Source organism: Corynebacterium sp. AOP40-4SA-5, from assembly GCF_052377355.1.
Classification (GTDB): Bacteria; Actinomycetota; Actinomycetes; order Mycobacteriales; family Mycobacteriaceae; genus Corynebacterium.
This window is the reverse complement of the sequence record NZ_JBQSWS010000023.1, coordinates 1-54,425: the sequence shown is the minus strand read 5'-3', so window position 1 is coordinate 54,425 and position 54,425 is coordinate 1. Positions and strand designations below refer to the sequence as shown.

Annotated in this window: 50 protein-coding genes; 23 read left to right on the top strand and 27 right to left on the bottom strand. The window is 69.0% G+C overall.

The genetic code is table 11. The annotated features are described in order from the left end of the window. Nucleotides 1–80: 80 nt before the first annotated feature. The 3 genes from ACT3S3_RS12700 (at nt 81) to ACT3S3_RS12690 (ending at nt 5,860) form a co-directional block, all read left to right on the top strand. Complete coding sequence (locus ACT3S3_RS12700) at nt 81–2,651, top strand: YhgE/Pip family protein (RefSeq protein WP_441578990.1); 2,571 nt, start codon at nt 81–83, stop codon at nt 2,649–2,651. After that, complete coding sequence (locus tag ACT3S3_RS12695) at nt 2,648–4,999, top strand: YhgE/Pip family protein (protein ID WP_441578991.1); 2,352 nt, start codon at nt 2,648–2,650, stop codon at nt 4,997–4,999. Before ACT3S3_RS12700 ends, ACT3S3_RS12695 begins: the two co-directional genes overlap by 4 nt. Before the next feature lie 126 nt (nt 5,000–5,125). Further along, nucleotides 5,126–5,860 carry an SDR family oxidoreductase gene (locus tag ACT3S3_RS12690; protein WP_441578992.1) on the top strand — a complete coding sequence of 245 codons (735 nt, stop codon included), beginning with the start codon at nt 5,126–5,128 and terminating at the stop codon, nt 5,858–5,860. Between the two features lie 15 nt (nt 5,861–5,875). Here the strand turns inward: ACT3S3_RS12690 and ACT3S3_RS12685 are convergent, their stop codons facing one another. From ACT3S3_RS12685 to ACT3S3_RS12665, 5 genes are read right to left on the bottom strand one after another with little or no spacing between them, the layout of a single operon-like run. After that, nucleotides 5,876–6,304, bottom strand: a complete 429-nt coding sequence (locus ACT3S3_RS12685) for a hypothetical protein (protein WP_301442492.1) — start codon at nt 6,302–6,304, stop codon at nt 5,876–5,878. Nucleotides 6,305–6,325: 21 nt separating this feature from the next. Next, nucleotides 6,326–7,207 carry an FAD:protein FMN transferase gene (locus ACT3S3_RS12680; protein WP_441578993.1) on the bottom strand — a complete coding sequence of 294 codons (882 nt, stop codon included), beginning with the start codon at nt 7,205–7,207 and terminating at the stop codon, nt 6,326–6,328. 15 nt (nt 7,208–7,222) lie between these two features. After that, nucleotides 7,223–8,104, bottom strand: coding sequence for an aldo/keto reductase (locus tag ACT3S3_RS12675; RefSeq protein WP_441588383.1), 882 nt, complete (start codon nt 8,102–8,104; stop codon nt 7,223–7,225). 58 nt (nt 8,105–8,162) lie between these two features. After that, on the bottom strand, nt 8,163–8,867 hold the full coding sequence (locus ACT3S3_RS12670) for an energy-coupling factor transporter transmembrane component T (RefSeq protein ID WP_441578995.1): 705 nt from the start codon (nt 8,865–8,867) through the stop codon (nt 8,163–8,165). Continuing rightward, nucleotides 8,864–9,649 (bottom strand): ECF transporter S component, encoded by a 786-nt coding sequence (locus ACT3S3_RS12665; protein WP_301442496.1) that lies wholly within the window; start codon nt 9,647–9,649, stop codon nt 8,864–8,866. The genes ACT3S3_RS12670 and ACT3S3_RS12665 overlap by 4 nt, the downstream gene beginning before the upstream one ends. A 306-nt stretch (nt 9,650–9,955) precedes the next feature. Here ACT3S3_RS12665 and ACT3S3_RS12660 point away from each other — a divergent pair, with 306 nt between their 5' ends. Genes ACT3S3_RS12660 through ACT3S3_RS12645 form a run of 4 tightly spaced genes read left to right on the top strand, consistent with a single transcriptional unit; the run spans nt 9,956 to nt 16,069 of the window. After that, nucleotides 9,956–10,972 (top strand): LacI family DNA-binding transcriptional regulator, encoded by a 1,017-nt coding sequence (locus ACT3S3_RS12660; RefSeq protein WP_301442497.1) that lies wholly within the window; start codon nt 9,956–9,958, stop codon nt 10,970–10,972. A 20-nt stretch (nt 10,973–10,992) separates the two neighbouring features. Continuing rightward, nucleotides 10,993–12,711 (top strand): alpha-glucosidase, encoded by a 1,719-nt coding sequence (locus tag ACT3S3_RS12655; RefSeq protein ID WP_441578996.1) that lies wholly within the window; start codon nt 10,993–10,995, stop codon nt 12,709–12,711. Next, nucleotides 12,708–14,729: a glucose PTS transporter subunit IIA gene (locus ACT3S3_RS12650; RefSeq protein ID WP_441578997.1), complete on the top strand. Its 2,022-nt coding sequence runs from the start codon at nt 12,708–12,710 to the stop codon at nt 14,727–14,729. Before ACT3S3_RS12655 ends, ACT3S3_RS12650 begins: the two co-directional genes overlap by 4 nt. Nucleotides 14,730–14,731: 2 nt before the next feature. Continuing rightward, complete coding sequence (locus tag ACT3S3_RS12645; protein ID WP_441578998.1) at nt 14,732–16,069, top strand: glycoside hydrolase family 32 protein; 1,338 nt, start codon at nt 14,732–14,734, stop codon at nt 16,067–16,069. 12 nt (nt 16,070–16,081) lie between these two features. Here the strand turns inward: ACT3S3_RS12645 and ACT3S3_RS12640 are convergent, their stop codons facing one another. Then, nucleotides 16,082–16,366, bottom strand: coding sequence for a hypothetical protein (locus ACT3S3_RS12640; protein WP_441578999.1), 285 nt, complete (start codon nt 16,364–16,366; stop codon nt 16,082–16,084). Between the two features lie 644 nt (nt 16,367–17,010). Between ACT3S3_RS12640 and metE the strand changes: the two genes are divergently transcribed. Together metE and ACT3S3_RS12630 are read left to right on the top strand one after the other, a co-directional pair. Then, on the top strand, nt 17,011–19,362 hold the full coding sequence (gene metE / locus ACT3S3_RS12635) for a 5-methyltetrahydropteroyltriglutamate--homocysteine S-methyltransferase (protein ID WP_444614995.1): 2,352 nt from the start codon (nt 17,011–17,013) through the stop codon (nt 19,360–19,362). A gap of 151 nt (nt 19,363–19,513) precedes the next feature. After that, nucleotides 19,514–20,047 (top strand): RDD family protein, encoded by a 534-nt coding sequence (locus tag ACT3S3_RS12630; protein ID WP_441579001.1) that lies wholly within the window; start codon nt 19,514–19,516, stop codon nt 20,045–20,047. Between the two features lie 131 nt (nt 20,048–20,178). Here ACT3S3_RS12630 and ACT3S3_RS12625 read toward each other — a convergent pair whose 3' ends face one another. After that, the gene (locus ACT3S3_RS12625) at nt 20,179–20,616 is read right to left on the bottom strand and encodes a DUF1648 domain-containing protein (RefSeq protein ID WP_441579002.1); all 438 of its coding nucleotides are present in this window, start codon (nt 20,614–20,616) and stop codon (nt 20,179–20,181) included. 494 nt (nt 20,617–21,110) lie between these two features. Between ACT3S3_RS12625 and ACT3S3_RS12620 the strand changes: the two genes are divergently transcribed. From ACT3S3_RS12620 to ACT3S3_RS12605, 4 genes are all read left to right on the top strand, one after another. Continuing rightward, on the top strand, nt 21,111–21,836 hold the full coding sequence (locus ACT3S3_RS12620; protein ID WP_441588329.1) for an SPFH domain-containing protein: 726 nt from the start codon (nt 21,111–21,113) through the stop codon (nt 21,834–21,836). 175 nt (nt 21,837–22,011) lie between these two features. Then, entirely contained in the window at nt 22,012–22,836 is an 825-nt protein-coding gene (locus ACT3S3_RS12615) for a (Fe-S)-binding protein (protein ID WP_301443933.1), read from the top strand. Next, nucleotides 22,833–24,341 (top strand): lactate utilization protein B, encoded by a 1,509-nt coding sequence (locus ACT3S3_RS12610; protein ID WP_441579005.1) that lies wholly within the window; start codon nt 22,833–22,835, stop codon nt 24,339–24,341. The genes ACT3S3_RS12615 and ACT3S3_RS12610 overlap by 4 nt, the downstream gene beginning before the upstream one ends. Continuing rightward, nucleotides 24,338–25,021 (top strand): LutC/YkgG family protein, encoded by a 684-nt coding sequence (locus tag ACT3S3_RS12605; RefSeq protein WP_301443931.1) that lies wholly within the window; start codon nt 24,338–24,340, stop codon nt 25,019–25,021. Before ACT3S3_RS12610 ends, ACT3S3_RS12605 begins: the two co-directional genes overlap by 4 nt. 107 nt (nt 25,022–25,128) lie before the next feature. Here the strand turns inward: ACT3S3_RS12605 and ACT3S3_RS12600 are convergent, their stop codons facing one another. The 5 genes from ACT3S3_RS12600 to ACT3S3_RS12580 form a co-directional block, all read right to left on the bottom strand. Then, complete coding sequence (locus ACT3S3_RS12600; protein ID WP_441579006.1) at nt 25,129–25,947, bottom strand: MarR family winged helix-turn-helix transcriptional regulator; 819 nt, start codon at nt 25,945–25,947, stop codon at nt 25,129–25,131. Between the two features lie 216 nt (nt 25,948–26,163). Next, nucleotides 26,164–27,183, bottom strand: coding sequence for a glycine betaine ABC transporter substrate-binding protein (locus tag ACT3S3_RS12595; RefSeq protein WP_441579007.1), 1,020 nt, complete (start codon nt 27,181–27,183; stop codon nt 26,164–26,166). Nucleotides 27,184–27,186: 3 nt separating this feature from the next. Then, complete coding sequence (locus tag ACT3S3_RS12590; protein WP_441579008.1) at nt 27,187–27,927, bottom strand: ABC transporter permease; 741 nt, start codon at nt 27,925–27,927, stop codon at nt 27,187–27,189. 1 nt (nt 27,928) lies between these two features. Further along, the gene (locus tag ACT3S3_RS12585) at nt 27,929–29,074 is read right to left on the bottom strand and encodes an ABC transporter ATP-binding protein (protein WP_441579009.1); all 1,146 of its coding nucleotides are present in this window, start codon (nt 29,072–29,074) and stop codon (nt 27,929–27,931) included. After that, entirely contained in the window at nt 29,071–29,712 is a 642-nt protein-coding gene (locus ACT3S3_RS12580; RefSeq protein WP_444626861.1) for an ABC transporter permease, read from the bottom strand. Before ACT3S3_RS12580 ends, ACT3S3_RS12585 begins: the two co-directional genes overlap by 4 nt. Nucleotides 29,713–29,994: 282 nt before the next feature. Between ACT3S3_RS12580 and nhaA the strand changes: the two genes are divergently transcribed. Beyond that, on the top strand, nt 29,995–31,824 hold the full coding sequence (nhaA, locus tag ACT3S3_RS12575; protein WP_441588331.1) for a Na+/H+ antiporter NhaA: 1,830 nt from the start codon (nt 29,995–29,997) through the stop codon (nt 31,822–31,824). Between the two features lie 64 nt (nt 31,825–31,888). Beyond that, nucleotides 31,889–32,974, top strand: a complete 1,086-nt coding sequence (locus ACT3S3_RS12570; RefSeq protein WP_301442685.1) for an isocitrate/isopropylmalate dehydrogenase family protein — start codon at nt 31,889–31,891, stop codon at nt 32,972–32,974. A gap of 6 nt (nt 32,975–32,980) precedes the next feature. On the opposite strand, the gene ACT3S3_RS12565 is transcribed toward ACT3S3_RS12570, so the two are convergent. From ACT3S3_RS12565 to ACT3S3_RS12555, 3 genes are all read right to left on the bottom strand, one after another. Further along, on the bottom strand, nt 32,981–33,832 hold the full coding sequence (locus ACT3S3_RS12565; protein ID WP_441579348.1) for a GntR family transcriptional regulator: 852 nt from the start codon (nt 33,830–33,832) through the stop codon (nt 32,981–32,983). Next, the gene (locus ACT3S3_RS12560) at nt 33,832–34,608 is read right to left on the bottom strand and encodes a histidine phosphatase family protein (RefSeq protein ID WP_301442683.1); all 777 of its coding nucleotides are present in this window, start codon (nt 34,606–34,608) and stop codon (nt 33,832–33,834) included. Before ACT3S3_RS12560 ends, ACT3S3_RS12565 begins: the two co-directional genes overlap by 1 nt. Before the next feature lie 151 nt (nt 34,609–34,759). Next, nucleotides 34,760–36,373 carry an AMP-binding protein gene (locus tag ACT3S3_RS12555; RefSeq protein ID WP_441579347.1) on the bottom strand — a complete coding sequence of 538 codons (1,614 nt, stop codon included), beginning with the start codon at nt 36,371–36,373 and terminating at the stop codon, nt 34,760–34,762. Between the two features lie 220 nt (nt 36,374–36,593). Between ACT3S3_RS12555 and ACT3S3_RS12550 the strand changes: the two genes are divergently transcribed. Further along, on the top strand, nt 36,594–37,097 hold the full coding sequence (locus ACT3S3_RS12550; RefSeq protein ID WP_301442681.1) for a hypothetical protein: 504 nt from the start codon (nt 36,594–36,596) through the stop codon (nt 37,095–37,097). On the opposite strand, the gene ACT3S3_RS12545 is transcribed toward ACT3S3_RS12550, so the two are convergent. Beyond that, the gene (locus ACT3S3_RS12545; protein WP_444626859.1) at nt 37,078–38,118 is read right to left on the bottom strand and encodes a nucleoside hydrolase; all 1,041 of its coding nucleotides are present in this window, start codon (nt 38,116–38,118) and stop codon (nt 37,078–37,080) included. The two genes, ACT3S3_RS12550 and ACT3S3_RS12545, sit on opposite strands and share 20 nt — an antisense overlap. Then, entirely contained in the window at nt 38,082–38,888 is an 807-nt protein-coding gene (locus ACT3S3_RS12540) for a hypothetical protein (protein WP_444626858.1), read from the bottom strand. The genes ACT3S3_RS12545 and ACT3S3_RS12540 overlap by 37 nt, the downstream gene beginning before the upstream one ends. Nucleotides 38,889–38,976: 88 nt before the next feature. Between ACT3S3_RS12540 and ACT3S3_RS12535 the strand changes: the two genes are divergently transcribed. Continuing rightward, a complete protein-coding gene (locus ACT3S3_RS12535; protein WP_441579345.1) occupies nt 38,977–39,987 on the top strand; it encodes a zinc-dependent alcohol dehydrogenase family protein in 1,011 nt (336 codons plus the stop codon). A 142-nt stretch (nt 39,988–40,129) separates the two neighbouring features. On the opposite strand, the gene ACT3S3_RS12530 is transcribed toward ACT3S3_RS12535, so the two are convergent. Genes ACT3S3_RS12530 through ACT3S3_RS12520 form a run of 3 tightly spaced genes read right to left on the bottom strand, consistent with a single transcriptional unit; the run spans nt 40,130 to nt 42,359 of the window. Continuing rightward, nucleotides 40,130–40,528, bottom strand: coding sequence for an MGMT family protein (locus ACT3S3_RS12530; RefSeq protein WP_444626856.1), 399 nt, complete (start codon nt 40,526–40,528; stop codon nt 40,130–40,132). Beyond that, on the bottom strand, nt 40,528–41,073 hold the full coding sequence (locus ACT3S3_RS12525; RefSeq protein ID WP_441579343.1) for a GNAT family N-acetyltransferase: 546 nt from the start codon (nt 41,071–41,073) through the stop codon (nt 40,528–40,530). The genes ACT3S3_RS12530 and ACT3S3_RS12525 overlap by 1 nt, the downstream gene beginning before the upstream one ends. Further along, complete coding sequence (locus ACT3S3_RS12520; RefSeq protein ID WP_444615100.1) at nt 41,073–42,359, bottom strand: adenylosuccinate synthase; 1,287 nt, start codon at nt 42,357–42,359, stop codon at nt 41,073–41,075. Before ACT3S3_RS12520 ends, ACT3S3_RS12525 begins: the two co-directional genes overlap by 1 nt. An 82-nt stretch (nt 42,360–42,441) precedes the next feature. On the opposite strand from ACT3S3_RS12520, the gene ACT3S3_RS12515 reads away from it, so the two are divergent. Continuing rightward, nucleotides 42,442–43,347 (top strand): hypothetical protein, encoded by a 906-nt coding sequence (locus ACT3S3_RS12515; RefSeq protein ID WP_441579341.1) that lies wholly within the window; start codon nt 42,442–42,444, stop codon nt 43,345–43,347. 16 nt (nt 43,348–43,363) lie between these two features. On the opposite strand, the gene ACT3S3_RS12510 is transcribed toward ACT3S3_RS12515, so the two are convergent. Together ACT3S3_RS12510 and ACT3S3_RS12505 are read right to left on the bottom strand one after the other, a co-directional pair. Continuing rightward, complete coding sequence (locus ACT3S3_RS12510) at nt 43,364–43,840, bottom strand: GNAT family N-acetyltransferase (protein ID WP_301443125.1); 477 nt, start codon at nt 43,838–43,840, stop codon at nt 43,364–43,366. A 71-nt stretch (nt 43,841–43,911) separates the two neighbouring features. After that, nucleotides 43,912–45,159: an FUSC family protein gene (locus ACT3S3_RS12505; protein ID WP_301443124.1), complete on the bottom strand. Its 1,248-nt coding sequence runs from the start codon at nt 45,157–45,159 to the stop codon at nt 43,912–43,914. A 94-nt stretch (nt 45,160–45,253) separates the two neighbouring features. On the opposite strand from ACT3S3_RS12505, the gene ACT3S3_RS12500 reads away from it, so the two are divergent. Continuing rightward, nucleotides 45,254–45,841, top strand: a complete 588-nt coding sequence (locus ACT3S3_RS12500; protein WP_441579340.1) for a TetR/AcrR family transcriptional regulator — start codon at nt 45,254–45,256, stop codon at nt 45,839–45,841. Further along, the gene (locus tag ACT3S3_RS12495; RefSeq protein WP_441579339.1) at nt 45,838–47,385 is read left to right on the top strand and encodes an MFS transporter; all 1,548 of its coding nucleotides are present in this window, start codon (nt 45,838–45,840) and stop codon (nt 47,383–47,385) included. Before ACT3S3_RS12500 ends, ACT3S3_RS12495 begins: the two co-directional genes overlap by 4 nt. Before the next feature lie 13 nt (nt 47,386–47,398). On the opposite strand, the gene ACT3S3_RS12490 is transcribed toward ACT3S3_RS12495, so the two are convergent. Next, nucleotides 47,399–47,773: a hypothetical protein gene (locus ACT3S3_RS12490; protein WP_441579338.1), complete on the bottom strand. Its 375-nt coding sequence runs from the start codon at nt 47,771–47,773 to the stop codon at nt 47,399–47,401. 274 nt (nt 47,774–48,047) lie between these two features. Here ACT3S3_RS12490 and ACT3S3_RS12485 point away from each other — a divergent pair, with 274 nt between their 5' ends. Both ACT3S3_RS12485 and ACT3S3_RS12480 read left to right on the top strand, forming a co-directional pair. Beyond that, on the top strand, nt 48,048–48,788 hold the full coding sequence (locus tag ACT3S3_RS12485; RefSeq protein WP_444615098.1) for a DUF1345 domain-containing protein: 741 nt from the start codon (nt 48,048–48,050) through the stop codon (nt 48,786–48,788). A gap of 38 nt (nt 48,789–48,826) precedes the next feature. Beyond that, the gene (locus ACT3S3_RS12480) at nt 48,827–49,831 is read left to right on the top strand and encodes an alpha/beta hydrolase (protein WP_441579336.1); all 1,005 of its coding nucleotides are present in this window, start codon (nt 48,827–48,829) and stop codon (nt 49,829–49,831) included. A 31-nt stretch (nt 49,832–49,862) separates the two neighbouring features. On the opposite strand, the gene ACT3S3_RS12475 is transcribed toward ACT3S3_RS12480, so the two are convergent. The 4 genes from ACT3S3_RS12475 to ACT3S3_RS12460 all read right to left on the bottom strand — a co-directional run bounded on the left by ACT3S3_RS12475 (nt 49,863) and on the right by ACT3S3_RS12460 (nt 53,656). Then, a complete protein-coding gene (locus tag ACT3S3_RS12475; RefSeq protein ID WP_441579335.1) occupies nt 49,863–50,765 on the bottom strand; it encodes an endonuclease/exonuclease/phosphatase family protein in 903 nt (300 codons plus the stop codon). 96 nt (nt 50,766–50,861) lie between these two features. Continuing rightward, nucleotides 50,862–51,332, bottom strand: coding sequence for a DUF3151 domain-containing protein (locus ACT3S3_RS12470; RefSeq protein WP_301444168.1), 471 nt, complete (start codon nt 51,330–51,332; stop codon nt 50,862–50,864). Beyond that, nucleotides 51,332–52,369 (bottom strand): class II fructose-bisphosphate aldolase, encoded by a 1,038-nt coding sequence (fbaA, locus tag ACT3S3_RS12465; protein ID WP_441579334.1) that lies wholly within the window; start codon nt 52,367–52,369, stop codon nt 51,332–51,334. Before fbaA ends, ACT3S3_RS12470 begins: the two co-directional genes overlap by 1 nt. Nucleotides 52,370–52,495: 126 nt before the next feature. After that, nucleotides 52,496–53,656 carry a glycoside hydrolase family 76 protein gene (locus tag ACT3S3_RS12460; protein WP_444626853.1) on the bottom strand — a complete coding sequence of 387 codons (1,161 nt, stop codon included), beginning with the start codon at nt 53,654–53,656 and terminating at the stop codon, nt 52,496–52,498. Nucleotides 53,657–53,712: 56 nt separating this feature from the next. On the opposite strand from ACT3S3_RS12460, the gene ACT3S3_RS12455 reads away from it, so the two are divergent. Next, nucleotides 53,713–54,327 carry a DUF1707 SHOCT-like domain-containing protein gene (locus ACT3S3_RS12455; protein WP_441579333.1) on the top strand — a complete coding sequence of 205 codons (615 nt, stop codon included), beginning with the start codon at nt 53,713–53,715 and terminating at the stop codon, nt 54,325–54,327. Nucleotides 54,328–54,425: the final 98 nt, after the last annotated feature.

Here is a 54,425-nt window from a genome sequence, read left to right as displayed (position 1 = left end):
TCACGGTGCATACGCCTGAGGGTGTCATCCTGGCCGCCACAAACCCTTTAGCAACACGACCTAAGTGCTACGGTCACCGGGTGGCTGCAAGTTGGAACATCTTCACGCGGGACGTCGGACGTATCCTGCGCACCCCCAAGGTCTGGGTGATCGTGATCGGCGTACTGATCACCCCCGCGCTGTACTCGTGGGTGAACGTCGCCGCGTTCTGGGACCCCTACGGAAACACCGAGAACATCGGTGTGGCCGTGGTGAACGAGGACGAGGGAGGGACCTCCGACATCACCGGGCCGATCGACGTCGGCGGGCAGCTCGTCGACCAGATCAGCGAGAACGACCAACTCGGCTGGCAGTTCATGGACGAGGACGAGGCCGCCGAGGCGGTGCGTCGTGGCGACGTGTCCGCCAGCATCACCGTGCCGTCGACCTTCTCCTCCGACATCCTCAGCATGTTCCAGGGCACCTACTCCCAGCCCACGCTGAAGTACCAGGTCAACGAGAAGAAGAGCGCGATCTCCCCGAAGATCACGGACCAGGGCGCGACGACCCTGGACACCACGATCAACTCGGTGTTCAAGGAGACCGTCGCCGAGGCCGTGACCACCGAGCTGCGCGAGGCCGGCGGCGACCTCGGCGACCAGCTGACCGACGCGGGCACCCGCACCGCCAACGCCTTCGACGAGACCGCCGAGACCATGGCGTCCGCGCAGGACGAGGTGACGCGCATCAGCCAGCGCCTGGAGGACGCCCGCCCCACGATCTCCGCGACGCAGGACGCGCTGCGTTCCGTCGACGCGACGCTGGGCGACGCCACCACCGCGCTCGGGCAGGTGCAGTCGATCATGAGCGAGGTCCAGACGCAGGTGTCGGACTTCTCCGACGCGGCGACCTCGGCCTTCCTCGACAGCTCCACCGCCCTGGCGGACGGTACGGCGTCGGCGAACTCCGCGATCGCCTCGGTCACCGGCGAGCTGGAGCGCGCCGGCGCCGGCATCGGCACGGCCACGCGCGAGGCGTCCGGCATCGTCCGGCAGGCCGACCGGGCCATCGACCAGCTGCAGAGCCTGGTAGACAGTGCCGCGGTCACGCCCGGCGTCGCCGGGCCGCTCAGCGACACCCTCGACGAGCTGCGCGAGCGCAACGCCTCCAACCAGGCGATCATCGACGACCTGACGGGCCTGCAGGACAATGCGTCCGACACGCTCTCCTCCGTCAACGCCGCGGCGGACGCCCTGGCGGACGCCACCAGCGACACCCGGCAGACCGCCGAGGGCCTGCGCAGCGCCGTCGGCGACTCCATGCCGGCGCTGAACTCGGCGATAAACCAGGTCAACTCCACCGCGGGCGCCTTCTCCTCCGCACTGAGTTCCCAGCGCACGCTGATCGGCGAGTCGATCAACCTGCTCGACGGCGTCGACGGGCAGATCGGCACCACGCAGGACGTCCTGGGCAACTTCCGCGACGACCTCTCCGGCATCGAGGACGGTCTGGGCACGGCGCGGGCGGACGTCCTGGCGTTGAACGCCGCGTCCGGCTCCGGGGTGCTCGGCACCGTCGCCGGGCTGGACTCGGTGGGCATCTCCGAGTTCATGGCCAGCCCCGCCGAGGTGGAGAGCCACGCGGTGTACCCGGTCGGCAGCTACGGCTCCGGCATGGCCGCCCTGTTCACCAACCTGTCGCTGTGGATCGGCGCGTTCATGCTGATGATGATCTTCCGCACGGAGGTCGACACCGCCCGGCTGAAGAAGCTCACCGTGGCCCAGGCCTACCGCGGGCGTCTGCTGCTGCTCGCCGTGCTGGCCGCGTGCCAGGGCGTGGTGGTGGCCGTCGGCAACCTGGTCATCGGTGTGCAGACCGTGAACCCGGTGGTCTTCGTGGGCACCTGCGTGCTCATCGGCCTCTGTTACCTCAGCATCATCTACGGGCTGGTGTCCGCCCTCGGGCACATCGGGCGGGTGATCGCCGTGGTCCTGGCGTTCCTCCAGATACCCGGGGCCTCGGGCATGTACCCGATCGAGATGACCCCCGACTTCTTCCAGGCGCTGCACCCGATCCTGCCGTTGACCTACGGCATCGACGCGCTGCGCGAGACCATCGGCGGCTTCTACCAGGACCACTACTGGAAGGCGATGGGCGCACTGGCGCTGATGGCCGTACTCGCCTTCGTGGCCGGCACCCTGGGGCGCCGCAGCCTGTCGAACGTGAAACGCATGGTCAACCGGCAGCATGCCGCGTCCGGCCTGATCGTCAACGACCAGGTCGAGATCGTGGGCAGCAGCTACCGTCTGACCGACGTCATCCACGCCATGCGTGACCGCGACGCCTTCCGCGACGAGATCGACCACCGGTGGAAGGCGGTGCGCGACAACTACACCACCCTGCTGCGCGCCGCCGTGATCGCCGGCGTCGTGGGCGTGGTCGCCCTGTGCGTCCTGTCCCGGGTCTACTCCGGGGAGAAGGCGGTGATCTTCGGCCTGGCGTGCCTGTGGGGTCTGATCATCGTCGGCGTGATCGCCGCGCTGGAGTACGTGAAGCAGAGCTTCGCCCACGTCCAGGAGCTCACCGACCTCTCCGAGGAGGAGCTGCGGGAGGCCGCCGCCGCCCAGGCCGAACGGCACAAGACCTACTCCCTGGACGATGACGACGCATGAGCAACGCCCTGAGCATCCTGCGCAGCGACCTGCGCGGGCTGCGCAACAACGTGATGTCCTCCGTGGTGGTCGTGGGTCTGATCCTGATCCCGCTGCTGTTCTCCACGTTCAACGTGCTGGCCAGCTGGAACCCCTTCGACAACACCGACCAGCTCAAGATCGCCGTGGCCAGCACCGACGAGGGCCACGAGAGCGACCTCGCCTCCCTGAAGATCAACCTGGGCGACCAGGTGCTCTCGCAGCTCAGCCGTAACGACCAGATCGACTGGGTCATCACCGCCGAGGACGAGGCCATCGAGGGCACCAAGGCCGGCGACTACTACGCCGCCATCGTGCTGCCGCCCACGTTCAGCACCGACATGCTGACCTTCTACGTGGAGGGTTCCGAGCCCTCCACGCTGGACCTGTACACCAACGAGAAGAAGAACGCGCTGTCCACGGTCATCACCTCCCAGGGTGCCGAGGGCATGATCTCGCAGATCAACGAGACCTTCACGCGCACGATCAGCAGCGTGGGACTGGGCCTGGTGTCGTCCCTGGACGACTACCTGGAGCAGGACGACACCCAGGCCGCGATCCAACGCGTGGAGTCGCGCGTGGAGAACGTGAGCACCCGCCTGCACTCCGGCGCGCAGACCGTGCGCTCACTCACCGGCCTGCTGGACACCTCCATCCCCCTCGTGGAGGGCGCGGGCAACATCGTCGAGGCCGCCGGCGGGCAGTTCGACGACCCCTCCAGCCAGGCCGGCGACGGTGCCGGCGCCGCCAGCGACCTGGACTCCACCCTGCGTGGGGCCACGGACTCGCTCGAGACCGCGCTGGACGCCACGGGCCAGAGCTACGCCGCCGTCGGTGAGCGTCTGGACGAGCTCTTCGACAGCGCCGACGCCACCAGCACCAGCACCGCGTCCACCTTCCGCACCATGGCACAGCGCGTGCAGGAGCAGGTCGACTTCTTCCAGTCGCTGCGCGACTCCCTGGAGTCCAACGTGTCCGGCGTGCTGCCGGACGTGGCCGAGCCCGGCTACGAGCGCGTGCTCTCCCGCCTCGACGCCGCCATCGACCGCAGCACCGACCTGCACGACAGCCTCGCGCAGACCGCCGAGGACATCGAGGCCGGCACCAGTTCCTCGGAGTCCTCCCGGCAGGACAGCCGCGACGCGATCTCGCGGGCGCGCGCCGCCGTGGACGACGCCGTGACGTCCTACCGCGAGGACCTCAAACCCCAGCTCGATTCGCTGGGCGAGACCCTCGACTCGCTGGGCGACAACATCTCCAGCGTGCGCGAGGACCTGGGCGACATCCGCGGCACGATCTCGGACTCCCCCGGGTCCGTGGGCGAGGCCCTGGCGCGCACGCGCGACGCCACCGCCACGATGGCCGACCGCCTCGACGAGCACGCCGACCGTTTCTCCGAGCTGCAGCAGGCCCTGGCCACCGCCGGCGACACCGGCGACTTCTCCCGCCTCGCCGAGGTCGTGGGCTCGGACCCGGAGGCGCTGGCCTCGCAGCTCGCCGCGCCGGTGGAGGTGGAACGCGACCCGGTGTTCCCCGTCGCCAGCTTCGGCGTGGGCATGGCGCCGCTCTACACCGCCCTGGCGCTGTGGATCGGCGCGACCATCACCGCCGTGCTGGTGCGCACCGGCCTGCCGGAGAAGAAGACCGCCGGGAAGGACGCTGCGGGCTCCGACGGTGCAGCGTCCGGCGGTGACGGCGGTGACGGCGGTGACGGCGACGGCAACGACGCCGCTGCCGCGGCTGCCGGGGAGGACGCTACGACGCAGGACGTCGCGGCGGCCGAGCCGTCCGGCGCGTCCGACACGTCCGACACCGAGCCGGAGTACACGCGGGCGCAGCAGTACTTCGGACGCTTCGGCATTTTCGCGCTGATCGGCCTGGCGCAGAGCACCCTGGCGGTGCTCAGCCTGATCTTCTTCGTGGAGATCGACGCCGCGCACCCGTTCCTGCTGATGATCTGCGGCTGGATCACCTCACTGGTGTTCATGCTGGTCGTGTACACGCTGGTGCTGTCGTTCGGCAGTGCGGGCAAGGCGATCGCCGTGCTGCTGCTGGTGTTCCAGGTGTCCGGTGCCGGCGGTGCGTACCCGCTGCCGCTGCTGCCGCAGTGGTTCCAGAACATCAGCCCGTGGCTGCCCGCCACCCACGCGATCGACGCCATGCGCGCCGCCATCGCCGGGGTGTACCGCGGCGACCTGTGGATCGAGCTCGGACTGCTGCTGCTGTTCGCGGTCCCCGCGCTGATACTCGGCCTGGTGCTGCGCCGCCTGCTCGACGGCTACAACCGCAAGACCACCGAGGCCATCGAGTCGACGAAGATCATGTCGTGAACGTCAGGGTTGGTCTGGCAGTACACCGAACAGCGGTCACTGCCGCGACATGATCGACGATGCTTGACTTGAGGAGTCCCTGAGCAGGCCGAACCTGCTCCTTCCCCTCAAGAACGGATCGTCCCCATGTCGAATACTCCTTCAGACCGCGTCGCCGTCGTCACCGGAGCGTCCTCCGGCATCGGGGCTGCGACCGCCCGGGCGCTCGCAGCGAACGGCTACCGCGTGGCCCTGCTGGCCCGGCGTCTCGACCGGATCGAGGCGCTGGCCGCCGAACTGGACAACGGGTCCATCGCGATCCAGGCCGACGTCACCTCCCACGAGCAGCTCCTCGTGGCGGCGCAGCGGGTGCAGGACGAACTCGGCGGTGCCGACGTCCTGGTCAACAACGCCGGAACCATGCTGCTCGGGCCGTTCTCCGCCGATCGCCACGACGACTACCGCGCGATGGTCGAGGCGAACCTGCTCGGCGCGATCACCGCCACGGAGGTCTTCCTCGACCAGCTCACCGCCGGTGGCGGCGGCGACCTGGTGAACATCTCCTCCGTCGCCGGACGCACCGCGCGCCCCACCAACGGCGTCTACGCGGCCACCAAGTGGGGAGTCAACGGCTGGTCGGAGTCGCTTCGCCAGGAACTGCTGCCGGACGTGCGTGTCCTGCTCATCGAGCCCGGGGTCGTGGACACCGAACTGCCGACCCACATCACCCACGACGCCACCCGCGCCGCCGTCCAGGAGGGCTACGACGCCGCGACGTTCAAGCCGGAGGAGATCGCCGACATCATCGCCTTCGCGCTCACCCGCCCGCGCCACCTCGCCATCAACGAGATCCTGGTGCGGCCGTCCACGCAGGCCGGGTAGCGCAGGGTCACGCGGTCACGCGCCGCGGGCCTCCTCACGGATCTGCGCGACGGCGTCGTTGAAGCCGTCGCCACAGCTGCTCGAGCCGGCGAGGAACCCGACCTCGACGTCGTCGATGCTCTCACCGACCACCTCATCCGGAAGCGCAGCGGCGAAGCGCTCCTGGTACCCGCGGGAGGTGTCGTTGTTGTCCTCCATGAGTTCAGACTCGACGTCCGTGATGACGTCGTCCTCGATGGTGACCGTGAAGTCCATGTGCGACGGCGCCCCGCCGTAGACGCCGCGGGCCGTGTACGTCCCGTCGGCGTAGCCGCCGGTGCTGGTGGGTGCGGCGGTTGTCCTCGGACCAGGTTCACCGTCACCGGCGCAACCAGCCAGTACCGTGGCAAGGGACACCGAGGCTGCGGCACCGAAGGCGGCGCGGGTGAGGATGTGGGACTTCATGGGGGTCTCCTTACAAGAGTTCTAGATGAAGAGCTCGCCGGTGAAGTTGTCCGACCACTGGACGCGGCCGTCGGCGAGCATGCGTACCCAGGCGGCGTCGAACCCGCCCAACCGCCCGGGATCGGCGAGGAACAGTGCGGTGGCGAGCCCGTCCGCCGTGGCGGCGTCGGCGGCGACGACCCACGTCCCGACGACGTCGGTCACCGGTGTCCCGGTGCGTCCGTCGAGGATGTGGTGCAGGCCCTCGCCCCAGGTACGACGGTTTACCGCCGAGGCGCAGAGCGCCGCGTCCTGTAGCGCGACGGTGCCGATCACGCGCCCAGGGCGCGTGGGATGTTCCAGACCTGCGACGACCGGCTCCGATCCGACGTGTCGGACGTCCCCGCCCCCGTCGACCAGTGCGTTCTCCACACCGGCATGCCGCAATAGGTCGGCGACCAGGTCGACCAGGTGCCCTTTTCCGGCGGCCCCCACGTCGATCACCACCGGACGCTCGGTGACCAGCATGTTTCCGTCCCCCGTCCGGCGGACGTCACGCGACCAGTCGTCCGGCGTGCGTGAAGCGAGACCGTCTCGGTCAGGGACCAGGGAGTAGCCGGCGTCGTAGCCGAGCAACTCCAGATCGCGGCCGACCAGCGGATCAACCGCCCCACCGGTGGCGTGGAAGAGACGGTCGTAGAGGTCCAGCAGAACCACGTCACGCTCGGGAATGCGGAAGCCTCCCCCAGCATCCGCACGCGCGATCTCGGCGACGAGGGAGTCGGCGCGGAACCGCGACCACGCCCTGTCGACGTCCTCACACAGGGACAGGACGTCCTGGCGCAGCGCGCCGGTCAGCGGTTCGTCGGTGGTGACGCGCCAGCCGGTGCCGATCGCGTCGAAGGCGAACACCGTGCGTCCCATGGGTCCGTCCTGCGGTCAGGCCTCGGGGATGTCGCGCCCGAACGCCTCCGTGGTGATGGACTCGGGGTCGGGTCCACCGCGGACCCCGGTGTCGAGGCCGTTGACCTTGGCGAGGTCGGCGTCGGTCAGCTCGAAGTCGAAGACGTCGAAGTTGGCGGCGATGCGCTCCGGGTTGACGGACTTCGGGATCGCCGAGCGCCCCTCCTGGAGGTGCCAGCGCAGCATGACCTGCGCCGGGGTCTTGCCGTACTTGTCGCCGATCTCGCCGAGCACCGGGTCGTTGAAGGTCGAGCGGTCGGAATCCCCGCGGTAGCTGGTGATGCCACCCATCGGCGACCACGCCTGGGTCAGGATCCCGTGCTCCTTGTCGGCGGTCTGGACGTCCTGCTGGGTGAAGTACGGGTGTACCTCGACCTGGTTGACTGCCGGGACCACGTCCGTCTGCTCGATGAGGTCGCGCAGGACCTCCGGCATGAAGTTGCTGACGCCGATGGCGCGCACCTTCCCGTCCGCCAGGAGGGTCTCGAGCGCCTTGTACGCCGCGACGGTCTTGTCGAACTCGGTGGGCATGGCCTGGTGCAGCAGGAGGAGGTCGATGGTCTCGACGCCGAGCTTTCCGGCGCTCTTGTCGAAGGCGTGGAGAGCCTCGTCGTAGCCGTAGTCGCTGATCCACAGCTTCGTCTCGACGAAGATGTCGGAGCGGTCCACGCCCGAGCGGCGAATCCCCTCCCCCACCTCGCGTTCGTTGGAGTAGGCCGCTGCGGTGTCGATCAGCCGGTAGCCGACGCGCAGCGCCTCGGCCACGGAATCTGCCGTGGTCTCCGGCGGGGTCTGGAAAACGCCGAAGCCCAGTGCGGGCATCTCGACGCCGTTGTTCAGAGTTACGTTGGTGGTCATAGCTACCGACGGTAGCGCGGGTTCGGGACGTGAGGCAGTGACTGTGAGTACACCCCTCCTACAGGAACACCCCGCCGACGATCACGACCACCGCGGCAACGACCATCAACCACCGGCACGCCTGCTGCACCGTGGAGTCCGCGACCGGCATGAGCAGCGTGCGCGGGCCCGGCTCGCCGATCCCCGTTCGCTGCAGGGGACGCGCGCGCTGGGACGCGTCGTCGATCAGCCCCACCACCAGCGGCAGGACCGTCGCACCCCGGGAACGCCACGTGTCCACGTCCACCCCGCGGGACGCCTGGACCTGCCGGATCGTCCTCCACCGTTGCTGCGCTATCGGCAGCAGCCGCACCACCGTGCCCACCATGTAGACCAGCGGTGCCGGCACGCTGAGCTGGAGTCGCCGCATCAGGGCGTCGGCGTCCACGAAGCTGCCGAGCACCAGCCCCGCACACGTCATCGCCGCGAAGCGTAGGCCGAGGTCCCAGGCGATCCACGCACCGTCCGACGTGACCGGGATCAGGAACCGGGCGACCTCCACGTCCCCGAAAGGCACGTAGATCAGGGCGTACGACAGGAACGCCGGTGCCGACAGCACCAGGCCGGCGACCAGCGCACGGCGCTGGCGGCGTCCTCCCGCGCATGTGAGCACCACCGCGAGCAGCAGGAACCCGGCGGAAACCCACGGATCGTGCACCACCATCGCCGTGATGATCGAGCACACCGCCGCCGTCAGCGGGGTAAGCGGACTCACCGGACTCATGCCGTCGCAGGGACCTTCCGCGCCTCGGCGGTGTCCGGGTCGAATGTCCTGAGCGAGCGCTCCGGCAGCGACCGCACCACCACCCACACCACAAGGAAGACGATCACCTTGTCCAGCGGGTCCGAGGTCCACGACTGCAGGAAGACCGCCGTGGTCTGCGACGCGCCGAGAGACTGGTAGAAGCTCACCAGCAGGCCCGTGCCCGTGCCCGCCGTGCCGCCGAAGATGAACGACGCCACCGGCGCGGACACCAGTGCCGACAGGAAACCGAGCACCAGGCCCGCGACCGCGACCTTCCACCACGACGACCGGAACAGCTTCCTGACCAGGCCGGCAGCCAGACCCATCAGTGCGTAGCCGGCGGCGAAGGGGACGATCGTGGGGTTGAACGTGCCCCACACCAATGCTGAAAGCCCACCGGTCGCCAGACCCGCCGCCGGGCCCGCCAGCACACCGACCAGCACGGTGCCGAAGGAGTCGAGGTACAGCGGGATCGGCAGGCCCATCGTGCCCACGACCTGCCCGACGACGATGTTGAGCACCAGCGCCACCGGCATCAACGCCAACGTGCGCACCGGCAGCGTGGGAATCACCACGACCAGGGCGATGATGGTGGGCACCAGGAAGCCGACGAGGGCGATCGTGGTGGAGGCGGAGTCCGCCATGGAGGAGAAGTCGGAGTCCTCCGGCTGATTCAGCACCAGGTAGAGCCAGGTCACCGCGTAGATGACGACGGCGACCGAGATCAGGGTGATGCGCAGGGGGCGTGACAGAGGACGCACGGGGAGGCTCCTGGGTGGGACGGGACGGCGCACGGGGATGCGGCACCGTGGCCGCTCCCCTATGTCACCTCGGAGGACGGCCTGTGGCTGGCTGCTGGTCGGTAGCCCGCAGCCGGTCTGTAGCACGTCCCCTCTTGCCTAGTCGCGGTGGCCGGAGCAAGACGGGGTGCTGGTTGGCCTTGCGGGGCGCGTGTCATGGGTGGCGACGATTACTTTCTCTACAAAACCTTGTGCTCACCCGGGACGGCCGCTATCATCGTCGTATGAAATCGATACCACACCACATGCCAGGAAAGACGTGACCACATGGCGACCATCTCAGAGATCGCCCGTCACGCCGGGGTCGGCGTGTCCACGGTGTCCCGCTACCTGAACGACCACCCCTACATCTCGGAGGACAAGCGGGAGCGGATCCAGGCGGCCATCGAGGAACTCGACTACACCCCCAGCGCGATCGCCTCCCAGCTGCGCACCCGCACCACCCCGAACATCGGGGTCCTGGTCTCACGGATCACCAACCCGTTCTTCACCCAGTTCTTCGACGCCGTCGAACGCGAGCTCCACCAGCACAGTTACCAGGTCATGGTCTCGCAGACCTACAGCGACGCCGCCAGCGAGCGCGCCTTCCTGGACAAGCTGAAGAGCCGGGAGATCGAGGCCGTGATCCTGGCGTCGGTGGAGTCCGCTGCGACGGTCGCCGAGATCGCCGACGCTGTGCCGAACCGGATCGTGGTCCTCAACCAGACCTTCCCCACCCCGAACCTGCAGTCGGTGACCGTGGACCACTACACCGCCACCACCGAAGCACTCGAACACCTCTGGAGCAACGGGGCCCGCCGGATCGCCTACGCCACCGGCGGCCAATTCGGCGACACCCGCCACGGACGGGACCGAAATGAGGCCTACCGGGATTTCCTCACCCAGCATGACCTGCCGCTGGACGAGGACATCATCTTCACGGACCGGCACACGGTCGGCGACGGCGCCGACCTGGCACGCACCGTCGCCGGGCTCGCGCCGGCGCAGCGTCCGGACGCGTTCTTCGCCAACTCCGACGAAGTCGCCACCGGGCTCATCGGCGGACTCGCCGACCAGGGGATCCGTGTCCCCGGGGAGATCGCGGTCATCGGTTACGACGACCAACCGATGGCCCCGTACCTCAGCGTCCCACTGACCACGATCCGCCAACCTGTGGCCGAGATGGCCCGGGCCGCCGTCCTGCGTCTCCTGCGCGGCCTCGACGCGCCCACCGCGGCCGACGGCACCCCTGACCTCGGGAACCTCGACCTCACACCACGCCTGGTTATCCGGGCCTCAGCCTGAAAACACGAAGGAGAACCACCTTGACGACCACCACACCCCAGCAGCCTCTCGTCGCACTCGACGGCCCCGTCCACTGGTGGCAGAAGGAGGTCATCTACCAGGTCTACCCCGCGTCCTTCCGCGACGAGGACGACGACGGCATCGGTGACCTCCGCGGCATCATCGCCAAGCTGCCCTACCTGAAGAGCCTCGGGATCACGATGATCTGGGTCTCGCCGGTGTACGCCTCCCCGATGGTCGACAACGGCTACGACATCTCCGACTACCGTGCGATCAACCCGATGTTCGGCACCATGGCCGACTGCGACGAACTCATCGCCCGGGCCAGGGACCTGGACATCAAGGTCATCATGGACCTGGTTGTCAACCACACCTCCGACGAACACCAGTGGTTCCAGGAGGCGTTGGCCGACCCCACGTCGCCCTACCGTGACTTCTACATCTTCCGGCAGGGCCACGACGGCGGCCCACCGACCAACTGGCGGTCGAATTTCGGTCAGGGATCGTCCTGGACGGAGGTCCCGGGCGAGCCGGGCACCTACTACCACCACGTCTTCTCGCCCAGGCAGCCCGACCTCAACTGGGAGAACCCGGCACTGCGCGAAACGATCTTCGACATGATCAACTGGTGGCTCGACAAGGGTCTCGCCGGCTTCCGCATCGACGCGATCACCTTCATCAAGAAGGACCCGGGCTACCGGGACCTCGAACCCGACGGCAACGACGGCCTGGGCAAGGTCCGTCGCCGGACGGAGAACCAGCCCGGCATCGAGGACTTCCTCAACGAGCTCAAGGACCGGACGTTCTCCCGCCACGACGCCGTCACCGTGGGAGAGGCGTCCGGCGTGCGCTACGACCAGCTCGACCAGTTCATCGGTGACCACGGGTACTTCTCCATGATCTTCGACTTCCACTACGCCGACATTGACGTGGAGTCCGGTTCGGAATGGTACCGGCAGGTCGACTGGAATGTCCCGGACTTCAAGGAGCTGCTGTTCACCAGCCAGATGAAGGTGCAGGAGGTCGGCTGGGCGGCGAACTTCCTGGAGAACCACGACCAACCGCGGAGCGTCTCGAAGTTCATCCGCGACCCTGAGTACCGCAACGGCACCGGTGCGAAGGCCCTCGGCGCAACCTACTTCTTCCTCCGCGGCGTCCCCTTCATCTACCAGGGTCAGGAACTCGGCATGGTCAACGCGGAACGCACCAGCATCAACCAGTTCAGCGACCTCTCCAGCCACGACAACTACCGCCGCGCCCAGGAGGAGGGCTTCTCACCGGATGAGGCGCTGGGCTTCGCCAACGACCGGTCCCGCGACAACGGGCGTACCCCGTTCCACTGGGACGGTTCCGCCACCGCCGGCTTCAGCGACTCCCACGAGCCGTGGCTCGGACTCTCCCTGCAGAGTGACACCCTCAACGTCGCAGCACAGGAAGACGACCCCGACTCCGTCCTGAACTTCTACCGCCGCATGGTTGAGCTGCGGAACGACTCCGGGCTGTCCTCGGAACTGATCTACGGGGACATCGCCGAGATCACCGACGTTCCGGATGACGTCATCGCCTACCGCCGGGGACAGCGGCTGCACGTCTACGCCAACTGGTCGACGCAGGAGCAGACGGTGACCGTTCCGACCGTTCGTGTTCACCTGAACAACCTCGACCGGCTGAAGCAGGACGGCGACACGGTCACCCTGCTGCCCTACCAGGCGATCCTCGTGGAGGTGGACGCACGATGACCGACAACCACCATGCACGCATCGCCCGTGAGATCGTCGACGCACTCGGCGGTCCCGACAACATCCGCTCGGTGACCCACTGCCAGACCCGACTGCGCTTCGTCGTCCGGGACCGTTCCCTCATCGACGACGACGTGGTCGAGAACATCGACGAGGTGCAGGGCGTCTTCTTCGCCTCGGGGCAGTACCAGGTCATCGTCGGCACGGGCACCGTCAACGACGTCTACGCCGCGATCGAGGACCTCGGCGAGGTCAACGCGATCTACGGCAAGGACGATGACGACGAGGACACAGACGACGCCGGGGAGGACGGCGAGAAACCGTCCCTGGTCAAGCGCACGATGGCGATGCTCGCCGGCATCTTCATCCCCATCGTCCCGGTCATCGCGGCCACCGGGCTCTTCCTGGGTCTCCGCGGCGCAGCGACCGATGAACAGGTCCTTGCCCTGTTCAACGCGACCCCGGACGACATCCCGGAGACATTCATGGAGATGACCTCGGTGTTGACCGACACCGTGTTCGCCTTCCTGCCTGCGTTGATCGTCTGGTCCACGTTCCGCCACTTCAAGGGCACGCCGGTCATCGGCATCGTCATCGGGCTCATGCTCGTGTCCCCGATCCTGCCGGACGCCTACGCGGTGGCGGACGGGTCGGAGGACGCCATCATGTTGTTCGACTTCATCCCCGTGGTCGGCAACCAGGGGTCCGTGCTCACCGCCCTCTTCGCCGGCTACATCGGCACACGGTTCGAGAAGTTCTTCCGCCGGCACATGCCCAATGTCGTGGAGCAGATCTTCACCCCGTTCCTCACCATGCTCACCACCTTCCTGGTGATGATCATGCTCGTCGGCCCGATCGTCCACTGGATAGAACTCGCCATGGTCGACGGTGTGGAGTACCTGATCGGACTTCCCCTGGGCATCGGCGGCGCCCTGGTCGGCGCGGCCTACCCGATGATGGTGCTGGTGGGAATCCACCACACCATGATCATGATCGAGACCTCGATGCTGGGCAACACCGGGCTCAATCCGTTGATCACGCTTGCCGGCATGTACGGATTCGCCAACCTCGGAGTGGCGCTGGCGATGTTCCTCCGCGCCCGCTCCGACAAGGCGAAGGCCACGTCGATGGGCGCATTCATGTCCCAGCTGTTCGGCGTCTCGGAGCCGACGCTGTTCGGTATCCTCATCCGCTACAACCTGCGTCCGCTGATCGTGACGGTGTCCGTTTCCGGCGTCGCCGGCGCGTTCCTCAGCCTCCTGCATGTCCAGGCGAACTCCTACGGGCTGGCGGTCCTGCCGTCCTACCTGATGTACATCTACGACACCCGCGCACTGCTGCTGTACCTGGTGGTCTCCGTGCTCGCCGTCGCCGCTGCGTTCATTGCGACGAACCTCTTCGCGATCCCGAAGGAGATCCTCGTTCCCGACGGAGAGAAGGACGACGGAAAGGACGAGACGGCCACCGTCGTGGCCGAGGTCGCCGACGTCGCCCCGAACACGGTCTACTCACCGGTTCGGGGGACGACCACGGCGTTGAGCGAGGTCAACGATCCCGTCTTCGCCTCCGGGAAGATGGGTGACGGACTCGGCGTGGTCTCCGACGAAGACGGGGTGGTCAGTGTCTACGCGCCGCAGAGCGGAAAACTGAAGGTCGTCGCCGACACCGGTCACGCCTACGGCCTCAAGACCGATACAGGGCTGGAGGTACTCGTGCACATCGGCATCGACACCGTGAACCTCAAGGGTGCACCGTTCGAGACTGCCGTGACCCAGGGCGAGACCGTGCGGCAGGGGAGCCTGCTCGGCACGTTCGACAAGGACGCCATCGAGGCCGAGGGGCTCGACACGACCGTGGTCGTCATCGTCACCAACACCCGGAAGATGGAGAGCGTGACTCCCGTCAGCGTCACCGGGGAAGACGGAGTTCCCGTCCTGGCGGGCACATCAGTGATCACCGCGACCCCGAAGGACGCGATACCGTCCGGTGTCACTTCCTCCGTCACGGAGGGCGCCTAGCCATGCAGCATCCGCGGCCCCGCCACCACCTCACCCCGCCCACCGGTCGGCTCAACGACCCGAACGGGATGTACCTCGACGGCGACGTCCTGCACGTCTACTACCAGCACGACCCCGGTTTTCCGGAAGCGCCGAAACGCACCGGGTGGGGCCACGCGACGACCTCGCTCACCGGCGAGGGCCGAGGCGTCTGGCACCACCTGCCGGACGCGCTCTACCCGGACGCCTCCTACGACCGCGACGGGTGCTACTCCGGATCTGCGGTGGTCGTGGACGACCGCGTGCGGCTGTTCTACACCGGGAACCTGAAAGTCGAGGGGCAGCGTCTCCCCACCCAGAACCTGGTCGAGGTCGACCACCCCGATGGCCCCGAGGGAGGCTTCCACCACCGGTCCCCCTCGAACCCGGTGATCGACGGCCCGGAGGAGGGCTACACCGGCCATTTTCGTGACCCCCAGATCACTGCCGAACCGGGCACCTCCGGCGAGTGGCGGATGCTGCTCGGTGCCCAACGGGAGGACGGCACAGGTGCCGTGGTCCGCTACTCGTCGACAGACCTGGAAAAGTGGTGTTTCGACGGGGAGATCGAGTTCGACACCTCCCAGGCGATGCCCGGTGATTCACCCGATGTCATCCCCGGTGGCTACATGTGGGAGTGCCCGAACCTGCTCACGTTGCAGGACTCCGGGACCGGGGAGCGCCTGGATGTGCTCGTCTTCTGTCCGCAGGGTCTCGAGCCGGTGACCGTCGACGGCGTCACCCACTACGCCAGCTCCGACCAGTGCGGCTACCTCGTCGGACGGATGCGCGGCACCACCTTCGAGGTGGTGCGTGGATTCAGCGAACTCGACCACGGACATGAGTTCTACGCCCCACAGGCCGTGGTCACGACCGAGGGTGACCGTGCTGTCCTCGTCGGCTGGATGGGGCTGCCCGGGCAGGACGACCAGCCGACGCTGGCCGACGGCTGGGTGCACTGCCTCACGGTGCCCCGGGTGCTGAGGCTGTGTGACCGTGGCCTGTACCAGGAGCTGTTCCTGCCCCCGCAGGACACCGAACCGGACGGTACCTTCGGCCGCACGACCACCCTGCGGCGGCAATTGGGGACGACGCCTGCCCACCTGCGCGTGGACACCGGTCCTACGTCCGGGGTCGAGATTCTCTGGGAACCCGGGCACCTGACGGTGGCTCGAGGCGATGACACCAGGACAATGGCCTGTCCGCCCGGTGAACTCACCGTCCTCGTCGACGCCTCCACGGTGGAGTTGACCGCCGGTGGCGGAGCAGTGGCCTGCGCCCTGCGCTCTTTCCCTGAGCCCGCATCCCGACCTGTCAGCTAACTCATGCCCGGCTCACCGACGCAGGATGCTCTCATCCTCGAGATGCCCGATCTCGCGGTCACCCACCTCGTCCTCCAACTCAACCAACAGCGAGGCAGCCCGTCCCACGTCCTCACACGCTGAATGTGCCTCGGGAATAGTGCCTACGATCGTCGCGACGAGGATCTCATCGGAGTCCTCCTGCACGGCCGCACGCGTCCCGTAACAACTGGTGGTCCCCGCCGTGAAATGCACCCGGAGACTCGTCGCTCCGACCTCCTCGACGGACTCCCACTGGACGATGCGCTCGTCGGTCATGTCATCACGCGGTTCATCGTCACCCGCGTCCGTTACGGAGCCCGACCCGCCTCCCTGGTCGTTCCGATTCTCCACAGAACATCCGAGCAGCAATGCGGGAAGCAGCAACACTGACAGGCATTTGAGGCGGGACATTTTTCACTCCGTAGGGATTGCGGTTCGCTACACTCACTGCAGTTCCTTGTGAGCCACACTACCTACTTTTGCTGGCAACACAATGGCTCGGTCACGAACCATTCCTGCAGCCAGACAGCGCACTAACGGTACCTAACCTGCGCTGCGGCGAGGAGTCTGCAGAGAGACCTGAACAGGCCGTGCGCCAGGCGACATGAGCGAAATAACGTGATGGACTTGACAGACTAAGCGGTCTACTGGTTACCTTGGGCGCGAAGCAGTCGACGAGAGTCGAGTTCCCCTCCTGGAGCCCCGGACGAGGTGGAACCTGCGGTGATGAACCGCAGCATGTGGTCTGCCGTTCACGGTCGTCATCAGCGCTATCAGCGCTAACCGCGTCTCCGACGCGAGCACCGTGTCCGCGCGTTCCCGGGGCGTACCCCGAGGCGCGGCTAGAACTCTTCTAGGGCCCCACATGTGACTCACCGGCCGACGGCGAGAACCGTACATCCACATGTGAAGGATCATTTGTGACCGCACAGATCAACGCCACCGTCGCCGGGGTTCCGCGCATCGGCCCGAAGCGCGAGCTGAAGAAGGCCCTCGAGACCTACTGGAAGGACGCGTCCACAGGACGCAACCTGGCCACCGTCGCCACCCAGCTGGTCAACCAGCAGGCCGACAACCTCACCCAGGCCGGCCTCGACTCCGTGCCCACCATCGGCCGTAGCTTCTACGACTCGATGTTGGACACCTCCGCCCTCCTCGGCGCCCTGCCGACCCGCGTCGCCGACATCGACGACCACGGCAACGACGGACTCCCCGCCTACATCGACCGGCTCTTCACCGCCGCCCGCGGCACCGCCGGCCTGCCCGCCAGCGCGATGACCAAGTGGTTCGACACCAACTACCACTACATCGTCCCGGAGCTCGCCGCCGACACCGAGTTCCGTCTCGACGACGCCGCCCTGCTCGCCGACCTCGGCGACCAGGTCACCCGCGGCACCGTCGCGCGTCCGGTCATCATCGGCCCGCTGACCTACCTGGCGCTCGCCCGCACCACCGACGGTTCGGACGCCCTGGCCCACCTCGAGGAGATCTTCGAGGCCTACGCCCGCCTGCTGCCGCGCCTGGCGGACCGCGGTGCCACCTGGGTCCAGTTCGACGAGCCCTACCTGGTCACCGACGTGGACAAGGACGACGCCCGCAAGGCCGACCTCCTGGCCCGCACCCGCGCCGGCTACGAGAAGCTCGTGGCCGCCGCCGGCGAGACCAACCTGCTGGTCCAGACCTACTTCGGTGACGGCGACCTGGCCGTCAAGACCCTCTCCGGCATCGGCATCGCCGCCTTCGGCGTCGACCTCGTGACTGGACGCACCGACGAGCGTCAGGCCGACGACACCAACGTCGCCGACGCCGACCTGCTTCCGTCCTGGACCGGCGACGAGGAGATCCTCGCCGGCGTCGTCGACGGACGCAACATCTGGCGCACCGACCTGGCCCGCGCCCTGGACACCCTCAAGGCCCTCGCCGCACGCGGCCCGGTCGGCGTGTCCACCAGCTCCTCCCTGCTGCACGTCCCCTACTCCCTCGCCCAGGAGACCAGCCTCGACGACGACTCCGAGCTGCGCAGCTGGCTCGCCTTCGGCGCCGAGAAGGTCGCCGAGGTCGCCGTCCTGTCCCGCCTGCTCAACGGCACCGAGACCGAGGACGACAAGGCCGCCGTCGCCGAGGCGGAGAAGGCCGTGGCGTCCCGCCGCGCCTCCGAGCGCACCCGCAACAGCGCGCTGCGCACCCGCACCGACGCCGTCACCGACGCCGACCGCAGCCGCAACCCCTTCGACCAGCGCCGCGAGGTGCAGGACAAGGAGCTCGGCCTGCCGCCGCTGCCGACGACCACCATCGGCTCCTTCCCGCAGACCACCGAGATCCGCCAGGCCCGCGCCAAGCTGCGCAAGGGTGACTTCACGCCCGAGCAGTACCACGAGGCCATGGTCAACGAGATCAAGGACGTCGTCGACCGCCAGGAGGCCCTCGGCCTCGACGTGCTCGTCCACGGCGAGCCCGAGCGCAACGACATGGTCCAGTACTTCTCCGAGCAGCTCGAGGGCTACCACTCCACCGACCTGGCGTGGGTCCAGTCCTACGGTTCGCGTTGCGTGCGCCCGCCGATCCTCTTCGGCGACGTGACCCGCCCGGAGCCCATGACCGTCGACTGGTTCAAGGTCGCACAGTCCTTCACCGACAAGCCGGTCAAGGGCATGCTCACCGGCCCGGTCACCATGCTCGCCTGGTCCTTCGTCCGCGACGACCAGCCGCTCGGCGCCACCGCCGACCAGGTCGCCCTGGCCCTGCGCGACGAGATCTCCGACCTCGCCGATGCCGGCGCGAAGATCATCCAGGTCGACGAGCCCGCCATCCGCGAGCTGCTGCCGCTGCGTGCCTCCCAGCAGCCCGCCTACCTGGCCTGGGCCGTGGGCTCCTTCCGCCTGGCCACCGCCGGTGCGCAGGACGCCACCCAGATCCACACCCACATGTGCTACTCCGAGTTCAACGAGCTCATCGGCACCGTGGGTGACCTGGACGCCGACGTGACCTCCATCGAGGCCTCGCGTAACGGCATGCGTGTGCTGCACGCACTGCGCGACTCCGGCTTCGAGCTGGGCGTGGGCCCGGGCGTGTGGGACATCCACTCCCCGCGTGTCCCCGACCAGGGCGAGGTCGACACGCTGCTGGCCGAGGCACTGGAGGCCGTCCCGGCCCGCCAGCTGTGGGTCAACCCCGACTGCGGTCTGAAGACCCGCGGCTGGGACGAGACCACCGCCTCGATCAAGGTGCTCGTCGCCGCGGCCGAGAAGGCCCGCGCCAGCGTCAACGCCTAAGCACCGCCGCACCACAGCAGCACCGTCTGAGCGCTGCAACGCAGCAACCTCGGAGGTTGGTCATCCCGACCCCCGGGGTTGCTGCCTTATGCTGTAGACATCCTCGGCTTCCCCAACCTCCCCCACGACACGTGAAGGACACGACGGTCCCATGACGAACAACCCGAACCCCAACCCCTACGACGGCGTCCCGTCCTACGGGTCCTACAACAACGACCCCTACGGCCAGGACCCCAACAACCTGGTGCCGAACCCGCGCCCCGGCGCCGGCCGCCGGCTGGGCGCGACGCTGATCGACGGCGTCATCATCGGAATCATCGCGACTGCAATCACCTCTCTGCTGGGCATCGAAACTGCCTCACTCGAGCCTGGCCCGATGTTCACGTCGAGTCTGATCTCCCTGATCGTCTGGTTCATCGCCCGTGTCGGCAGCGAGGTCGCGTGGGGCGCCACCCCGGGCAAGCGACTGCTGGGTATGAAGGTCGTCACCGCCGCCGGCTCGAACCCGGACGCCGTCTCCTCCCTGAAGCGTAACTCCTGGTACGCCGCACAGATCATCCCCTTCATCGGATTCTTCGTCTACCTCGGCCTCGCGATCTTCATCGGCGTCAAGATCTCCAACGACCCGGAGAAGCGCTCCTGGTTCGACAAGTTCGGCGGCCTCAGCGTGATCCGCACCTCGTAGTACCCCGGGATACTCGGTGTCCGGACCTCACGGCCCGATCACTTCCTCAAGACCCCCGGCATATTGATGGTTCTCCCCTTGGGCAACCAACAATATGCCGGGGGTCTGATGCGTTCATCCGCCACCGCAGGTCAGCCACCGACCTTGATCATCCTCGCGATCCCGACAGCGACGGCCCCGAGCAATACAGCGAGCCAGGGCACGATCAACAAGGTTGCGTTCACCCCGGCCACGACGGAGAGTACAAGGCTCGCGAAGATCCCGGTACATCCGAGGTTCGTCCACACCATCATCTGTTCGCCGATGCGGTAGAGCGACTGTGCGTTAGCCTCGGTCACCTCCCTCGGATAATTGAACAGCCGGGGACGCCGCGACAACCAGTCAAGCGCTCCCACCAGGAGCAGCAACACCCCGGCCATGATCAGGAGCGAGTACTTCGGTCCCCAATCGTCGGCCTGTCCCAGCCCATTGAAATGCGTCGGGACGGTGGTTGGCATCGACGGGTACATGGCTAGCGTCAGCACCGCGGTGACGACCGCGGCGACGCCCGTGACACGACGTAGCCACACAGTGACCTGTCCTGTTACATACGTACGTTCCGGTCTCGACGAACTACCGAACAACAGTGCTTCACCTCAAAAATTTCACGGCATTCCCCTCTACAAACTACAGGTGAGCAGGAGCGCAGGCGCATGGTCGCCTCCACACCCACACCGCCGGCGAATCATTCAGGCGGCAGCGTAATCCCCTGCAATCGCCAACCGTCCGCGCTAGGCTGGCTTCAGCACCGCACCGTGGTTGCTGGGCGCGTCCGGTCTTCCGGGGTGTTCCCGATTGAACTGGTGCGGACCGCTACGGTAACGCCTGACCAGGCGGGGGTTCGAGTCCCCACACTCCTTGAATGGGTTGCCGTCGCGCGGAACACTTTCGGCAGGAGCCTGCGGCCCGGCCCGATCCCGCACCCTGCTTGATCCAGGGTGCGGGGGACGCCCCGGTGCCCCGCCCCCGCCGGACCCGCCCGGCGGCAACCCCTCCAACTTTCCTCGACAACCACGGTGATCACATGGGTTTCCTCCGCTCCCGCCGGAACACGTCCGGCGCGTCCTTCTACATGCCCCTCTCCAACGCCACGGGGTGGCAGCCGTGCACGCTGCGCTCGCCCGTCGCCCTGCCGGGCCACGCCGTCCTGCGGCAGCGGGAAGGACGCATCGAGCGGTTGGACGCCCGGGCCGTCGCGCGTCCCGGCGACCGTTTCCGCCAGGTCGACCGCCGTCGCCGGCTGATCACCGTGCACCCGCAGACCGTCCCCACGTCCGACGCCCTTCCGGTGACCCTCACCCTGGCGATGTCGGTGCACACCGTGGACCCGGTCACCTACGTCTCCGCCGCGCAGGGCCCCGACGAGGAGATCTACCTCGCCGCCCAGATCGCGCTGCGTGAACTCGTCGCCACCCTGCCGCTGGAGGACTTCGCCGGCTCGCGCATCGACCTGTCGCCCGTGCAGGACGCCCTCGGCGACACCGCCGCGTCCGTCGGCGTGGCCGTCGACTCCGTCCTGCTCAAGGACGTCAGCCTGCCCGCCGAGTACTCCTCGGCACTGCAGGAGGCCGTGGTGTCCAAGGTCCTCGCCGAGAATGACCTGGAGCGCGCCCGCAACGAGGTCAAGACCACCCGCGCGCGTCTGGCCAGCGCGAAGGTGCTGGAGCAGAACCCCGTCCTGGCGAGGATCCGCATGCTCGAGGCCCTGCCGCAGGGCTCGACGATCGAGGTCCGCCCCGACCAGGTGTAGTCCCCCGTCCCTCCCCCGGGAACTACTGTGGAGGCACAGGACGGTCCGGAGGTCCGCGATCCCCACGTCGGCTGACTACCGCGCGTGCGCTCACCCCGGTCGTCCCAGGCAGAAGCACCAGTCGAGCTTGAGAAGAGCTGCTGTGCTCCACGACTTGAGACGAGGGACGACTCCCATGAAGATCGCGTTGTTCGCGACATGCATCGTCGACGCCATGTATCCCGAGGTGGCGAAGGCGACCGTCGACATCCTGGAACGGCTGGGGCACCGGGTGGTGTTCCCGGAGCGTCAGGCCTGCTGCGGCCAGATGCACATCAACTCCGGCAAGTTCACCGACGCCTACCCGGTGGTCCGCAACCACGTGCGTGCCTTCGAGGACGCCGACTGGGACTACGCCATCGCCCCCAGCGGCTCCTGCGTGGCCTCGCTCGGCCACCAGCACCCGATGATCGCCGACTACAACGGCGACGCCGACCTGGCGTCCCGCGCCACCGGCATCGCCGAGCGCACCTACGAACTGTGCCAGTTCCTCACCGACGTCGAGGGCGTCACCGACGCCTCCGCGCAGCTCGGCAGCTGGTTCCCGCACACGGTGGCCTACCACCCGTCCTGCCACGGCATGCGCCTGCTGCGCCTCGGCGACCGGCAGCGCGACCTACTGGCCTCCGTGGACGGCCTGGAGCTGCGCACCATCGGCAACGAGGACATCTGCTGCGGTTTCGGCGGCACCTTCTCCGTGAAGAACCCGCAGGTCTCCGGCGCGATGCTCGGCGACAAGGTCGAGGCGGTCATCTCCACCGGCGCCTCGGTGTGCACCGGCGGCGACGTGTCCTGCCTGATGCACATCGGCGGCGGGCTGTCGCGCACCGGACGCCTCGTGCCCGGCGAGGGACGCGTCCCCTCCGCGGTGCACCTGGCGCGGATCCTGGCGTCCACCAGGGAGAACCCGCTGCTGCTGGAGGACCAGGGCGCCACGGTCACCGGAGGTGAGCTGCGATGAGTTCACACACCGTACTGGGCATGCCCACCGTCCCCGGCCACGGCAACCTGCTGGAGACCCACCCCTTCCCCGAGGTCGCCGAGCACGAGCTCGGCAACGTGCAGATGCGCGGCAACCTGCAGCACGCCACCCAGACGATCCGTGGCAAGCGGGCCGCCCGGGTGGACGAGATGCCGGACTGGCAGGCGCTGCGCGACGCCGGCTCCGCCGTCAAGCAGGACGTGATGTCGCGTCTGCCCGAGCTGCTCCAGCAGTTCGAGGAGGCGTTCACCGCGCGCGGCGGCCACGTCCACTGGGCACGCGACGCCGAGGAGGCCAACCGCATCGTCGAGGGCCTCATCAAGGAGAACGCCCCGCTCACCGAGGACGGCGTGCGCGAGGTGATCAAGGTCAAGTCCATGGCGACCCAGGAGATCGGGCTCAACGAGTACCTTGAACCGCGCGGCGTCAAGGCCTTCGAGACCGACCTCGCCGAACTGATCGTGCAGCTCGGCGGCGACAAACCCAGCCACATCCTGGTCCCGGCGATCCACCGCAACCGCGACGAGATCCGCCGCATCTTCCTCAACGGCATGGAGGACGTCGACCCCGACCTCGACAACAACCCCGAGCACCTCGCCGAGGCGAGCCGGCGTCACCTACGCCGCAAGTTCATGGAGACCAAGGTGGCGATCTCGGGCGCCAACTTCGGCATCGCCGAGACCGGCACCCTGTCCGTGGTCGAGTCCGAGGGCAACGGGCGCATGTGCGTGACCCTGCCGGAGACGCTGATCACGGTGATGGGCATCGAGAAGCTGCTGCCGTCCTTCCAGGACCTGGAGGTGTTCATGCAGCTGCTGCCGCGCTCCTCCACCGGTGAGCGGATGAACCCCTACAGCTCCTTCTGGACGGGCGTGACCCCGGGCGACGGCCCGCAGAACGCCCACGTGATCCTGCTGGACAACGGGCGGACCCGGGCGCTGGCCGACGAGAACGGGCGGCAGGCCCTGCACTGCATCCGGTGCTCTGCCTGCATGAACGTGTGCCCGGTGTACGAACGCGCCGGCGGCCACGCCTACGGATCGGTGTACCCGGGCCCCATCGGTGCGATCCTCACTCCTTTGCTCACCGGGGTGGACGAGTCCGCGAACGGCTCGTTGCCCTACGCGTCCTCGCTGTGCGGCTCCTGCTACGACGCCTGCCCGGTGAAGATCAACATCCCGGAGATGCTCACGCGTCTGCGCAACGAGGACCAGGAGGTCAACCACGGCGGACCGGTGCCGTCCACGCAGCTGGACGCGGCGTTGGACGGCGCGAAGTGGCTGATGAGCGACGGCCGACGCATGGGCCTGGCCGAGCGCGCACTGCCGCTGGTGCACAAGGTCACCCCGTCGTCCGGGATGACCTCGCTGCCCGGTGTCGCCGGGATGTGGACCAGCTCGCGCGACATCCCCCAACCACCGGCGGAGTCCTTCCGCAGCTGGTTCCGCAAGCACGAGAAGGAACAGAAGGAGACCGACCGGTGACTGATTCACGCAATGACGCCCGTACCGAGGTGCTGGCCCGTGTGCGCTCCTCGCTGGGGCTCCGCGACGGGCAGGACAGTGCCGGGACGGTGGACGTGCCGCGTGCCTACCGCAGGACGGGGACGCTGGATGCTGCCGGCCTCGTCGACCTGCTGGTCGACCGGCTCGAGGACTACGACGCCACCGTGACGCGCTGCGACGGCACGTCCGGGGAGATCGCCGGGGCCGTCCGCCACTTCCTGGACAAGGCCGGCGAGAACACCGCCGACCACCGTGTCATGGTGCCCGCCGCCCTCGACCACGACTGGGTGTCCACCCTGGACGCCGAGATCCTCGACGACTCCACCGAGGCCCCGGTGGGACTCGACGAGATGAACGACGTGTCCGCCGTGGTGACGTCCTCGGCGGTGAGCGTGGCGGACACCGGCACGATCATGCTGGTCGGCCCGGAGTCCGGACGCCGCGCGACGACCCTGGTCCCCGACCACCACGTCGTGGTGGTCAAGGTGGCCGACATCGTGGAGATCGTCCCCGAGGCGATCACCAGGCTGGTCAGCGAGGGGTTCGACGACCACCCGGTCACGATGGTCTCCGGACCGAGCGCGACCGTGGACATCGAGCTGATCCGTGTGCAGGGTGTGCACGGTCCGCGCACGCTGGACGTGGTGATCGCCGGCTAGCGTCCCGCCGCGGCGCACCAGTGGTGCACCTGTGGCACCCAATGCGAGACAGCAACCCCGGAGGTCGGTGTGACCGACCTCCGGGGTTATTGTCTCGCAGTTCCTGATCAGGCGAACCGGGCACCGCGTCCGAAACCACGGCCGAAGCCCTGGCCGAAGTCACGGCCCGTCATGCCCATGCGCAACATCGCCATCCGGCCCATCTCGGCGCGCGGATCCATCCCGTGCTCCTCGAAGCCCTCAGCGCCATTCGGGATGTCGCCGGCCTCACGGTCGCACCACTCGGCACGGTCCTCGTCGGGACGCTCACCACCACGACCGCCGCGACCACCACGCCGGCCCCGTCCACCGTGTCCGCCACGACCGCCGTGGCCACCGAATCCGGGCTCGCCGCCGAAGGGGTGCGGACCGCCGAAACCACGGCCCCGACCGTCGCCGCCACCTTCGCCGCGGAAGTCGCCCCGGAAATCGTCGGGGAACTTCGCACGCACCGCGTCCGACACCCGGTCCAGCAGCTCGCCGAACTGGTCGCGCTCCTCCTCGGACAGCACGTCGAAGGGATCCTCCATCTCCTGGAAGCCTGACTCCGCAGTCCTGCCCTCCTCGGTGATCTCGACGTTGAAGGTGCGACGGTCGGTCTCGTCACGCTTGCGCTCCACGAGCCCGGCGGACTCGAGCTTGCCGAGCAGCTCGCTCAGCGACTGGGGACGAACACCCAGCATGTATGCAAGTTCACGCTGCGGCATCGGGCTACGCAGGGTCAGGATGCGCAGCACCCTGCCCTGACCGGCGCGCATTCCGCCGAATGCCCGGCCCCCGCGACCCATCATGTCCATACGCCGCAGCATCATGGCGAGGTGGGTGAGGCGGTCGGCGAGATCCGGGGACGCCGTAATGTTCGCTGCGTTCTCGGTGTTCTCGGTCATGTCTTCCATGTCCACTCCTTGAGTTGATGCGGTACCTGTTGTTCAGGTACCTGCTGATGTAGATACTACGCAGGTACCTGACAATGTCAAGCGGTACCTTCGCATCTCCTCTTTGCGCAGGCAGCAACCCCAGGGGTTGGTGCCACCATCCCCTGGGGTTGCTGTCTCATCGAGCCGCCGCGGTCACCACCGCGATCCTCACCGCGGGCACATGGGTCAGTCCTCCACGAATCCCTCGTCGCGCAACCAGTCCCAGGCCACGTCGACGGGTTCCTCGCCGTCCACGTCGATCCGGGCGTTGAGGTCGATCAAGGTCTCGTCCTCCAGTTTCTCCGAGACCGGGCCGAAGAGGTCGGCGATCTGCGGGTACTCGTCCATGAGCCCCTCGGCCACCACCGCCGAGAGGTTGTACTTCGGGAAGAACTGCTTGTCGTCCTCGAGGATCTGCAGGTCCAGCGCCTTGATCCGGCCGTCGGTGGTGAACACCTCGCCGAAGTTGCAGGTGCCACCGGCCGTCGCCGCGTAGATCGCACCGGTGTCCATCAACGACTGGTCGACGTCCGCCGGGGTCAGCCCGTAGGCCTCGAGCATCGGGATCAGGCCGTCGTTACGGTTGGCGAACTCCGACTCCACGCACAACGTGCGCTCGGCACGCGGCACCTCAGCCAGGTCGGAGAGCGTCTCCACCCCGAGTTCCTCGGCGACCGGACGGGTCGTGGCGAAACCGTAGGTGTTGTTCATCGGCGCCGGCGGCAACCAGACCAGCCCGTTCTCCTTCTCCTCGTCACGGACCGCCTCGTACTGCTTCTGCTCGTCCGGGATGGGGTCGTCGTGGTTGAGGTAGGTGGTCCAGGCACTGCCGGTGTACTCCCACTGCATGTTCACGTCGCCCTCGACCATGGCCTGACGTGCACTGGAGGATCCGGGAATATTGGTGAGGTCCTTGACGTCCGCCCCGGCGGACTGGAAGAGGATCACCGCCATCTTGCCCAGCAGGACCTGCTCGGTGAAGTTCTTCGAACCCACCGCCACCGTGGCACCGGAGAGGTCGACGTCCTCCACGTCGCCGGCGAGCGTGCCGGTGGGACTGTAGCCGCCGGCGGTGCCCAGGCCACAGGCCGTGGCGAGCACCGCGGAAAGCGCGGTGACCAGGGCGAGGACCTTGACACGGAGGCCCCGGAAGGCACGGAAGCCACGGTGGCCGCGTGGTGCGGCGCGTTCAGTCATGGTGGTCATGGCTCAGAGTCCCTTCGGGGTCAGCGCGACTTCGAGCAGCCGGCCCACCCATTCGACCATCAGGGCCAGCAGGGCGATGAGGATCGCGCCCGAGACCAGGACGTTGAAGCGGTAGAGCGTGATGCCCGTCTGGATCAGTGCACCGAGGCCACCGGCGTCGATGAAGGTGGCGAACGCGCCGGCACCGACCAGCAGGACCAGCGCGGTCCGCGCACCGGTCATGATCACCGGCAGCGCCATGGGGAACTCCACGCGGAAGAGCACCTGCACCGGGGACATCCCCATGCCGCGGGCCGCCTCCACGAGCTGGCGGTCCACACCGGTCAGCCCGGCGACCGTGTTCGCCAGCACCGGCAGGAAGGCGTAGATGCTCAGCGAGAGCACCGCCGTGGGGGTGCCGAAACCCAGCCAGATCGCCAGCAGCACGATGACACCGATGACCGGCGCGGACTGGCCGATGTTGCCGATCAGCGTGGTCAACAGCGAGAGGATGCGGGAGCGTCGGCGGGTGAGCAGCACCCCGACGGGCACGGCCGTGGCCAGCACGATCACCGCACACATCACCACCAGGACGATGTGCTCACGCGCCATGGTCGCCACACTGCCCCACGCCAAGGCGCGGGTCTCGACGTCCCCCAGGTCGGCGGTCTGCCGCCAGGTCACCCAGCCGAGGAAGACGACCGCGACCAGGACGGGGATGCCGATGATGAGGAGTTTGTCCTCCCCGGAGAGCCTGCGCAGCATGTCACCCCACCCCGTCCGAGTTGAGCTTGCGGGTGTAGTCGGTCACGCTCTCGTAGAAGATCACGCCGACGTAGCGGCCACGTTCGGTGACCATCGCACCGCCGTGGCTGGAGACCAGCATCGAGTCCAGGGCGTCGTTCACCGTGGAGCGCCGCTCCACGGTGGTCTCCAGGTCGATGCCCGGACGCGGGACGGTGCCGGCGCCCTGCAGGGCGCGCAGCCAGACCCAGTCGTGGGGACGTCCCCGGTCGTCGAGGATGATCACGCTGTCCTCGCCCGCGGCGTGCACCCGCTCGACGACCGACGCGGCGTCCTCCCCGATGGTGCAGGTCGGGAACTCGTCGAAGCCCACGTCGTCCACCCGCAGCAGCGAGAGCTGCTTGAGCTTGGAGCCGGAGCCGACGAAGTCGGCGACGTAGTCGTCCGCCGGGTTGCCGAGGATCTGGTCCGGGGTGTCGTACTGGGCGATGCGGGCGTGCTCCTTGAGCACGAGGATACGGTCGCCGAGCTTCACCGCCTCGTCGATGTCGTGGGTGACGCACACGATGGTCTTGTGCAGCTCGGCCTGCAGGCTGATCATCTCGTCCTGCAGCCGTTGCCGGGTGATCGGGTCCACCGCGCCGAAGGGCTCGTCCATCAGCAGGACGGGCGGGTCGGCGGCGAGACCGCGGGCCACGCCGACGCGCTGCTGCTGCCCGCCGGAGAGCTCCCGGGGGAAGCGGGCGCGGTAGACCGACGGGTCGAGGCCGACGAGGTCGAGCAGTTCGTCGACCCGGGCGGTGATGCGTTTCTTCTCCCACTTGAGTAGCCCGGGGACCAGTCCGATGTTCTGCGCGACGGTCATGTGCGGCAGCAGGCCACCGCCCTGGATCACGTAGCCGACGTTGCGACGCAGCTCGGTGGGGTTCTTCTTCGTGACGTCCTCGCCGCCGATGCTGATCACCCCGTCCGAGGGCTCGATCAGCCGGTTGATCATCTTCAACGAGGTCGTCTTCCCGCAGCCGGACGGCCCGACGAACATGACGGTCTCGCCCGCGGGGATCGTGAGGTTCAGGTCCTCCACCGCGGCGGCGTCCTGCCCGGGGTAGCGCTTGGTGATGCCGGAGAGTTCGATCTCGGCGCCGGAGTTCTGTCGGTCGTTCGTCATGCGCGGATCCCCTTCGAGGTCGTGAGTCGGCCCAGCAGGACGAGGACGGCGTCCAGGATCAGCGCGACGATCACCACGCCGATCGTCCCCACCAGGGTGTAGTACAGAGCGTTGGCGCTGCCGATCAGGCTCAGACCGGTGAAGTTGTACCCGCCGAGCCCGGGGCCCAGCGCGTAGGCGGCGATCGCCGCGACACCCATCGACATCTGCGCGGAGACCCGCACGCCGGTGAGGATCACCGGCCACGCCAGCGGGAGCCGCACCCGCAGGAAAATCGCGGGGGAATTCATCCCCTGACCGCGGGCGGCCTCGATGAGTTCCGCCGGGACACTCTGCAACCCGACAATCGCATTACGCAGAATCGGGAGGGTGGCGAAGAAAACCACGATGAAGACCGAGGGAAGCGTGCCGATTCCCACCAACGGAATCACCAGGCCGAGCAGGGCCAACGACGGAATCGTCAACCCGATGGCCGAAAGCGCGTTCGCGACCGGGGTCAGACCACGGTAGTTCGTCACGACGACGGCGATGACCAGTGCAATCACGGTGGCGAGGATGATCGCCTGCACGACCAGACTCGCATGCTGGTAGGAGCGGAACAGAATGTCGGTCCACCGTGAGGAAATGAATTCATTCACTGGGTCACGTCGCTTCGTCGTCGGTATGGGATTTTCAGTAGCCTTGAGTGGTGTACGTCACAGACGAACAACGATAGGCCAGCGCACAACCCCGTGCAACCCGGCGCATTTCCCCGATCGGCCCGTCCCGGCGAAATTCACCGCGCTAATGCCGGAAAACCCCGGCTCATGACCGGCGTCGCAGACCCGATCACGGGAGCGCCGCGCGGCGTAGGATTCTCCCCGCCCGCCTGCCGCGGGGCCGATCACGACCATCCCCCCCCGGAGAAGGAGACGACCGCCGTGCCCGAGTACCCCCGGAACCTGCGCCGAAAGGTCCGCGTCCGCCGCGCACTCAACAACAAGACCTACGCGGCCTTCGCCCTCGTCGCCGCGACCGTCGCCGCGTTGGTCTGGGCCAACGTCGGCACCAGCTACGACACCGTGTGGGGCACGGAGGTGGGGTTCACCGTCGGGAACTTCTCCTTCAACCTCGAGTTCAGTGACTGGGTCGACGAGGGCCTCATGGCCTTCTTCTTCCTCATGGTCGGACTCGACGTCCGCCGTGAACTCACCCTCGGCGAACTGCGCACGCGGGAGCGGGCGATCCTCCCCGTCGTCGCCGCGGTCGGCGGGCTGATCGTGCCGGCCCTGATCTTCCTGGCCGTCACCCACGGCGAGGACTACTCGTCAGCCTGGGGGTCGGTGATCTCCACCGACACCGCCTTCGCCCTCGGCATGCTGGCCCTGATCGGGCCGCGCAATGCGCCGCGCCTGCGGATCTTCCTGCTGGCCCTGGCCGTGGTGGACGACATCGGCGCACTGTCGGTCATCGCCGTGTTCTACACCGACGAGCTGAACGTGGGGGCGTTGCTGCTGGGCCTCCTGGGCCTGGTCGGCATCTGGTTCCTGCAGCGCGCGCACATCTGGCGGGTCCTGCCCTACGCCGTGCTCGGCGTGTACACCTGGGCGTGCTTCTTCACCGGCGGCGTGCACGCCACGTTGGCCGGTGTGCTGATCGCCCTGCTGCTCCCGGTCTACCCTCCGCGCCGGTCGGACATGGCGATGGCGTCCACGGCGTTCCACCTTTTCCGGCAGGCGCCGCAGCCCGACATCGCCCGCAACGTCCGCTCGGTGGTCGCCTACACCGTGCCGCTGAACCAGCGGTTGTCGGACGTCCTGCCGCCGTACGTGAACTTCCTGGTGGTGCCGCTGTTCGCGCTGGCCAACGCGGGCGTGGCGCTGAGTTCGGACGCCTTGGGAGACGCCTTCACCTCGAAGCTGACCTGGGGCGTGGTGCTCGGCCTCGTCGTCGGCAAGGCCGTCGGCATCACCGTGGCGTCCTTCCTCGTCCTGCGGTTCATCCCGTCGGCCAGGCTGCCCGGTCTCGACCTGCCCCGCATCGCCGGCGCCGGTGTGCTCTCGGGCATGGGCTTCACCATCTCGCTGCTGGTCGTGGGCCTGGCGATCCCCGACGAGACGCACGCCGACCAGGCGCGCGTGGGCGTGCTGCTGGCGTCCGCCATCGCACTGCTCCTCGCCTGGGTGGTGTTCCGCCTCGGCGACCGCGCCCGGCCGCTGCCGGTGCCCGCCGGCACCTCGCTCACCAGGGCGGTCTCGCCGGAGGGCGACCACGTGCGTGGCCCGAAGGACGCCCCGGCGAGCATCGTCGTCTACGCCGCGATGAACCTCACCTACCGGCACGACACCGCCGACGCGCTGCTCGACGTGCACCGCAAGTACGGTGACGAGCTCCAGCTCGTGCTGCGTCACCACACGACGTCGGACGCGTCGCTGACCGCGGCGCTCGCGCTCGAGGCGGCCGGGGCGCAGGGACGTTTCTGGGACATGCACGACGAACTGACCAAGGTCCGTGGCGAGATCGACAACGACGCCGTGCGGGAGTCTGCCACGACCATCGGTCTGGACGTGGAGGAGTTCGAGGAGAGGATCTCCCGCCAGGTCGACGTGAGCCGGGTCGACGACGACAACCTCGACCTGGAGGACGCCGACGTGGGCTCCGAACCGGTCGTGTACGTCAACGGTTCACGCTTCGACGGCCCGCTGAACGGCCTCGCCCTGGCTGTGCAGGTACGGAAGGTGCTGGACGGGAAGGCAGTGCCCTCACGGTAGTGACCGCGGGGAACGGAACCCGCCGCCGCTCCGTTTGGTTTTTCACTCATGTAAAGTACCAACCATGAGAATCCTGACACTCCCGGGCGACGGCATCGGCCCGGAGATCACCACCGCCACCCTCGACGTCCTGCACCACCTCGACACCACCCGCGACCTGGGCCTGCAGGTCGAGCAGGACACCGTCGGCCTGGCCTCCCTCGCCGCCGAGGGCACCACCCTGCCGCCCCGCGTCCTCGAGCGCGTCCCGCAGGTCGACGGCGTGATCCTCGGCCCGGTGTCCCACTACGACTACCCGCCGGCGTCCGAGGGCGGCGTCAACCCCTCCGGGGCCCTGCGCACCACCTTCGACCTCTACTCCAACCTGCGGCCGTGCCGCACCCGCCCCGGCCTGGCGCAGCTGTCCGTGCTGCGCGACCCGATGGACCTGGTGATCGTGCGGGAGAACACCGAGGGCTTCTACGCCGACCGCAACATGGCCGCCGGCGGCGGCGAGTTCATGCCCGACGAGGACTCCGCCTTCAGCCTGCGCAAGATCACCGCCCACGCCAGCCGTCAGGTCGCCCGCGCCGCCTTCGACCTGGCCCGCACCCGCCGCGGCAAGGTCACCGCGGTGCACAAGGCCAACGTCCTGAAACTCACCGACGGCCTGTTCCTGCGCGAGGTCCGCGCGGTCGCCGCCGACTACCCGGACGTGGAGCTGGAGGAGCTGATCGTCGACGCCGCGGCCGCGCACCTCATCCGCCGCCCGCAGGAGTTCGATGTGCTGGTCACCACCAACATGTTCGGCGACATCCTGTCCGACGAGGCCTCGGAGCTCTCCGGCAGCCTCGGCCTCGCCGGCTCGTTGAACGTGGGCGCGGACATCGCCGTCGCCCAGGCGCAGCACGGCTCCGCCCCCGACATCCAGGACCGCGGCATCGCCAACCCCACCTCCCTGATCCTGTCGGCTGCGATGCTGCTCGACTGGTACGGGAACAAGAAGCACCGGCCGGCGTTGAGCGCCGCGGCCGCCGAACTCACCACCGCCGTCGACGCCGTCCTCGACGACCCCGCCACCCGCACCGGTGACCTCGGCGGAACGCTGGGCACCGCGGAGTTCGCCGCGGCGGTCACCGCACAGCTGGGCGACCGGCCCAACGACCGGTAGACGTCCCTACCTCCCCTTCTCCTCCGCGACCCCGCCGAGATGCTCACCGAGCAGGGCGGACGCCTCGGAGAGGCGTCCGTCCAGCACCAGGTCGGCGATCGCGACGTGCTCGGCGCAGCGCACCTGCGCGCGCGCCGGACGCAGCGTCCTGCGGTACTCCTGCAGGCGGCGCAGCCGGTTGACCCGCGCCACCGAGTCCACGAGGAAGGGGTTGTGCGCGCCGGCGACGAGCACCTCGTGGAAGCGGGAGTTCAGGTCGAACAGCTCCGGTACGCTCACCTGCGCCGCACGCCCGTCGGCCAGGGCGACCTGCTCGGCGCGGCGCGCCGTGAGTTCGGCGACGTCCACCCGGTAGCCGGGCTCCAGCAAGGCGGCGGGCTCCACGATCAGCCGGAAGCGGTGGCTCTGCCGGTAGGCGTCCGACGAGGTCAGCACCTCGCGGAAGCGCCACCCGTAGCCCGGCGCGGGTTCGGCCCACCCCTCGGACGCGATGCGGCGCAGCACCTGCTGCAGCTGCCCGGCGCCCAGGCCGTAGCGTCGCATCAGCGCGTTCTCGGTCACCTGCTCGCCCAGCTCCCCGTCGAGCCGGTCGCCGGCGATCGCGAGGTAGGCGGCCTCCTCCGGCCCCGCGTCCTGCCCGGCGGGCGGAAGCTGCGCGAGGACGTGGCCGCGGCCGTCGCGTCGCACCGTCCCGGCCTCCACGAGCAGCGCCAGCGCGGCACGCACCGGCGTGCGCGACACCCCCAGTTGCCCGGCCAGGTTGCGCTCCACCAGGCGGGTGCCCTCCACGGCACCGTTGCGCCGCAGGTCGTCGACGATACGGGTACTCAGCTGCTCGGCGAGCGGTGTCGCGTCCACTACAGCAGCGTGAGTTCCGGACGGGCGCCGGTGGCGTCGGTGCGGTCCAGGTGCGCGTACTCGTTGAACGACACCAGCTCCGCCCCCACGTAACCCGCCCGCGGGTCCCGCGGCTCGTCGGTGACCTTGATCACCGTCACCGAGGCGTTGTACACCCGCCCCATCAGCGGCGGGACGACCTGACGCGACAGGCCTGACACCGCCGCGGTGCAGGTGGCGATCACCCCGGCGGACGTGGCGACCACCGCACCACCGTCCTGGCGTGCGGATGCTGCGGCGCGGGTCAGTCCGCTGAGCACCGTGGCCCGGAACTGGCGGAAGCTCTCCCCGCCGACCCACTCCCCGATCGCGCCGGCGAGCACCTCGCGCATCACCGGGGCGGCGTCCGGTGCGTCCTCATCGTGCCCCGTCGCCGCCTTCAACCGCGCGGCGGTCTCCGGGTTGCGACGCAGCCACGGCACGACGACGGAGTCGGAGTCGAGCTCCTTCCACGCTGTGTCGGTGACAGGTTCGGCGGCCGGTTCGGTACCGTCCAGCGCCCGGGCGACGGCGGCGGCCGTGTCGTGCTGGCGGTGCAGCGGGCCGCAGATCACCGGCAAGCGTGGGCCACCGTCGAGACGACGGGCCAGGGCCTCGCCCACCGTCGCCGCCTGGCGTCGTCCCAGGTCGGTCAGCCCGTCGTACCGGCTCTGCACCGAGCGTTCGTCACCGGCACCGCCGTAACCGGACATCCCTGCGCCGGCCTGGCCGTGACGCACGAGGTAGATCAGTGCCATCGTTCGCTCCTGTCCCCGGCGGGCGGACCGCCGTCGGCATCTGCGCCACTGCCGGTTGAACAGTGGTTCACTGAGTTTTTCCCCAGGTTATACGATGCTGCGTTCACGAACGGGCCCGAGTCCCGCACCGTGTGCCGGAGCGGGGACGCCGCTACCCGCTGACCGGCACCCCGCGCAGGTCCTTGCGCAGGATCTTGCCGGTGCCGGACTTCGGGATCTCGTCGACGACCTCCACCATGCGGATCTTCTTGTACGGGGCGACCTGCTCGGCGACCCACGCGATCAAGGCGTCCTTGTCCACCGTGACCGGCTCCCCGTCGTGCACCTGGGCGACGACGAAGGCGCGCGGCAGCTCCTCGCCGTCCTCCTCACGGATGAAACCGACGACCGCGGCGTCGGCGACGTCCTCGTGCGTCATCAGCAACGCCTCGAGCTCCGCCGGGGCGACCTGGTAGCCCTTGTACTTGATCAGTTCCTTGGCCCGGTCGACCACGTACACGTTGCCCTCGTGGTCGTACTCCACCACGTCACCGGTGCGCAGCCAGCCGTCGCCGACGAGGGTGTTCTGTGTGGCCTCCTCGTTGTCGAGGTAGCCGAGCATGATCTGCGGGCCACGGACCCACATCTCACCGGAGTCGGACTTCTCGCCCGCGTTGCCGGGCGGCAGGATCTCGCCGAGGGCCTCGTCGGTGAGGTCCACGACCTTGCACTCGGTGTTCGCCACCGGCAGGCCGATGGACTCCAACGGGGTGGTGCCACGGATGCCGGTGTGGGTCACCGGGGAGGTCTCGGTCATCCCGTAGCCCTGCACCACCGTGACGCTGAGACGCTCCTGCACCGCCGCGGCGAGCGCGTGGTCCAGGGCGGCCGCGCCGGAGAGCAGGGTCTTGAGCTTGTCCAGGTCGTAGTCGTCGACCAGCGGGTGCTTCGCCAGCACCACGGCGATCGGCGGGGCCACGAAGGAGAAGTCGATGCCGTGCGCCTGGTGCAGCTCCAGGAAGGTCTTCAGGTCGAACGAGGGCATGGTCACCAGGTGCGCCCGGTTGGCCAGCGTGGTGTTGAGCACCGTGTTCATCCCGTAGATGTGGAAGAACGGCAGCACGGCCATCACCGAGGAGTTGCGGTCCTGCCCGTTCTCGGTGAGCTGCGGCAGGGTCTGCAGGATGTTGGCCACGAGGTTGGTGTGGCTCAGCCGCACGCCCTTGGGCACACCGGTGGTGCCCGAGGAGAACGGCAGGACGGCCACGTGGGACGCCGGGTCGATCGTCACCTCCGGGGCCGGGTGGCCCTGCTGCAGCATCGCCGCCAGGCCCTGCGTGCCGTCGGTGAGGTCGACGATCGCTTCGTCCGACAGCCCTGCCTTTCGGGCGCCGTCGGCGCCGTTGGGGCCGAGCATCTCGACGGTGAACAGCAGGGACGCCCCGGCGATGGTGACCTGCTTGGCCACGTCCTCGGCGGTGTTCAGCGAACCGACGGTGGTCACCGTCGCCCCGGCGCGCAGGATGCCGTGGAAGGCCACGACGAAGGCGTGGGTGTTCGGGCAGTGCAGGGCGACGACGTCTCCCACCCCCACCCCGCGGGCGGCCAGCGCCCCGGCGAAGAGGTCGACCTGCTGGCGCAGCTCACCGTAGCTCACGGTTACGCCGGTGGCGGAGTCCGTGACGGCCGGACGCTCCTCGTCGCCGGGTGCGAGGGTCCCGAAGACCTGGTCGTAGACGCTGATGTCGGGCACGTCGATGCGGGGGTAGGGACTCGCGACTGGCACGGTGGCTCTCCTGGTCTCTCGGCTCTCGCGTCGGCTCCCGGGACCACCGTGCGGTGGCCACGGTCACACTGTTGTGCTTTGAGGATCAAACTACCGTCCGAGGTCCCCCTCCCGCAGCGTATTCGGCCCACCCAGGACCTGCTCGGCGATGACATCCGTCAGTCGCATCCCTGACAGGTGGCCCTACCTGGGGGAAGTCACCGCCAGCAGAATCGGGGGCATGATTTCCGACACCATCGCAGACCTCTTCCAACGCTTCGCGGAGTACGCCGCCTCGGTGGAGCCCTGGCAGCAGTTCCTCGTGATCCTGCTCGCCGGTGCAGTGCCCTTCATCGAGTCCTACCTGGGCAGTTTCCTCGGCGTGGCCCTGGGGATCGAACCGTCGGCCGCCGTCGTCGCCACCGCTGTGCTGGGCAACGTACTCTCCACCTTCGCCCTGATCGCCCTGGCCGCCCGTGCCCGCCGTGCCACCACCTCGAGGCGCGGTGGCGAAAAGACAACGAGCAACCGCCAGCGGAAGATCGCCCGCTACGTCGAGAAACTCGGCGTGCCCGGCGTCTCCCTGCTGGGGCCGATCATCCTGGCCAGCCAGATCACCGGCCCCACGCTGGTGGCCCTGGGCGCGGACAAGCGGGCCGTCTACCTGTTCCAGGGCGTCGCGATCATCGCCTGGGGCGTGCTCTTCGGGTTCTTCGGCGACCTCGTCATCTCCTGGTACCTGTGACCGTGAGCGCAGAGGCGAACCGGGCGGACACCTCGTCCGGGTCCAGTCCGGTGAGGACGCGGGCATTCGCCGGACGTCCCCAGTACGGTCCCACCGCCGTGTCTTCTGTGCCCGCCGCGCCGCCGTCCATCCAGTCGGCGACGGTCGTGCCGCGCAGCAGCGCCGACTCCGCCTCCACGGCGACCGTCGCCGCCCGGAAGTCCGCCCCGACCTCCCCCAGCATCACCATCGCCGCGGCCAGGTCGTGGATCTGCGCGAGGTAGCCGACACCCACCGACTCGTGGAACTCGAAGTAGAACCGCAGTGCGTCGCGCAGCAGGTCCGGCAGCTCACCGGCAAACCCGGCAAGCATCGCCTCCAGACGCTCCGGGGTCAACAGCACCTGCTCGGTCACGTTCAACGGGCAGATCACCGGCGGCACCGCCCCCTCCGGCCAGTTCTCCAGCGCGAAGGACAACGCGTGCGGGTCGACCCACGAGTTCCACTCCGCCGTGGGAGTCGTATTACCCGGGTAGGTGAACGCCCCGCACATCAGCGTCACCTGCGTGCCACGCAGCACCTCCGGGGCGTGCTCCACCGCATAGGCCAGGTTCGTCGCCGGCCCCGCCACCAGCAGGTGGTCCGGGGCGGCACGCCGCCACGCCGCCACCGCCGTCGCAGCGTCCGACGCGTCCGGCACGTTCAGCACATGCGGCGTCCAGTACCCCAACCCCTCCGGGCCGTGCGTCTCCGGCGTGGTCGTCAGCGGCAGCACCCGCGGCGCCTGCGCGCCCGCCACGACCGGCACGTCCGACGCCCCGGCGACCCGCAGCACTTCGAGCGAGTTCCGCGCCGCCAGCGCCGCGGTGGTGTTGCCCGCCGACGTCGTGACCTGCAGATCAATGGCACCCGACCGATGCTTCGAGGCCAACCACACCAGCGCCAACGCGTCGTCGATACCGGTGTCCACGTCGGCGACGACCCGCGTCGGGGCGTCCCGCGCACTCACCGCTGCACCGTCTCCGCCGTGGCGTCGTCCCACCCGAGGGAGAGGAAGGACGCGTCGCCGTCGGCGAACGCCGCGACGTCCTGCACCACCGACGCCAGGTCCCCGGCGTGCCGCCGGAAGTGAGACCGCCGCGTCCGGTACTCCACCACCCAGCCGTTGCCCAGGCGGGCGGCCTGCACGAAGGTGACGTGCCCGACCGCGGACGCCTCCAACGCCGACTTCCCGCCGGCCAACCCCGACTCCACGACCACGTAGGGGATGCCGTCGTCGGAACGCTCCCGCCGGTCGGCGTCCGCGGCGAGCGTGGCGTGCACGCTGCCGGCGTCCACGTGCAACGTCACCGTGCCCACCGACGAGCGCATCCGCAGCCCACGGTCCACCCCGGTCGGGTTCACCCAGATCTGCTCCATGTCGTCGACCATGCACAACCCCAGTTCACAGGCCTTGTCCTGGAGCACGGGGCCCGTGGTCGCCGCCTCGGAGAACGGCAGCACCACGTGCAGCACGTCGTTCGCCGGCACCACCGGGTACTCCAGCACCGTGAAGGAGTCGACCCCGGCGACCCCCACGCCGCCGAAGTCGCAGTGCTCGTCCACCCACGCCGCCAGGGCCGCCACCGACCGCGGCGCAGGACGCCCCGGGTGCGGGTCCCCACCACCGCGGCGGAACGCCTCCGGGTGGGTGGTGGCGCTCATGTCGTCGCCGAGTTCCTCGTGGATCCTGTGCGCCTCGGCGACGAGATCCTCGTCGGGACGGTAGCTGTCACCTGCACAAGGACGGAAGAAGAGGAAGCCGAGGGTCATGCCGACCCATTCTATGGTGATGCGTATCACCGCCGTAAGCATTGGGGTGGTGAACCACCCCCGCCACCGCAGACTAGACTGCCACCCCATGAGAGCAGCAGTCGCCGACCGCCCGGGACCGCTCGACGAGGTCGTCACCGTGGACACCGTCGCCGGGCCCGGCCCGCCCGGCCCCACCGAGCTGACCATCCGGATGACCGCCACCACCGTCAACCCGTCCGACGCCGTGACGGTCTCCGGGGCGTACGCCTCACGCACCACCTTCCCGATGGTCCCCGGTTTCGAGGGCGTCGGCGTCGTCGAGGCCGTGGGGCGCGACGTACCTTCCCACCTGCGGGACCTCGTCGGACGCCGCGTCCTGCCGCTGGGTGGGCCCGGCTGCTGGCAGCAACGCCGCTCCGTGGAGCACTCCTGGTGCGTGCCGGTGCCGGAGGACCTGTCCGACCGCACCGCCTGCTTCTCCTACATCAACCCGCTGACCGCCTCCATGCTGGTGACACGACACTGCGCGGGAGCCTCCTCCGTACTGGTCACCGCAGCGACATCCGCCATCGCCGGGCACCTGGCCGAGCTGCTGACCGAGTGGACGTCGCTGCGCCCGGTCGGACTGGTGCGCGGCACACCGGGCAGCACCGTCGCCGACCCCGAACGGTGGTCCGGCCTGGTCAGCACCGCCGAGCCCGACTGGCGCACGCAGCTACGGTCGCGGTTCGGGACGTCCGGCGGGCCGGACGTGATCCTCGACTGCATCGGCGGGTCTCTCGGCACCGACCTGGTCGACGCCCTGGCCCCCGGAGGCACCCTGGTGCTCTACGGACTGCTCTCCGGTGAACCGCTGCCCATGGACTGCTTCGACGGACGACGCGGAACCCGCGTGGAGATGCTCCGCCTACGCGACACCGTGCACTCCCATCCGCGCCACCTCCTCCCCGAGCTGTTCACCCCGGTCTTCGACCTGCAGCGACGCGGCCTGCTGCACACCCCCGTCTCCGTGGAGACCGGGCTGGACGGACTGCCCGGGGTGCTGGGGGGCGGTGGTGTTGGCGGTGGCGGCAGTGGTTTCGGGCGCGGCAAGATCCTCATCGACCCGTGGGCCTGACCAGCCGTGAAGCTGCTGCACCAGCCCCCATGTCATCTGACTCATGCCCCAGGTCAAGAATCGGCTGTTTCCTGACCTGGGGCATGAGTCAGGTGACATCGCCGAGCCAATACAAGTCAGGGTGACGTCAGTACGGAGTCAATCAGCGCGAGGGAGACGAGGAGAGGCGTTCGGCGATCTCCTCGGCGTCGAGGCACTGGCTGGTGGGGATGAGCAGGCTGTCGCCGTCGTGGGTGAAGGACACCGCGCGTCGGGCCAGACCGGCCGAGCGGGAGTCAGGGCCCTCCCCCATCTCCGGGACCACGAAGTGCTTGGCCTTGCCGCGTCCACCGCGCACCGTGCCCACCGGGATCACCGGGGCGGCCAGGTCCCAGCCGAAATCTCCTCCGGCGAGCACGCGTGCCACCGCGCGGGCACCTCGGGGCAGTCCGAGCGCCGTGGCGATCTCCCCGTAGCCGGTGACCTCACCGTCCTCGATGAGGGCGAGGACCTCCCCGACCTGAGTATGCAGGTCACCCAGATCGCCCACCTGAGCAGCCACTACGAGGACAGGCGTCGGCGGTAGAACACCGAACGCGAGGTCCGGTCGGGGTACACGCGCGGGGCGTCCTCCTCGTGCATCCGCTCGGCGCCGTTCTTCTCCATCGAGCGGCAGGAACGCAGGTTCTCCACGTCCGCACGGAACCACACCTCACGCACCCCTGCCTCGCCGAGGACGCGGTACATCGCGGACTTGAGGTCGCGGTTCGCCGCGCCACCGCGTCCCCGGGCATCCGGCATGACCCAGGTGTAGCCGAGCATCACCGAGCCGGCGTCCTCGTCGGTGTTGTACACGGTGGTGCAGGCCAGCGGCCGGTCAGCAGGCTGCTCACCGGACCACAACGCGTAGGTGCGCTTGGCGGGGTCCGCGATGAACTCGGCCAACGGGAAGGGTCGCACGGTGAAGAAGTGGAAGGTCTCCGCGCGCTGGCCTTCCGGCAACGCGGCCTCGATCGCCGCGGCGTCCTGCGCGGTCACCAGACGCATCTCGCGGCCGTCGCCGGCGGTGAAACGCTCCGGGATCGACGGCCACACGCGGGACCCCATCAGGCCAGGACGTCGTTGATCACGATGGTCTCGTCGCGACCCGGGCCGACACCCACGTAGGAGATCCGGCAGCCGGAGAGCTCCTCGAGCCGGTTGAGGTAGTCCTGCGCCTTGGCGGGCAGGTCGGCGAAGGTGCGGGCGCCGGAGATGTCCTCGTCCCAGGCGGGCATGGTCTCGTAGATCGGCGTGGCGTGGTGCACGTCGGTCTGGCTCATCGGCATCTCGTCGTGGCGCACACCGTCGACGTCGTAGGCCACGCAGATCGGGATCTCACCGATGCCGGTGAGCACGTCGAGCTTGGTGACGAACAGGTCGGTGAAGCCGTTGACCCGGGAGGCGTAACGGGCGATGACGGAGTCGTACCAGCCGCAGCGGCGCTTACGGCCGGTGTTCACGCCGATCTCACCGCCGGTGGTCTGCAGGTACTCGCCCCACTTGTCGAAGAGCTCGGTGGGGAACGGGCCGGCACCCACACGGGTGGTGTAGGCCTTGATGATGCCCAGGGAGCTGGTGATGCGCGTCGGGCCGATGCCCGAGCCCACGCACGCGCCGCCGGCGGTGGGGTTCGACGAGGTGACGAAGGGGTACGTGCCGTGGTCGACGTCGAGCATCGTGGCCTGGCCGCCCTCCATGAGCACGGACTTGCCCTCGTCGAGCGCCTGGTTGAGCTCCAGCTCGGCGTCGATGAGCATCGGGGTCAGACGCTCGGCGTAGCTGAGGAAGTAGTCCACGATCTCGTCGGCGTCGATGGCCTTGCGGTTGTACAGCTTCACCAGCATCTGGTTCTTCTGGCTCAGCGCCCCCTCGACCTTCTGCCGCAGGATGGACTCGTCGAGCAGGTCCTGGGCGCGGATGCCGATGCGCGAGACCTTGTCAGCGTAGGACGGCCCGATGCCACGGCCGGTGGTGCCGATGGCGCGCTTGCCGAGGAAGCGCTCGGAGACCTTGTCCAGCACCTGGTGGTAGGGCGCGACGAGCTGGGCGTTGGCGCTGACACGCAGGCGGGAGGCGTCGGCACCGCGGGCGACGAGTCCGTCGATCTCCTCGAACAGGGCCTCGAGGTTCACCACGCAGCCGTTGCCGATCACGGGCACGGCGTTCTCGCTGAGCACCCCGGCGGGCAGGAGCTTGAGCTCGTACTTCTCCCCTCCGACGACGACGGTGTGGCCGGCGTTGTTGCCGCCGTTGGGCTTGACCACGTAGTCGACCCGGCCGCCGAGGATGTCGGTGGCCTTGCCCTTACCTTCGTCGCCCCACTGCGCTCCGACCACGATGATTGCTGTCATGAGACCTGCCGTCGCTTTCCGTTCCGGTTTATCTTGTGTTGACCAACTGAACAGTGTAGCCGGTCACGTACCCTTGGTCACCATGACGACCGTTGTGCTCGCGTGCGGACCCCGCGCCGCCGATCTCGTCGGCGCGGTGGTCGCCGACGCCGTCACCCTGCCCGACGTGCCGGGACGCCGCGACCTGCGTCTGCTCGACGACCTCGCCGCCGCGCACCTGCCGGTGGACGACACGCCGGGGCTCGACGAGATCGCCGCCGCGCCGGACGTCCCCCACCAGGGGGCACCGCAGTTCGCCCCGCAGCGTCCGGACCGTCCGGTGCGCGTCGTGGTGGTCGGGTCGGACGCGGCGCTCGCCGCGGTGGTCACCCGGCTGATGCGCATCGACGCGATGTGGATCGCGGTCGGGTTCGTGCCGGTGGGCACGTCGGTGGTGGCGCAGAACTGGCAGCTGGGTACAGGGGACACACGAGGGGACGCGCCGGCGGACAATGGTCCGACGGTGGCGGCGTTGAACTTCGCGATGACCGCGTCGGTGCGCCCCACCGCGGTGGTGCGCGACGACTCCGGCATCGTCACCCTGGGCTCGGCGGAGATCTTCCGCGCCGGTGAGGAGATGGTCGGCGAGATCATCGTGGACTCGCAGACCCTGTTCGCCAACACCGGCTCACGGCGCTGGGACGGCCGGGCCGGCGCGTTCGGCGCCCGACTGGTGCCCACGGTGGACGCCCCGGGGCTGGCCGCCACGCGCCTGCTCACCCCGTCGGTGTGGGACGACGCGGCGGCCGCGGTCACGCCGCGGCGTCGCCTGTTCCGCCGTCCGGCGGACCTCGGCGAGGTCGACCCGGACGCGGTGCTGTCCGGGCGTGCACTGCAGGCCGGGGGCGTGGAGCTCACGGTGGTGCGCGACGGGGTTGCGCACCCGCGGACCACGTCGAAGGTGACGTTCTACCGGCACCTGCGCGACGGTCAGTTCGTCCGGCGCTGATTTCCGGCGCTGATTCTCAGGCGGGACGCACCATCGACAGGTGCGGGATGCCGCCCTCGTCGTACTCCTCGCCGTAGACCTCGAAGCCGTGCTTGGCGTAGAGGCCGGTGATGTAGGTCTGGGCGTGCAGCACGATCGGCTCACCGGAGTGCAGCTCCACCGCCCGGGCGACCAGCTGGCCGGACAGGCCACGGCCGCGGAAGCGCGGGTCGGTCGCCACCCTTCCGAGCACCCGGCGCACCACGGCGGTGCCGGGGACGTCCCACAGGGCGGGCACGGCGAGGGTACGCAGGTAGGACACGACCTCGCGGCCGTTGCTGATGAAGATGTGCAGGGTGCCGTCGTCCAGGTCACGCCAGTCGAGCTCCTCGTCCTCGACCTTCTGCTCGCGCAGGAAGACCTCGGAGCGCAGGCGGGCGATCGCGTAGACCTCGGTGGTGTCCAGGTCGGCCCACCTTTTGACGGTGATGTCGGACAGCGCGGTTGTTGCCATACCCACACTGTATCCGAGGAACGCGGCGCACCGTCCGGCACAGGTCCAGCTCTGTGCCGGCACAGTTGCGCTCAGTCCCCCGGCGCGCCCTCGGGGCCCTCGCCCCACACCTCCGGCGGGAAGCGCGGGTCGTCCACGGTGGGGCGCAGCACGGACATCGCCGACTCCCGGGACATGCCGCAGATCTGCAGGGAGTCCACGATGATCGAGCGGCACTGGGCGAGCACCACCGTGCCGGACAGGCTCGATCCGTCGGCGACGCTCAGGTCGGCGCGTCCGGCCAGCACCTGCAGGCGGCGGGTGATCTCGGGGATCTCGACCATCTCCTGGCGGGTGCCGCGGGTGCCGCCGGAGGCGTAGACGGTGCCGAGGTGGCCGAGGGCGTCGGAGAGGTCGCGGAGCAGGCGTGCCATCTCCGGGTCCGGCACCACGCCGTCGCCGACCATGATCTCGGCACGTCGGGCGAGCACGCGCGAGTTGCGCATCACGTTGTCGACCGGGGTGAGGATGCGGTTCATCGAGCGGGTGTATCTTCGCGCCGACCAGTACAACGGCGAGATGTTGACCACCTCGTCGCCGCCGCCGACGGAGGTCATCAGCTCGTTGACCCCGGCCTGGGTGCTGCGGGCGGTGACCAGGGCCTCCTCGATGAGGTCCACGTCGCGTTCCTCGATGCCCTGGGCCACGTCGTCGAGCACCAGGGCGGCCTTGCTGATCAGGTGGGCGACCTCGCGGCGGGCCGTGCGTAGCGGGCTGTTGGGGATCACGGCGACGACGACCAGGCCCACGAGCCCGCCGATCAGGGCGTCGACCATGCGCTCCCAGCCGGCCTGGTCGCCCGGCGGGATGAGCGTGGCGACCAGCACCGCGGAGCTGGCGGCCTGGTTCGCCACGAGCACGCCCTTGTCCACGAAGACGGCGAGCAGCATGGCCACGAAGACGGCCACGGTGATCTGCCAGGCACCCTCCCCGATCTGGGATATCACCAGGTCACCGATGCCGATGCCGACGGACACGCCGAGCACGATCTCCAGGCCGCGGCGGGCGCGTTTGCCTCCGTAGGCGCCGAGGCTGATGACCGCGGCGATGGGGGCGAAGAAGGGTTGTTCGTGGCCGATGATGTTGTGGGCGATGAAGAAGGCCAGCCCGGCGGAGACGGCGCACTGCAGGGCGAAGACGGAGCTGCCGCGCATGCGGTTGACGCGTTCGACGACGGCGAAGCGGCGCAGCGACTCCGCCGCGGCCTTCACCCCGGCGCGCGCCCGGGCCCGGGGGCGTTCGCGTGCCCGCCTCTCACGTTGCTTCCGGCTGTCCGTCATGGGGTCCATTGTGGCACGCGTCGCTGGCGGTTCACCCCCACGTGATGTACACATGTACATGTACATCTGTACATCAACAGGAAGGCCCCGAACCGTGCCCACACCAGGCAAACGCGACCCCGCCGGACGCCGCGCGGCGATCCTCGACGCCGCCGCCGAACTCATCTGCGACGCCGGGGCGTCCTGCCTGACCCACCGCGCCGTCGCCGCCCGCGCGCACGTCGCCGTGGGCTCCACCACCCAGTACTTCGCCTCCATCGACGACCTGCGCGACGAGGCGCTGCAGGCCCTCGCCGACGAGAACGACGAGGCCCTGGCCGAGGTCGCCGGGATCCTCGAGACCCTCGACGACTCCGGAGCGGTGGAGGAGACCATCGCCCGCTGCGCCGGGATCCTGCACGACTTCCTCGCGGACCCCCGCCGGGTCCACGCCAGCCTCGCCATGACCAGCACCGCGATGACCGACCCCTCGCTGCGCACCCTCGCCCTGCAGTGGTCCGACCAGCTCACCGACCTTCTCGCAGGACGCTTCGGACGCCCGCGCGCCGCGGCCGCCGTCGCCTACGTCGACGGGCTGACCGTGCACGCCGCCCTGCACGACGGGGCAACCGACACCTCGTCCATCACCGCCGTACTCACCGCCCTGCTCGCCATGCCCGACACCCAGGAGCCCACCCCGTGACCGCACCGTCCTCCCCGCCGGCACCGTCCCACCCCTCGGACGGCATGTCGCGCACAGCCCGCTGGGCGGCCACCGCCGTGCTCACCGCCAGCCTGCTGGTGATCACCATGGACATGACCATCCTCAACATCGCCCTGCCGGAGATGGCCGCCGAACTGCAGCCGACCTCCACCCAGCAGCTGTGGATCGTGGACGTCTACTCCCTCGTCCTGGCCGGACTGCTGGTGTCCTGGTCGGCGGTGGCCGACCGCTGGGGACGCAAGAAGATGCTGATGCTCGGCTACAGCTTCTTCATCATCGCCTCCCTGCTCGTCGTCGTCGCCGACAGTGCCGGGCAGATCATCGCGATCCGCGCCTTCCTCGGCGTCGGCGGCGCGATGATCATGCCGCAGACCCTGTCGATGATCCGCGTGATCTTCACCGACCTCAAGGAACGCGCCACCGCCCTGAGCATCTGGGCCGCGGTCTCCGGCCTCGGTGCCGCCTTCGGCCCGCTGGTCGGTGGCGTCCTGCTCGAACACTTCAGCTGGCACGCCGCCTTCCTGGTCAACGTCCCGCTGATGGGCATCGCCATCGTGGCCGGTTACTTCCTGCTGCCCGAGTCCACCGTGGCCAACCCCGGACGCTGGGACGTCTTCGCGGCGGTGCAGTCCATGGTCGGCATGGTGCTGCTGGTGTGGTCGGTCAAGGAGTTCGGCAAGGAGGCGTCCTTCGCCGTGCCCGGCGCGCTGGCCGCCTTCGCCGCCGCGGTCGCGATCCTCGCTTGGTTCACCGTGCGCTGCCTGCGCAGCGACTCCCCGCTGCTGGAGCTGCGCCTGTTCCGCAACAGGGCCTTCACCGCCGGCATCATCGCCGCGCTGGGCTCCACCTTCGCGATGATCGCCGCCCTGCTGCTGCTCGCCCAGTGGATGCAGCTGGTCGACGGCGACTCACCGATCCAGACCGGCGTGAAACTCATCCCCGTCGCCGTGGCCGCGGCACTGTCGTCCATCGCCGCTCCCCCGCTGAGCCGACGCCTCGGCTCACGCGCCGTGCTCGCCGGCGGACTGGTCCTCGCCGGGGTCGGGCTGCTCTACGTCGGCGTGGCCCCCGGCGAGGTCACCTACGCCACGATCCTGGTGGCGATGCTCTTCGTCGGTGCCGGGGTCGGGTCACTGGCCATCGCCTCGGCGATGATCATGGGTGGCTCACCGGAGGAGAAGTCGGGCAACGCCGGGGCGCTGGAGGAGGCGTCCTACGAGCTGGGCGCGGTCCTGGGCATCACGGTGCTCGGCAGCGTCTCGGCGCTGGTGTTCCGCGACCACCTGACCTCCCTGGCCGCCGGGCTCGGCCTGCCGTCCGCCCTGGTCGACCCGGCCGGGGAGTCGCTGGGCGCGGCGATGCACATCGCCGAGGAGGCGCAGTTGCCCTCACTGGCCACGAGTGCGGCCGAAGCCTTCACCGACTCCCTGCAGGTCGCCGGACTCATCGGCGGGGTGATCATGGTCGTGGTCGGTACCGCGGTCTTCCTGGTCACCCCGAAGGGCACGCAGGAGGCGCACTGACGCCACGCGCGGATCAGGCGGCGAGGGCCGCGACCCGCTGGTGCGATACCCCCAGGATGATCCCGATGTCGCGCAGCGAGTAGCCGTCCTGCCTCAGCCGGGAGACGACGGCCCGGTTCGCCCGCGCCGCATGCTCGTTGGCTTCATCCGCCTGCTGTCGCAGCGAGTCCGCGCGAGCCTTCAGTTCGCTTACCTCACCGGGCAGAATGGGCTCGACGACGATGTCGACCTCCGAGGGGGCCAACCCTGACAGGTAGGAAATGGCCTCGCGCATCTCATCGGCGGCGTTCCCGAGCCGACGGGTCTGGGAGACCGCCCCGACCTCGGGGCACTCAAGCACCCACACCGGGCCCGTTCCGCGCTCCGCGGTCACCGTGAACGTGGTCATCGCCACCATCCCTTCCCGAGCTCCTTGATTACAGTAGTTCGTTTCAAACTATTGCCAACCCCCCATTGATAGTTAACGTCAACTCCTAGTTGACGCAACGGCGATATGCCGTTCCGGTTTAACTTCGGGGTTCTGTCGTCCCACCTTCGCACCGTGCGGCAATGAAGGTGACCCAAGCCCCCAGGGCCAGCATAAACAGTTTTCGCAGATCATGGAGTCCGCGGAAACTGCCAGCACCGCAACCCCGTGCCCGCGCCTGTCTACACTGGCGCGCATGGCCGCCGAGAAAACCTCACGCACCGGGCACCGGATCCGCAGCGACCTCTTCCGCGCCAACGTCAGCACCGCCCTCGCCCTGCTCACCGCGGCGGCAGGGGTCGGCATCGCCCTGCTGACCACCGGCACCGCGACGTCCGGCTGGACGATCGCCCCGCCGATCGTGTTCTTCCTGGTCTACTGGCTGTCCTTCACCGCCTACTACCTCTGGTGGACGCACCGCGTGTACGCACACGCCGACACGGCGGCCGTCCGCGACGTCGCCGCCCGGGACTCCCGCGCCCGGCGCAGCTGGACAGGAAAATTCTCCGGGCTCACCGGCCCGACGGACTGGACGGCGGCCGCGGCGACGATGGCGGTGGTCGTCACCGTGGCCATCGCCCTGTCCCCGGGTGCCCGGGAGGACCCGGTGGTCGTCCTGCTGGGCCTCGCCACGGTCGCCAGCTCGTGGGCGCTGATGGTCTACTCCTTCGCCCTGGACTACATGCAGGTCAGCGTCCTGCAGGAGCCGGACGAGCCGCCCCACGTGAAGTTCGACTTCCCCGAGGAACCCCGCTTCGCCGACTACCTGACCTTCTCGGTCATGGTCTCGACCATGGCCGTCGGCGCCCCGGCACGGGCCACGTCGCAGGCGATGTGGCGCAAGTTGCGCAGCCACGTCCTGCTGGCCTTCATCTTCAACACCGTGATCGTGGCGATGATGGTGTCGCTGCTCTTCGGCGGACTCACCGGAGGCTGACACCGCGCCGCGCCGCACCCGGTGGCAGAGTGGACACCATGACCACATCGCGTCCTGCATCGCGTCCTTCCCACCCGCCCTTCGACCAGGAACTCCTCCCCACCCTGGAGGTGATCCGCCAGATGACCCCGCCGCAGCTGGGTGTCGAGGACCTGCCCGCCATGCGCTCGCGGGACCGCACCGCACAGACCCTGGAGCACCTCCACGGACTGGGCCTGGTCACCCGCGAGATCACCGTGCCCGGCCACGACGGCGCCGAGCTCCCCGCCACGGTGGTCAGCCGGGCGGGACGCGGTGAGCGTGCGGCCGGTCCCGGGATCTACTTCCTCCACGGCGGTGGCATGGTCAGCGGACGGCGCCTGGACGCCGTGGAGTTCATGGCACCCTGGGTCCTGGAGCACGACGCCGTGCTGCTCACCCCCGACTACCGCCTCGCCCCCGAGCACCTGGCTCCGACCCCGGTCGAGGACGCCTACGCCGGGCTGGTGTGGATGCACGCCAACGCCGCGGAACTGGACGTGGACCCCGACCGCATCCTCGTCGGCGGTACCAGCGCCGGCGGCGGGCTCGCGGCCGGCACCGCCCTTCTCGCCCGTGACCGGCGGGGCCCGGACCTGCTCGGTCAGATCCTCATGAGCCCGATGCTCGACGACCGCGACTCCAGCACCTCGGCGTGTCAGATCGACGGGACGGGCGTCTGGGACCGCGGCGACAACAACTTCGGCTGGTCCTGCCTGCTCGGTGAGGCACGTGGGGGAGCCGACGTTCCCGCCCACTGTGCCCCGGCCCGGGCGGCGGAGCAGCCGGACGGTCTGGCCGGGCTGCCGCCGGCGTTCATCGACTGCGGGACCGCCGAGGTCTTCCGCGACGAGAACGTGGCCTACGCCTCCGCGCTGTGGGCCGCCGGTGTGCAGGCCGAACTGCACGTCTGGGCAGGCGCCTTCCACGGCTCGGCGATGATCGTGCCGGACGCCGCGGTCAGCCGGGACGCCCTGAAGGCACGCGACGCCTGGGTCGCCCGGCTCTTCGCCGCGCCGCGGTAGCAGGCCAGGACAGGTCAGGACGCTGCGAACGTCAGAACGTCACGTCCGCCCACACGCCACGGTGGTCGGTGCCGTCGACCTGCACGGTACCGCCGTCGGTACAGGTGGCGTCCCGCACGAGGATGTGGTCGATGCGCACCAGCGGGAACCGGTGGGGCCACGTCGGGGCGGTGAGCCCGCCACCGCAGTCCGTCAGCCCCGCGGTGTCGAGGAGGTCGCGGAACTCCGGGTGGGCGACGGTGGCGTTGAAGTCGCCCGCCAGCACCACCGGTGACTCCGAGCCGGCGAACTCCTCGCGCAGCGTCCCGAGGTCACGCGACCAGCCACCGATGAGGTCGCTGTACGCCGGCGGCCGGGTGTGCACGCCGACCACCTCGGTGCTCATCTGTCCGACGAGTTGCACGGACGGGGTCTGGTGGCCGGTCAGCCCCAGGTCGGCGGTGACGGTACCCGCCGACGTCGCGGCGTCCTGCCGGACGAGGACGGCAGTGCCGGACGCACCTCCGGTGTCGCGCACCGGCGCGGTGGCGACCAGCCCCGTGCCGCGTTCCACGGCGGCGACCTCGTCCGGCGCTGTCTCCGACAGGATCAGGACGTCCGGGTCCAGGCGGCGGGTCTGCGCCACGATCGAGGCGTCGTCCGCGCCGTTGAAATAGGTGTTCAGCGCCATCACACGCAGCGTATCCCCCGTGTCCCCCGTATTTCCCGACCCACCGGAACCTGCCTGCGTGGTCACCACGCCGACGGGCACCACCACGGCCACGGCGAGGGCCGCGGCGACCACCGGTGGCCAGGGCGAACGCCGACGCCACCCCAGCCAGCACACCACGAGCGTGCACAACACCGCGCCGGCCACGCCCACCATGAAGACCGCCTGCGCAGCCGGGACGAACCACGCCAGACGGTCGGGAAGCGCTGCGGTGATGCGCCACAACGGCGTCGACGCCCACGTCAGGCACCCGAGAAAGGCACAGACGAGGGCGACGACGGCAGCGACGGAGACGACGCGCAGGACGGGACGCAGCGGTGACTACTCCCCTGCGTTCCCGGCGGACATGGCGTCCGCGGCACCCGGGTCGCAGTCGTTGACGAGGTTGAGGCAGCGGATGTACTCGTCCTCCTCGCCGATCGCGCGGGCGGCGGTCGCGAGCATCATGATCGCGCGCAGCACGCCACGGTTCGGACCGTGCGACCACGGCACCGGGCCGGTGCCCCGCCAGCCGTTGGTGCGCAGGGCGTCCAACCCACGGTGGTAGCCGGTACGCGCGCAGGCGTAGGCGGTGACCCGCTCGGTGCCCGCACCCCCGTCGGCCCCCTGGGACAGGTGGTAGGCGGCCAACGCGGCCCACACGCCCGAGTCCTTCGGGTTCGCCACGGCGAGGGTCTCGAGCTCCTCGAGCGACTCCGAGCCGGTCACGGCGGTGGCGAGCTCGGCGGGCAGACGCACCTCCGGGTGCTCGGCACCGAAGAGGTCGCGTCCCTTACGGATCTGCTCCGCCATTACTTGGACACCGTGGTGCCGACGGAGTGCAGGTCGTTGCAGGCCTCGATGATGCGCTCGGTCATGGCGGCCTCGGCCTTCTTCATGAAGGAGCGGGGGTCGTAGACCTTCTTGTTGCCGACCTCGCCGTCGATCTTCAGCACGCCGTCGTAGTTGGAGAGCATGTGGCCGGCGATCGGGCGGGTGAAGGCGTACTGGGTGTCGGTGTCGACGTTCATCTTCACCACGCCGTAGCGCAGGGCCTCCTCGATCTTCTCCTTCTCGGAGCCGGAGCCGCCGTGGAAGACGAAGTCGAAGGGCTGTGCGTCCTCGGACAGGCCGAGCTTCTTCGCCGCGGTCTTCTGGCCCATGTCCAGGACCTCCGGACGCAGCTTCACGTTGCCGGGCTTGTACACGCCGTGCACGTTGCCGAAGGTGGCGGCCAGCAGGTAACGCTGCCCCTGGTCACCGGCGCCGATGGCGTCGACGGTCTTCTCGAAGTCCTCGGCGGTGGTGTACAGGTTGTCGCCGGCCTTGGCCTCGACACCGTCCTCCTCGCCGCCGACCACGCCGATCTCGATCTCCAGGATGATGTTCGCCGCGGCGCACTTGGGCAGCAGGTCCTTGGCGATCTCGAGGTTCTCGTCGATCGGCACGGCCGAGCCGTCCCACATGTGCGACTGGAACAGCGGGTTCTCGCCGGCCTCGACGCGCTTGCGGGAGATCTCCACCAGCGGGCGCACGTAGGTGTCGAGCTTCTCCTTCTGGCAGTGGTCGGTGTGCAGCGCGACGTTGATGCCGTAGTGCTTGGCGGCGTGGTGGGCGAAGTGCGCCAGGGCCTCGGCACCGGCGACCATGTTCTTCACGCCGAGCCCGGAACCGAACTCCGCGCCACCCGTGGAGAACTGGATGATGCCGTCCGACTCCGCGTCGGCGAAGCCCTTGAGGGCGGCGTTGATGGTCTCCGACGAGGTGCAGTTGATGGCCGGGTAGGCGAAGCCGCCCTCCTTGGCCTTGTCCAGCATGTCGCGGTAGACGGCGGGTGTTGCGATGGGCATGGGTGTTCCTCCGTGTGGGTTCGACGAGCGGGTCGGCGTTCTTCCCTCAAGTATGCCGTGCCCGGGCGAATCTGTCAGTTGCCCGGCCCCACCGGGCCGCGGCCCACACCGCCACCGCGGCGTCCGTCAGTAGCCGTCGTGGGTGACGGTGGCTGCCGCCTCCATGAGCATCCACCCCGAGAGCTGGACCGACAGGTCACGTTCCGGGATTTCCGCCGCCGCGGCGGACCCCGACAGGGCCGCCCCCATCAGTCCGCCCGCCTGCGGCAGCACCGCGTCCCCACCCCAGGATGCGGGGAACACCGGCAGCCCGTCGATCTCCAACCGGTAGCGCCACACCGACTCCGCCGAGCGCAGGACGATCCGGCGGGCGAGCCGCCGCGTCGCCGCGCTGGAGCGGTCGTCACCGGGCAGCGACGTGGCGACCAGGGCGAGGTAGCGCGCGAGGATCCCCTTGAACAGCCCGTTGTCGCCGCCGCGGGCCTTCCAGTCCAGCGACCAGTTCGGGGTGGTCATGTGCTGGGAGACGGCCTCGACCAGGCGGTGCACGCGGGTGAGCGCCTGGGTGCCGATCGGGTCGACGGCGTCCATGGCGATGCCTGCGGCGCGGCGTTGGGCGCGGGCGAGCTCCAGGTTCGCCCCGATCATCACGCCCTGGCAGTAGGCGTGGATCTCGGTGACGTTCTCCGGGCCGGAGAGCTTCATCTTGATGCCGTCCATCACCAGACCGTCGGTGTTGATCAGGTTGGCGTGGACCCAGTCGATGAGCTGCTCGGCGAGCTCGATGCGTCCGGTCCGGGCGGCGAGGATCGCGACGGGGCCGTTGGTGGGCACGTTGTAGAACGTCTCCCCCTCGCGCCACGGCATCACGCCGGTGAGGCTGTCGACGCCGTCGAGGATGTCGGCCTCCAGGGCGCTGCGGTAGCGGACCTTGCCGTAGCGCTCGAGGTTCTCCACACGCTCCAGCGCGAGGGCGAGCCACGCCTTGTCGTCGTAGTAGATGTTGCGGGTGAGCCGCCCGAAGTTGCGGATGCGCATGCCGCGGATGGTGCGGCGGATGAAGCTGAGGCGCAGCCGGGTGTTGCGGCGCTGCGCGGCGTCCACCTGGCAGTCGATGTAGTGGGCCTGCCACCAGTAGTGCCAGCGGTAGTACAGCTTGTCGCGCGTGGTCGGCGGCCAGGCGACGACGGCGAGGTTGGTTCGCGGCACGCCCCAGAGCCGCCCGCCGTGGCGCTCGGTGATGGCCTGCTCGGCGAGGTCGGCTCGGTGGTCCCAACGTTCCTGCATAACTCACATTGTGCCTGCACACCTTAGGGCTTCGCACGTATTGGTAGCCTGACCACATGAACAGTGCCGACGGTACGGACAGGTTGAGGCTCAGCGACAACGACCGGATCCACGCGATGAGCGTGCTGGGGGCGCACTTCGCCGACGGCCGGTTGGACGACTCCGAGTTCAACGAGCGTTCCGGCGCCGTGGCCGCCGCCCGTACCCTCGGGGAACTGCGTGGCCTGTTCGACGACCTGCCCGGTGGTCTGCCCTTCGACGCCGAGGGCACCGCTGTCGCGGTACCGGGGCAGGACGCGGCGCTGGATCCTGCCACCGAGACGGGTCTCGCCGCGCGCGACCCGGAGGCCGCGGAGGTGGAGAGCCTGCGTAAGCGGGGGAACCTGGTGCAGAGCATCGACGGGGCGATCCTGGGCGTGACCCTGGTGACCTTCCTGCTGCTGCAATTCGTGTTCGACGTCAGCAACGCGTGGATCGTGTGGCCGTCGTTGATCGTGACGCTGTCGGTGCCGCGCATGCTGCTGAAGTACTCCGACGAGGACGAGGAGCTCTTCGAGGAGATCAAGGAGGCCGACCAGGAGACGCGCAAGGACCGGCTGCGCCGCGCCGCGGAGCGGATGCAGGAGCTGGAGTCGCGAGATCGGGGCCGGGAGCGCGACGACAGGGACTGACGGGGACTGACGGGGACTGACGGGGGCGGACACGCCACCCCAACAGCAGTGTCAGACAAATCCTTGAAGGATATAAGCGTTTATGTAAGTATATCTTT

What these genes read in the sequence shown, in the direction of transcription:
- ACT3S3_RS12695 (WP_441578991.1), top strand. Translation starts at nt 2,648, where the DNA reads ATGAGCAACGCCCTGAGCATCCTGCGCAGCGACCTGCGCGGGCTGCGC.
- ACT3S3_RS12690 (WP_441578992.1), top strand. Translation starts at nt 5,126, where the DNA reads ATGTCGAATACTCCTTCAGACCGCGTCGCCGTCGTCACCGGAGCGTCC.
- ACT3S3_RS12685 (WP_301442492.1), bottom strand. Translation starts at nt 6,304, where the DNA reads ATGAAGTCCCACATCCTCACCCGCGCCGCCTTCGGTGCCGCAGCCTCG.
- ACT3S3_RS12680 (WP_441578993.1), bottom strand. Translation starts at nt 7,207, where the DNA reads ATGGGACGCACGGTGTTCGCCTTCGACGCGATCGGCACCGGCTGGCGC.
- ACT3S3_RS12675 (WP_441588383.1), bottom strand. Translation starts at nt 8,104, where the DNA reads ATGACCACCAACGTAACTCTGAACAACGGCGTCGAGATGCCCGCACTG.
- ACT3S3_RS12670 (WP_441578995.1), bottom strand. Translation starts at nt 8,867, where the DNA reads ATGAGTCCGGTGAGTCCGCTTACCCCGCTGACGGCGGCGGTGTGCTCG.
- ACT3S3_RS12660 (WP_301442497.1), top strand. Translation starts at nt 9,956, where the DNA reads ATGGCGACCATCTCAGAGATCGCCCGTCACGCCGGGGTCGGCGTGTCC.
- ACT3S3_RS12650 (WP_441578997.1), top strand. Translation starts at nt 12,708, where the DNA reads ATGACCGACAACCACCATGCACGCATCGCCCGTGAGATCGTCGACGCA.
- ACT3S3_RS12645 (WP_441578998.1), top strand. Translation starts at nt 14,732, where the DNA reads ATGCAGCATCCGCGGCCCCGCCACCACCTCACCCCGCCCACCGGTCGG.
- ACT3S3_RS12640 (WP_441578999.1), bottom strand. Translation starts at nt 16,366, where the DNA reads ATGACCGACGAGCGCATCGTCCAGTGGGAGTCCGTCGAGGAGGTCGGA.
- ACT3S3_RS12630 (WP_441579001.1), top strand. Translation starts at nt 19,514, where the DNA reads ATGACGAACAACCCGAACCCCAACCCCTACGACGGCGTCCCGTCCTAC.
- ACT3S3_RS12620 (WP_441588329.1), top strand. Translation starts at nt 21,111, where the DNA reads ATGGGTTTCCTCCGCTCCCGCCGGAACACGTCCGGCGCGTCCTTCTAC.
- ACT3S3_RS12615 (WP_301443933.1), top strand. Translation starts at nt 22,012, where the DNA reads ATGAAGATCGCGTTGTTCGCGACATGCATCGTCGACGCCATGTATCCC.
- ACT3S3_RS12610 (WP_441579005.1), top strand. Translation starts at nt 22,833, where the DNA reads ATGAGTTCACACACCGTACTGGGCATGCCCACCGTCCCCGGCCACGGC.
- ACT3S3_RS12600 (WP_441579006.1), bottom strand. Translation starts at nt 25,947, where the DNA reads ATGACCGAGAACACCGAGAACGCAGCGAACATTACGGCGTCCCCGGAT.
- ACT3S3_RS12595 (WP_441579007.1), bottom strand. Translation starts at nt 27,183, where the DNA reads ATGACCACCATGACTGAACGCGCCGCACCACGCGGCCACCGTGGCTTC.
- ACT3S3_RS12590 (WP_441579008.1), bottom strand. Translation starts at nt 27,927, where the DNA reads ATGCTGCGCAGGCTCTCCGGGGAGGACAAACTCCTCATCATCGGCATC.
- ACT3S3_RS12585 (WP_441579009.1), bottom strand. Translation starts at nt 29,074, where the DNA reads ATGACGAACGACCGACAGAACTCCGGCGCCGAGATCGAACTCTCCGGC.
- ACT3S3_RS12570 (WP_301442685.1), top strand. Translation starts at nt 31,889, where the DNA reads ATGAGAATCCTGACACTCCCGGGCGACGGCATCGGCCCGGAGATCACC.
- ACT3S3_RS12560 (WP_301442683.1), bottom strand. Translation starts at nt 34,608, where the DNA reads ATGGCACTGATCTACCTCGTGCGTCACGGCCAGGCCGGCGCAGGGATG.
- ACT3S3_RS12550 (WP_301442681.1), top strand. Translation starts at nt 36,594, where the DNA reads ATGATTTCCGACACCATCGCAGACCTCTTCCAACGCTTCGCGGAGTAC.
- ACT3S3_RS12540 (WP_444626858.1), bottom strand. Translation starts at nt 38,888, where the DNA reads ATGACCCTCGGCTTCCTCTTCTTCCGTCCTTGTGCAGGTGACAGCTAC.
- ACT3S3_RS12535 (WP_441579345.1), top strand. Translation starts at nt 38,977, where the DNA reads ATGAGAGCAGCAGTCGCCGACCGCCCGGGACCGCTCGACGAGGTCGTC.
- ACT3S3_RS12525 (WP_441579343.1), bottom strand. Translation starts at nt 41,073, where the DNA reads ATGGGGTCCCGCGTGTGGCCGTCGATCCCGGAGCGTTTCACCGCCGGC.
- ACT3S3_RS12520 (WP_444615100.1), bottom strand. Translation starts at nt 42,359, where the DNA reads ATGACAGCAATCATCGTGGTCGGAGCGCAGTGGGGCGACGAAGGTAAG.
- ACT3S3_RS12515 (WP_441579341.1), top strand. Translation starts at nt 42,442, where the DNA reads ATGACGACCGTTGTGCTCGCGTGCGGACCCCGCGCCGCCGATCTCGTC.
- ACT3S3_RS12510 (WP_301443125.1), bottom strand. Translation starts at nt 43,840, where the DNA reads ATGGCAACAACCGCGCTGTCCGACATCACCGTCAAAAGGTGGGCCGAC.
- ACT3S3_RS12505 (WP_301443124.1), bottom strand. Translation starts at nt 45,159, where the DNA reads ATGACGGACAGCCGGAAGCAACGTGAGAGGCGGGCACGCGAACGCCCC.
- ACT3S3_RS12490 (WP_441579338.1), bottom strand. Translation starts at nt 47,773, where the DNA reads ATGACCACGTTCACGGTGACCGCGGAGCGCGGAACGGGCCCGGTGTGG.
- ACT3S3_RS12485 (WP_444615098.1), top strand. Translation starts at nt 48,048, where the DNA reads ATGGCCGCCGAGAAAACCTCACGCACCGGGCACCGGATCCGCAGCGAC.
- ACT3S3_RS12480 (WP_441579336.1), top strand. Translation starts at nt 48,827, where the DNA reads ATGACCACATCGCGTCCTGCATCGCGTCCTTCCCACCCGCCCTTCGAC.
- ACT3S3_RS12470 (WP_301444168.1), bottom strand. Translation starts at nt 51,332, where the DNA reads ATGGCGGAGCAGATCCGTAAGGGACGCGACCTCTTCGGTGCCGAGCAC.
- fbaA (WP_441579334.1), bottom strand. Translation starts at nt 52,369, where the DNA reads ATGCCCATCGCAACACCCGCCGTCTACCGCGACATGCTGGACAAGGCC.
- ACT3S3_RS12460 (WP_444626853.1), bottom strand. Translation starts at nt 53,656, where the DNA reads ATGCAGGAACGTTGGGACCACCGAGCCGACCTCGCCGAGCAGGCCATC.
- ACT3S3_RS12455 (WP_441579333.1), top strand. Translation starts at nt 53,713, where the DNA reads ATGAACAGTGCCGACGGTACGGACAGGTTGAGGCTCAGCGACAACGAC.